The sequence below is a fragment of the Streptomyces mauvecolor genome (assembly GCF_039532965.1).
In the GTDB taxonomy this organism is placed as follows: domain Bacteria; phylum Actinomycetota; class Actinomycetes; order Streptomycetales; family Streptomycetaceae; genus Streptomyces; species Streptomyces violascens.
This window is the reverse complement of sequence record NZ_BAAASQ010000019.1, coordinates 1-55,597: the sequence shown is the minus strand read 5'-3', so window position 1 is coordinate 55,597 and position 55,597 is coordinate 1. Positions and strand designations below refer to the sequence as shown.

At 69.1% G+C, this 55,597-nt stretch carries 56 protein-coding genes (1 of these 56 cut by a window edge); 31 read left to right on the top strand and 25 right to left on the bottom strand.

The window, feature by feature from the left end; translation table 11 throughout:
- Positions 1–803: the end of an amino acid adenylation domain-containing protein gene (locus tag ABD346_RS24790; RefSeq protein WP_344377791.1), read on the top strand. It extends 3,382 nt beyond the left edge of the window; only the last 803 of its 4,185 coding nucleotides appear in the window; its start codon lies beyond the left edge, outside the window; its stop codon occupies positions 801–803.
- A complete protein-coding gene (locus ABD346_RS24785; RefSeq protein WP_344377789.1) occupies positions 758–5,572 on the top strand; it encodes an amino acid adenylation domain-containing protein in 4,815 nt (1,604 codons plus the stop codon). The genes ABD346_RS24790 and ABD346_RS24785 overlap by 46 nt, the downstream gene beginning before the upstream one ends.
- A 26-nt stretch (positions 5,573–5,598) precedes the next feature.
- On the opposite strand, the gene ABD346_RS24780 is transcribed toward ABD346_RS24785, so the two are convergent.
- Positions 5,599–6,009, bottom strand: coding sequence for a DUF6463 family protein (locus ABD346_RS24780; protein WP_344377788.1), 411 nt, complete (start codon positions 6,007–6,009; stop codon positions 5,599–5,601).
- A gap of 137 nt (positions 6,010–6,146) precedes the next feature.
- Between ABD346_RS24780 and ABD346_RS24775 the strand changes: the two genes are divergently transcribed.
- Positions 6,147–6,779 carry a TetR/AcrR family transcriptional regulator gene (locus ABD346_RS24775; RefSeq protein WP_344377785.1) on the top strand — a complete coding sequence of 211 codons (633 nt, stop codon included), beginning with the start codon at positions 6,147–6,149 and terminating at the stop codon, positions 6,777–6,779.
- Between the two features lie 155 nt (positions 6,780–6,934).
- Here ABD346_RS24775 and ABD346_RS24770 read toward each other — a convergent pair whose 3' ends face one another.
- Together ABD346_RS24770 and ABD346_RS24765 are read right to left on the bottom strand one after the other, a co-directional pair.
- Positions 6,935–7,210 carry a hypothetical protein gene (locus ABD346_RS24770; RefSeq protein ID WP_344377784.1) on the bottom strand — a complete coding sequence of 92 codons (276 nt, stop codon included), beginning with the start codon at positions 7,208–7,210 and terminating at the stop codon, positions 6,935–6,937.
- 126 nt (positions 7,211–7,336) lie between these two features.
- Entirely contained in the window at positions 7,337–8,296 is a 960-nt protein-coding gene (locus tag ABD346_RS24765) for a LysR family transcriptional regulator (RefSeq protein WP_344377782.1), read from the bottom strand.
- 72 nt (positions 8,297–8,368) lie between these two features.
- Between ABD346_RS24765 and ABD346_RS24760 the strand changes: the two genes are divergently transcribed.
- The 7 genes from ABD346_RS24760 to ABD346_RS24730 are packed head-to-tail and all read left to right on the top strand — an operon-like array spanning position 8,369 to position 13,816.
- Positions 8,369–9,310: a DMT family transporter gene (locus ABD346_RS24760; RefSeq protein ID WP_344377780.1), complete on the top strand. Its 942-nt coding sequence runs from the start codon at positions 8,369–8,371 to the stop codon at positions 9,308–9,310.
- Between the two features lie 41 nt (positions 9,311–9,351).
- On the top strand, positions 9,352–9,636 hold the full coding sequence (locus tag ABD346_RS24755; RefSeq protein WP_344377778.1) for a hypothetical protein: 285 nt from the start codon (positions 9,352–9,354) through the stop codon (positions 9,634–9,636).
- A gap of 53 nt (positions 9,637–9,689) precedes the next feature.
- Complete coding sequence (locus ABD346_RS24750; RefSeq protein WP_344377776.1) at positions 9,690–10,169, top strand: hypothetical protein; 480 nt, start codon at positions 9,690–9,692, stop codon at positions 10,167–10,169.
- A gap of 23 nt (positions 10,170–10,192) precedes the next feature.
- Positions 10,193–10,519 carry a hypothetical protein gene (locus tag ABD346_RS24745; RefSeq protein WP_344377774.1) on the top strand — a complete coding sequence of 109 codons (327 nt, stop codon included), beginning with the start codon at positions 10,193–10,195 and terminating at the stop codon, positions 10,517–10,519.
- Positions 10,506–11,972 (top strand): pyridoxal phosphate-dependent decarboxylase family protein, encoded by a 1,467-nt coding sequence (locus ABD346_RS24740; RefSeq protein WP_344377773.1) that lies wholly within the window; start codon positions 10,506–10,508, stop codon positions 11,970–11,972. The genes ABD346_RS24745 and ABD346_RS24740 overlap by 14 nt, the downstream gene beginning before the upstream one ends.
- Entirely contained in the window at positions 11,969–13,033 is a 1,065-nt protein-coding gene (locus ABD346_RS24735; protein WP_344377770.1) for a cupin domain-containing protein, read from the top strand. Before ABD346_RS24740 ends, ABD346_RS24735 begins: the two co-directional genes overlap by 4 nt.
- 60 nt (positions 13,034–13,093) lie before the next feature.
- Positions 13,094–13,816, top strand: coding sequence for a type 1 glutamine amidotransferase domain-containing protein (locus ABD346_RS24730; RefSeq protein ID WP_344377768.1), 723 nt, complete (start codon positions 13,094–13,096; stop codon positions 13,814–13,816).
- A 3-nt stretch (positions 13,817–13,819) separates the two neighbouring features.
- On the opposite strand, the gene ABD346_RS24725 is transcribed toward ABD346_RS24730, so the two are convergent.
- The 3 genes from ABD346_RS24725 to ABD346_RS24715 form a co-directional block, all read right to left on the bottom strand.
- Entirely contained in the window at positions 13,820–14,452 is a 633-nt protein-coding gene (locus ABD346_RS24725) for an aminotransferase class III-fold pyridoxal phosphate-dependent enzyme (protein WP_344377977.1), read from the bottom strand.
- A 207-nt stretch (positions 14,453–14,659) separates the two neighbouring features.
- Complete coding sequence (locus ABD346_RS24720; RefSeq protein WP_344377766.1) at positions 14,660–15,247, bottom strand: hypothetical protein; 588 nt, start codon at positions 15,245–15,247, stop codon at positions 14,660–14,662.
- A gap of 74 nt (positions 15,248–15,321) precedes the next feature.
- A complete protein-coding gene (locus ABD346_RS24715; RefSeq protein WP_381229521.1) occupies positions 15,322–16,404 on the bottom strand; it encodes a NucA/NucB deoxyribonuclease domain-containing protein in 1,083 nt (360 codons plus the stop codon).
- A gap of 501 nt (positions 16,405–16,905) precedes the next feature.
- Between ABD346_RS24715 and coaD the strand changes: the two genes are divergently transcribed.
- Positions 16,906–17,331: a pantetheine-phosphate adenylyltransferase gene (gene coaD, locus ABD346_RS24710; protein WP_344377762.1), complete on the top strand. Its 426-nt coding sequence runs from the start codon at positions 16,906–16,908 to the stop codon at positions 17,329–17,331.
- 177 nt (positions 17,332–17,508) lie between these two features.
- Here coaD and ABD346_RS24705 read toward each other — a convergent pair whose 3' ends face one another.
- The 7 genes from ABD346_RS24705 to ABD346_RS24675 form a co-directional block, all read right to left on the bottom strand.
- Complete coding sequence (locus ABD346_RS24705) at positions 17,509–17,991, bottom strand: nitroreductase family deazaflavin-dependent oxidoreductase (RefSeq protein WP_344377761.1); 483 nt, start codon at positions 17,989–17,991, stop codon at positions 17,509–17,511.
- Between the two features lie 219 nt (positions 17,992–18,210).
- On the bottom strand, positions 18,211–20,727 hold the full coding sequence (locus tag ABD346_RS24700) for an acyl-CoA reductase (protein ID WP_344377760.1): 2,517 nt from the start codon (positions 20,725–20,727) through the stop codon (positions 18,211–18,213).
- The gene (locus ABD346_RS24695; RefSeq protein ID WP_344377759.1) at positions 20,724–21,881 is read right to left on the bottom strand and encodes a LuxE/PaaK family acyltransferase; all 1,158 of its coding nucleotides are present in this window, start codon (positions 21,879–21,881) and stop codon (positions 20,724–20,726) included. The genes ABD346_RS24700 and ABD346_RS24695 overlap by 4 nt, the downstream gene beginning before the upstream one ends.
- The gene (locus tag ABD346_RS24690; RefSeq protein ID WP_344377758.1) at positions 21,878–23,014 is read right to left on the bottom strand and encodes a GNAT family N-acetyltransferase; all 1,137 of its coding nucleotides are present in this window, start codon (positions 23,012–23,014) and stop codon (positions 21,878–21,880) included. Before ABD346_RS24690 ends, ABD346_RS24695 begins: the two co-directional genes overlap by 4 nt.
- Positions 23,011–24,318, bottom strand: a complete 1,308-nt coding sequence (locus tag ABD346_RS24685; protein WP_344377757.1) for an MFS transporter — start codon at positions 24,316–24,318, stop codon at positions 23,011–23,013. Before ABD346_RS24685 ends, ABD346_RS24690 begins: the two co-directional genes overlap by 4 nt.
- Positions 24,315–25,583 (bottom strand): phenylacetate--CoA ligase family protein, encoded by a 1,269-nt coding sequence (locus tag ABD346_RS24680; protein WP_344377756.1) that lies wholly within the window; start codon positions 25,581–25,583, stop codon positions 24,315–24,317. The genes ABD346_RS24685 and ABD346_RS24680 overlap by 4 nt, the downstream gene beginning before the upstream one ends.
- Positions 25,584–26,447: 864 nt before the next feature.
- A complete protein-coding gene (locus tag ABD346_RS24675; RefSeq protein WP_344377754.1) occupies positions 26,448–26,891 on the bottom strand; it encodes a MarR family winged helix-turn-helix transcriptional regulator in 444 nt (147 codons plus the stop codon).
- A 73-nt stretch (positions 26,892–26,964) separates the two neighbouring features.
- Between ABD346_RS24675 and ABD346_RS24670 the strand changes: the two genes are divergently transcribed.
- Positions 26,965–27,810 carry an alpha/beta fold hydrolase gene (locus tag ABD346_RS24670; RefSeq protein ID WP_381229518.1) on the top strand — a complete coding sequence of 282 codons (846 nt, stop codon included), beginning with the start codon at positions 26,965–26,967 and terminating at the stop codon, positions 27,808–27,810.
- A gap of 77 nt (positions 27,811–27,887) precedes the next feature.
- On the opposite strand, the gene ABD346_RS24665 is transcribed toward ABD346_RS24670, so the two are convergent.
- Positions 27,888–28,397: a phosphotransferase gene (locus ABD346_RS24665; protein WP_344377975.1), complete on the bottom strand. Its 510-nt coding sequence runs from the start codon at positions 28,395–28,397 to the stop codon at positions 27,888–27,890.
- 885 nt (positions 28,398–29,282) lie between these two features.
- On the opposite strand from ABD346_RS24665, the gene ABD346_RS24660 reads away from it, so the two are divergent.
- On the top strand, positions 29,283–29,924 hold the full coding sequence (locus ABD346_RS24660; protein WP_344377752.1) for a hypothetical protein: 642 nt from the start codon (positions 29,283–29,285) through the stop codon (positions 29,922–29,924).
- A gap of 104 nt (positions 29,925–30,028) precedes the next feature.
- Here the strand turns inward: ABD346_RS24660 and ABD346_RS24655 are convergent, their stop codons facing one another.
- Entirely contained in the window at positions 30,029–30,625 is a 597-nt protein-coding gene (locus ABD346_RS24655) for a TetR/AcrR family transcriptional regulator (protein ID WP_344377750.1), read from the bottom strand.
- 67 nt (positions 30,626–30,692) lie between these two features.
- On the opposite strand from ABD346_RS24655, the gene ABD346_RS24650 reads away from it, so the two are divergent.
- From ABD346_RS24650 to ABD346_RS24630, 5 genes are all read left to right on the top strand, one after another.
- On the top strand, positions 30,693–31,472 hold the full coding sequence (locus ABD346_RS24650) for an alpha/beta fold hydrolase (RefSeq protein ID WP_344377749.1): 780 nt from the start codon (positions 30,693–30,695) through the stop codon (positions 31,470–31,472).
- Positions 31,473–31,645: 173 nt separating this feature from the next.
- Positions 31,646–32,038, top strand: coding sequence for a nuclear transport factor 2 family protein (locus ABD346_RS24645; protein ID WP_344377747.1), 393 nt, complete (start codon positions 31,646–31,648; stop codon positions 32,036–32,038).
- 214 nt (positions 32,039–32,252) lie between these two features.
- Positions 32,253–32,513, top strand: a complete 261-nt coding sequence (locus tag ABD346_RS24640) for a hypothetical protein (RefSeq protein ID WP_344377746.1) — start codon at positions 32,253–32,255, stop codon at positions 32,511–32,513.
- Between the two features lie 158 nt (positions 32,514–32,671).
- Entirely contained in the window at positions 32,672–33,154 is a 483-nt protein-coding gene (locus tag ABD346_RS24635; protein WP_344377745.1) for a hemerythrin domain-containing protein, read from the top strand.
- Positions 33,155–33,183: 29 nt separating this feature from the next.
- The gene (locus tag ABD346_RS24630; protein WP_344377744.1) at positions 33,184–33,849 is read left to right on the top strand and encodes a DNA polymerase ligase N-terminal domain-containing protein; all 666 of its coding nucleotides are present in this window, start codon (positions 33,184–33,186) and stop codon (positions 33,847–33,849) included.
- 625 nt (positions 33,850–34,474) lie between these two features.
- Here the strand turns inward: ABD346_RS24630 and ABD346_RS24625 are convergent.
- Together ABD346_RS24625 and ABD346_RS24620 are read right to left on the bottom strand one after the other, a co-directional pair.
- Complete coding sequence (locus ABD346_RS24625) at positions 34,475–35,863, bottom strand: CoA transferase (RefSeq protein ID WP_344377743.1); 1,389 nt, start codon at positions 35,861–35,863, stop codon at positions 34,475–34,477.
- Positions 35,864–36,029: 166 nt separating this feature from the next.
- Positions 36,030–36,620, bottom strand: coding sequence for a snapalysin family zinc-dependent metalloprotease (locus tag ABD346_RS24620; RefSeq protein WP_344377742.1), 591 nt, complete (start codon positions 36,618–36,620; stop codon positions 36,030–36,032).
- Positions 36,621–36,850: 230 nt separating this feature from the next.
- Between ABD346_RS24620 and ABD346_RS24615 the strand changes: the two genes are divergently transcribed.
- The gene (locus ABD346_RS24615) at positions 36,851–37,657 is read left to right on the top strand and encodes a sensor histidine kinase (protein WP_344377741.1); all 807 of its coding nucleotides are present in this window, start codon (positions 36,851–36,853) and stop codon (positions 37,655–37,657) included.
- Positions 37,658–37,754: 97 nt separating this feature from the next.
- On the opposite strand, the gene ABD346_RS24610 is transcribed toward ABD346_RS24615, so the two are convergent.
- Positions 37,755–38,315 (bottom strand): TetR/AcrR family transcriptional regulator C-terminal domain-containing protein, encoded by a 561-nt coding sequence (locus ABD346_RS24610; RefSeq protein ID WP_344377974.1) that lies wholly within the window; start codon positions 38,313–38,315, stop codon positions 37,755–37,757.
- 77 nt (positions 38,316–38,392) lie between these two features.
- Here ABD346_RS24610 and ABD346_RS24605 point away from each other — a divergent pair, with 77 nt between their 5' ends.
- On the top strand, positions 38,393–39,643 hold the full coding sequence (locus tag ABD346_RS24605) for an FAD-dependent monooxygenase (RefSeq protein ID WP_344377740.1): 1,251 nt from the start codon (positions 38,393–38,395) through the stop codon (positions 39,641–39,643).
- A gap of 380 nt (positions 39,644–40,023) precedes the next feature.
- A complete protein-coding gene (locus tag ABD346_RS24600; protein ID WP_344377739.1) occupies positions 40,024–40,470 on the top strand; it encodes a hypothetical protein in 447 nt (148 codons plus the stop codon).
- A 227-nt stretch (positions 40,471–40,697) separates the two neighbouring features.
- Here ABD346_RS24600 and ABD346_RS24595 read toward each other — a convergent pair whose 3' ends face one another.
- From ABD346_RS24595 to ABD346_RS24585, 3 genes are all read right to left on the bottom strand, one after another.
- Complete coding sequence (locus tag ABD346_RS24595; RefSeq protein ID WP_344377737.1) at positions 40,698–41,126, bottom strand: hypothetical protein; 429 nt, start codon at positions 41,124–41,126, stop codon at positions 40,698–40,700.
- Positions 41,127–41,196: 70 nt separating this feature from the next.
- Positions 41,197–42,531 carry an NmrA family NAD(P)-binding protein gene (locus tag ABD346_RS24590; RefSeq protein WP_344377736.1) on the bottom strand — a complete coding sequence of 445 codons (1,335 nt, stop codon included), beginning with the start codon at positions 42,529–42,531 and terminating at the stop codon, positions 41,197–41,199.
- On the bottom strand, positions 42,528–43,352 hold the full coding sequence (locus tag ABD346_RS24585) for a polysaccharide deacetylase family protein (RefSeq protein WP_344377735.1): 825 nt from the start codon (positions 43,350–43,352) through the stop codon (positions 42,528–42,530). The genes ABD346_RS24590 and ABD346_RS24585 overlap by 4 nt, the downstream gene beginning before the upstream one ends.
- An 89-nt stretch (positions 43,353–43,441) precedes the next feature.
- On the opposite strand from ABD346_RS24585, the gene ABD346_RS24580 reads away from it, so the two are divergent.
- Complete coding sequence (locus ABD346_RS24580; protein WP_344377734.1) at positions 43,442–43,801, top strand: winged helix-turn-helix transcriptional regulator; 360 nt, start codon at positions 43,442–43,444, stop codon at positions 43,799–43,801.
- Positions 43,802–43,843: 42 nt separating this feature from the next.
- The gene (locus ABD346_RS24575; protein ID WP_344377733.1) at positions 43,844–44,107 is read left to right on the top strand and encodes a DUF6332 family protein; all 264 of its coding nucleotides are present in this window, start codon (positions 43,844–43,846) and stop codon (positions 44,105–44,107) included.
- Between the two features lie 316 nt (positions 44,108–44,423).
- On the opposite strand, the gene ABD346_RS24570 is transcribed toward ABD346_RS24575, so the two are convergent.
- The 3 genes from ABD346_RS24570 to ABD346_RS24560 all read right to left on the bottom strand — a co-directional run bounded on the left by ABD346_RS24570 (position 44,424) and on the right by ABD346_RS24560 (position 45,934).
- Positions 44,424–44,858, bottom strand: coding sequence for a VOC family protein (locus ABD346_RS24570; protein WP_344377732.1), 435 nt, complete (start codon positions 44,856–44,858; stop codon positions 44,424–44,426).
- A 134-nt stretch (positions 44,859–44,992) separates the two neighbouring features.
- Positions 44,993–45,169, bottom strand: coding sequence for a hypothetical protein (locus ABD346_RS24565; RefSeq protein ID WP_344377731.1), 177 nt, complete (start codon positions 45,167–45,169; stop codon positions 44,993–44,995).
- A 633-nt stretch (positions 45,170–45,802) separates the two neighbouring features.
- Positions 45,803–45,934, bottom strand: coding sequence for a hypothetical protein (locus tag ABD346_RS24560; RefSeq protein WP_344377729.1), 132 nt, complete (start codon positions 45,932–45,934; stop codon positions 45,803–45,805).
- 307 nt (positions 45,935–46,241) lie between these two features.
- Between ABD346_RS24560 and ABD346_RS24555 the strand changes: the two genes are divergently transcribed.
- From ABD346_RS24555 to ABD346_RS24525, 7 genes are all read left to right on the top strand, one after another.
- The gene (locus ABD346_RS24555; RefSeq protein WP_344377727.1) at positions 46,242–46,457 is read left to right on the top strand and encodes a hypothetical protein; all 216 of its coding nucleotides are present in this window, start codon (positions 46,242–46,244) and stop codon (positions 46,455–46,457) included.
- A gap of 136 nt (positions 46,458–46,593) precedes the next feature.
- Positions 46,594–47,802: a cytochrome P450 gene (locus ABD346_RS24550; protein WP_344377726.1), complete on the top strand. Its 1,209-nt coding sequence runs from the start codon at positions 46,594–46,596 to the stop codon at positions 47,800–47,802.
- A 21-nt stretch (positions 47,803–47,823) separates the two neighbouring features.
- The gene (locus ABD346_RS24545) at positions 47,824–48,375 is read left to right on the top strand and encodes a cupin domain-containing protein (protein WP_344377725.1); all 552 of its coding nucleotides are present in this window, start codon (positions 47,824–47,826) and stop codon (positions 48,373–48,375) included.
- A 265-nt stretch (positions 48,376–48,640) separates the two neighbouring features.
- Positions 48,641–49,690, top strand: a complete 1,050-nt coding sequence (locus tag ABD346_RS24540; protein WP_344377724.1) for a quinone oxidoreductase family protein — start codon at positions 48,641–48,643, stop codon at positions 49,688–49,690.
- 250 nt (positions 49,691–49,940) lie between these two features.
- Positions 49,941–50,957 (top strand): DUF1259 domain-containing protein, encoded by a 1,017-nt coding sequence (locus ABD346_RS24535; RefSeq protein WP_344377723.1) that lies wholly within the window; start codon positions 49,941–49,943, stop codon positions 50,955–50,957.
- A gap of 417 nt (positions 50,958–51,374) precedes the next feature.
- Positions 51,375–52,982 (top strand): MFS transporter, encoded by a 1,608-nt coding sequence (locus ABD346_RS24530; protein ID WP_344377722.1) that lies wholly within the window; start codon positions 51,375–51,377, stop codon positions 52,980–52,982.
- 688 nt (positions 52,983–53,670) lie between these two features.
- Positions 53,671–53,835 carry a hypothetical protein gene (locus ABD346_RS24525; protein WP_344377721.1) on the top strand — a complete coding sequence of 55 codons (165 nt, stop codon included), beginning with the start codon at positions 53,671–53,673 and terminating at the stop codon, positions 53,833–53,835.
- Positions 53,836–54,561: 726 nt separating this feature from the next.
- On the opposite strand, the gene ABD346_RS24520 is transcribed toward ABD346_RS24525, so the two are convergent.
- Positions 54,562–54,771 carry an ATP synthase subunit c family protein gene (locus ABD346_RS24520; protein WP_344377719.1) on the bottom strand — a complete coding sequence of 70 codons (210 nt, stop codon included), beginning with the start codon at positions 54,769–54,771 and terminating at the stop codon, positions 54,562–54,564.
- A 430-nt stretch (positions 54,772–55,201) separates the two neighbouring features.
- On the opposite strand from ABD346_RS24520, the gene ABD346_RS24515 reads away from it, so the two are divergent.
- Positions 55,202–55,540: a hypothetical protein gene (locus ABD346_RS24515; RefSeq protein ID WP_344377718.1), complete on the top strand. Its 339-nt coding sequence runs from the start codon at positions 55,202–55,204 to the stop codon at positions 55,538–55,540.
- Positions 55,541–55,597 lie beyond the last annotated feature (57 nt).

Here is a 55,597-nt window from a genome sequence, read left to right as displayed (position 1 = left end):
GCGACAAGGCGCCACTTTTCTGCGTGCACCCGGCGGCGGGCTTCTCCTGGTGCTACGCGGGACTCACCTCGCCGCTCGGCACCGATCGGCCGGTGTACGGCCTGCAGGCCCGGGGCCTGGGCGGTCCCGAAGTCCTGCCGGCGTCCCTGCGGGAGATGGCGGCGGACTACCTGGACCATGTCAGGTCCGTCCAGCCCACAGGCCCCTACCACCTCCTCGGCTGGTCCTTCGGCGGGGTGGTCGCCCACGAGATGGCGGTACAGCTGGAGGAGAGCGGCGAGTCGGTCAAGACGCTGGCGATCCTGGACGCCCACCCCGCGGGCACGGACGTCGCCGACGCCGCGGCCTCGGCCGAGGCCGCGCCGGGTTCGCTCGCCGGCCGGGACGTCCTCGCGATGCTCCTGGAATTCTTCGGCTACGACCCCGCCCCGGGGGCGGCCGAGTCACTGACGTATCCCCGGTTCGTGGAGATCGTCCGTGCACAGGGGGGACTGCTGGCCTCGTTCGACGAGCAGCGGATCGCGGCGCTGGCCCGGACCTTCGCCAACAACGCGCGGATCGCCGGCCTGCACGAGCCCCGCCCCTTCGGCGGGAACACCGTGATGTTCACCGCGAGGGAACATTCGGCCGAGGCCGCGCTCGGCCTGTGGCGCCCGCTGATCAAGGGGTCGCTGGAGGTCCTGCCGGTCGACTGGACGCACACGGAGATGGGAGGCCCCGCCGCGCTCCGCGACGTCGGCCGCGTACTCGTCGAACGGTGGGCCGCCGAGGCACCACAGAAGGGGTCGGTGAACACTCCGTGAGGAACGAGCCGGGGCATGTGCACGCGGCGGATCACCCGTCGATACCGCTCACCACGAGGCAGCACGGGATCTGGATGGCACAGCAGTTGGCGCCTCCGGCCCGGTTCCAGCTGGCCAGCGCGTTCGACATCGCCGGAGACCTCGATCCGGAACTGTACGAGGCGGCCTTCCGGTTCGCCGTGGCGGAGACCGAGCCGTTCAGGTCCCGGTTCGCCGTGACGGCCTCCGGGGAGCCGAGGCAATGGGCCGGCTCCCTTCCCACCTGGCACATGCCCGTCGTCGACCTCCGGCGGGAACCCGCACCGATGGCCGCAGCGCTGGACTGGATGCGGGCGGACATCCCCCGCCCGCTCGACCTGGCGAACGGTCCGGCGTTCAGGACCGCGTTCCTGCGCCTCTCCGAGGACCGGGTCTGCTGGTATCTGCTCGTCCACCACCTGGTCGTGGACGGCTTCGGACTGGCGCTGTTCGCCCGGCGGCTCGGCGCGGTCTACGGGGCGCTGGAGCGCGGCGAGGCCCCGGAGGCAGGCCACCAGGTGCCGTTGGACACCCTGCTCGATGCCGAGAGCGCCTATCGCTCCACGCCCGACTTCGCAGCCGACCGTGCGTTCTGGATGGCGAACATGGCTGGTTGGCCGGGAACCGTCCGGCCGGGTGAGTCCGGGCCCGCCGGGCTCGGCCGGGACGCGCCCGGCCCGACGGACATCGGCGGGACGGGCGGGGCACCGGTGCGCGGCGCGTCCCGGATGCCCGCGGACCGGGTGGCCGCCCTCCGCGCACGCGCACGCGAACTCGACGTCCCCTGGACGGTGGTGGCGACCGCCTCCGCCGTCCTGTTGGACCATGTCCGTACCGGCGGGGGCGATGAGGTCGTCGTGGGTTTCCCGGTCGCCGGCCGCACCCCCAAGACCGCGGGCGCCGTGACCGGTGCCGCGTCGAACGTGCTCCCGCTGCGGGTGCCGGTCGACCCGCGCCGGCCGGCCGCCGACCTGATCCGGACCGTCGCCGAAGCCACTGCCCTGTGCCTCGACCACCAGCGCTATCGGTACGAGGACCTCCGCCGTGACCTCGGCTTCACCGGGGCCGTGCGGGATCCGTACCAACTGACCGCGAACATCGTCCCGTTCAGCTTCGGCCGGGGTTTCGCCGGGCGGCCGATGACGCTGAGACAGCTCAACACCGGCGCGGGGGAGGACCTCTCCGTCATGGTCAGGCCGGAACACGGCCGGGCCGGCCTGATGGTGGAGGTGCACGCCGAAGCAGGACGGTACGAACCCGAGGAGGTCGCCGCCGAGGCCGACCGCTGCGTCCGCCTGCTCGACCAGCTGATCGACGAGCCCCAACGCCCCGTCGGAGAGCTGGACCTGCTGGCACCGGAAGAACGCAGGCTGCTCGTACCGGGAATCGGCGCACCGGCCTCCCTCTCGCCCCGTACGCTCCCCGAGCTGTTCGAACACTGGGCCGCACTGACTCCGCACGCCCCGGCGGTCGGCCACGGCGAGCGGCAGCTCACCTATGCCGAGCTCAACGCGCGCGCCAACAGACTGGCCAGGACGCTGATCCGGCGCGGCGCAGGACCCGAACGCACGGTCGCCGTCCTGCTTCCCCGCTCCGAGGACATGGTCACCGCGATCCTGGCGGTGTCCAAGACCGGTGCGGCCTACCTCCCGCTCGACACGGCATGGCCGCCGGAGCACACGGAGCGGATCCTCGCCGATGCCGAGCCGGTATGCGTGCTCTCCGAGACGGACCCGACGGGAGCCACCGCGGCCACGACCGCGTCGCCGACGGGCGACGCCCACCCGACGGACAGCGACGCCAACCCGACCGACGCGGACCGCACGGGACCGCTGACACCCGACCATGCCGCATACGTCATCTACACCTCCGGATCCACCGGCCGCCCCAAGGGCGTGGTGGTCCCGCACCGCGGTCCGGTGGCGCTGTTGGAGGCCGGAGCCGCCGAGTTCGGCTTCGGCCCCGACGACACCTGGGCGATGTTCCACTCCTGTGCCTTCGACTTCTCCGTGTGGGAGATGTGGGGCGCCCTCGCGCACGGCGGCCGGCTGGTCGTCGTCCCCCGCGAGGTGAGCCGCTCTCCCGGCGCCTTTCTCGACCTGCTGGCGCGGGAACGCGTGACGGTGCTCAATCAGACGCCCTCCGCTTTCCGGTCGCTGGAGCAGGCGGAGGCCGAAGAGCCGGAGCGGGGGCGGGAACTGGCCCTGCGATGGGTCATCTTCTGCGGTGAGGCGCTCTCCCCGGCCGTCGTGCGCTCCTGGTACGGGCGGCACCAGGACTCCGCGCCCGTCCTGGTCAACATGTACGGCATCACCGAGACCGCGGTCCTCTCGACCCGGCTCGACCTGGACCGCGAGCACGGCACGGCGCGGGTCGTCCCCATCGGGAAGGCCATCGCCGGCACCCGGCTGTACGTACTGGACAACCGGCTGCGCCCGGTGCCGCCCGGCGTGGCCGGTGAGCTGTACGTGGCGGGTTCCGGTGTGGCCCGTGGCTATCTGCGTCGTCCCGCGTTGACGGCGCAGCGCTTCGTGGCCGACCCCTTCGGCCCCGCCGGGTCCCGGCTCTACCGCTCGGGCGACCTCGTACGCGCCCGCCGGGACGGCTCACTGGAGTATCTCGGCAGGGCGGACGACCAGGTCAAGATCCGTGGCTTCCGGATCGAACCGGCCGAGGTCGAGGCGGCGCTGCTGGCCGCCCCGGGTGTGGCGGGCGGCGCCGTCCTCGCGAGCTCCGGTGTTCCGCACGCTCCGGCCCGCGCCGGGGCGGCCCGCGATCAGGGAGCCGACGGGGCCGCACGGCTGGTGGCCTATGTCGTCCTCACCCGGGAGGCGGCGGCGGACGATCCCGGGCCGGCTCTTGCCCTGCTGCGGGGATGGCTTCGCGAGCGGCTTCCGGCGCATCTGGTCCCGTCCCTGTTCGTCCCGCTCGACAGGCTGCCGCTCACCCCGAACGGGAAACTGGACCGGGCGGCGCTCCCGGCCCCTCACGCCCGCGCGCACACGCCGTCACGTGCCCCGGACACGCTCCTGGAAGCCGAACTGGCCGTTCTGTACGCCGACTTGCTCGCCGTGGAAGTCGAACAGGTGGGCGCCGACGACGACTTCTTCGACCTCGGGGGCGACAGCCTGCAGGCGACACGGCTGGTCGCCCTGGTGCGCCGGGCCGGCCTCGGCGATCGCGCGGAGCTGGACGTCAGGGACGTCTTCCGCCACCCGACCGTCGCCGGGCTCGCCGCTCATCTGGGCGACACCGGTCATGCGGGCGACACCTCCGCGGCATCGGAGCCCCGGCCCGTCCCACGGCTTCCGCTCGCCGAGGACCGGGGCCCCGAGCCGGTCCCGCTCTCCTTCGGCCAACGGCGCTTCTGGTTCCTGCACAAGCTCGCCGGACCCGACAGCACCTACAACGTTCCCCTGGCACTGCGCTGGGACGGAGAGCTCGACCGGGAAGCGCTCCGTGCCGCCCTGGGCGACCTCACCGACCGGCACGAAACCCTGCGCACCCTCATCCAGCAGCGGGACGGCCAAGCGGTCCAGCACATCCTGCCGGTCACGGCCGCGCGCCCGGAATTCACGGTCCAGCCCGTCGCCCCGGACCAGCTGGCGGCCGCGTTGAACGCCGCGGCCGTCCGCCCCTTCCACCTGGAGCGCGAACTCCCCCTGCGCACCGTCCTTTTCACCACGGATTCCTCGCGCGGGCAGACGCTGCTCCTGCTGCTCCACCACATCGCCTGCGACCGCGCCTCGCTGCACCGGCTCCTTGACGACCTCACCACGGCGTACCGGGCCCGCGTCAAGGGCGCCGCCCCCGGCTGGTCGCCGCTGCCCACGCAATACGCCGACTTCACCCGGTGGCAGCGCGAACTGCTCGGCACCGACGGCGAGCCCAGCGCCCTGCTGGCCGGTCAACTCGCCTACTGGAACAAGGCCTTGGCAGGCCTGCCGGAACGCATCCCGCTCCCCACCGACCGTGCGGAGCGGGCGCCGTCCGGGCGTCCGGCGCACACCGCCGGTGACACGGTCGCCTTCGCCGTCCCCGCGGACGTACACGGGCGGCTCCTGGAGCTGGCCGCGGACGAGCAGGCCAGCCTCTTCCTGGTCGTGCACGCCGGACTGGCCGCGCTGCTCACCCTCCTCGGCGCGGGCACGGACATCCCGATCGGCACGGCGGTCTCCGACCGCGCGGACGCCGAACTCGACGGCCTCGTCGGGTTCTTCGTGAACACGCTCGCCCTGCGCACCGACACCTCGGGAGAGCCGACCTTCCGTGAGCTGCTCGGCCGCGTCACGCAGGCCGATCTGGCGGCCTTCGCCCACCAGGACGTGCCCTTCGACCTGGTCGTGGAGGCGCAGGGGCCACGGCGGGCGGCGAGCGGGCAGGCCGTGTTCGGCCGAGCCCTGTTCCAGGTGATGCTGGTTCTCGCACCGTCCCTGCCCGAAAGGCTGGAGCTGCCGGGCGGGTCCGCCACGGTGGACCTGATGGGCAGGGGTTCCGCAGGGTTCGACCTGACCTTCGGCCTGTTCGAGCGGCGGGCCGCCGACGGCACCTGCCGTGGACTCGACGGTGTGGTCGAGTACCGGACCGACCTGTTCGACCGCCCCACCGTCGAGGCCCTCTGCACCCGCTTCGCACGGCTGCTGCGCACGGCCGCTGCCACCCCGGACATCCACGTCCAGGACATCGACCTGTCGGAGCCGGAGGAGGGTGTCAGAGCAGCCGGAGATGCGGGAGCCGGCGGCGCGGGGTGATGTGTGGTCCTTGCTGCCGGAACTGCTCACGCTCGTGGAAGCCCGACCTTGGGTGCGGGGTTGTCACGGCGGGCTCGGCGGGCTCCGATCAGCAGCAGGGCACAGGCGAGCGCGATGAGCGGCCAGGGTGTGAACGGGAGGACCACGGCGTCGACGACGCTCCAACTCCCCAGCGTCCAGGCGATGAAGGCCGGTGGGGTGATGCCGCGGCGGTTCAGCCACAGCACCGTCAGGCCGACCAGGACGAGCGGTGGGCCGAAGCTTTCCAGGCTCAGCCAGTACGCGCTGCCCGCCGGGCTCATGTCGGCAAGGTCCTCGCTCCACAGCCCGCCGCTGAACCATGTCCCGGCGTGGCGCCCGGCTTTCTCCACCGTCAGGGCGAGGAGTGTGTGTGCGGTTCCGAATAACGTGATGATCCAGCCGGCCCACTTGATCATCTGGGTTCTCCGTTCTCGTCGTGAAGCCGCGTGGTGCGGCTCCGCCGATGTTGTCTTGGCGCGGCAGGGCCCGCGAGAATCCGGAACCATCGTTCCGATACTTCAGTTCCGATACTCTCGTTCCGTATAGTGCGGGCATGACGGTGAAAAGGCAACGGGGCGGACGCCCGCGGGACAGTCGTGTGGACGACAAGATCCTGCAGAGCACGCGTGAGCTGATCGACGAAGTCGGCTACCCGGCCCTGACCATCGATCAGATCGCCGCGCGTGCCGGGGTGGGCAAGGCGGCGATCTACCGTCGCTATGCGTCCAAGGCGGAGATGGCGTTCGCTGCCACCATGTACGAGGAGCAGTTGCCTCCGTTGGCCGAGACAGGCTCGCTGCACGGCGACCTGCTGGCGCTGGTCCGCGCGTTTCACGTGCGTATGGCCACCCCGGCGGCCCGACAGCTGGCACCTGCCCTGATCAGCGAAATAGCCGTCAACCCCGGGCTGGACAAGCGGTTCCAGGACACCTTCCTCGCCGCCGAACAGTCCCTCTTCGCCGAAATCATCGACCGGGCCGTTGCCCGCGGCGAGTTGGCCGGGGCTGTCGACCCCGCCATGGCTCACCTGCTGGTGCTCGGCTCCCTGGCCTCCGCTCTGTTCATCGTCAACCTGCCGGTCGACGACGCGATGGTCACCGACCTCGCCACCGCCGCCACAGCAGGAATCACCGCCCTGGCCGACCGGTACCACAACGGCCCCGGCGGACTCGCCGAACCGCGCTGACAGGGCCCGCGACGACCGGCTCAACCTCCTCGACACCCACCCCGGTGACCGGTCGGACGACGCCGACTGGCCTCCCGGAGACCGGCCACCGGAAGAGAACCCAACCCGCTCTCAACCGGTCCGCCCAGAAATTTCCAGGGCTGGGGCCGGCGCGCTCAGACCGCGCCGAAGCTGCCGTCCTCCTGGCCCGGCGCCATGGGTGAGCAGCCGTGGAACGAGGAGGAGACGGCGACCATCAGCCGGCATGGGCAGATGACCAGTTGCAGATTGCCGTAGCCGAACCAGCGCGGCCAGCGGGACTTGGCATACACCCGATCGCCGGCGAAGGGCTGTCCCAAGTCCTCCACCAGTTCGGGCAAGGAGGCGTTACAGCCGATCGGCCCGATCCTGGCTGTCCGGCCGAACTCCGCCAGTATCCGGGTCGCGGTCATGGCGAGAATTCTGCCCTTGGGCACGCTGAGCTGCCGAGGCAGTCACGACCTGCCCGTAACGGCGATTCCGGCCAACGCGGGCCGGAGCCCCGAAGCAGCCGTCTGCCGCAACGTGCCACCACGCACTCAGCAACCCCCACCGGACATGTCGGCGTTGTCTGCCTGGGGAATCCTGTCGTGGGCTGTACGGATCATCTCAGCCACGAAGGCGTGCACGGCCGGTGTCTCGGTGTGCCAGGTGGTTGCCACGGAGAGCGTGCGGGTCACGCTCGGTCGGCAGCGGAGGAGCCGTACGCCTGGGTGGTCCCGCGGGGCTGCCATCTGCGGAATCAGCGCGACCGTCAGCCCGGCGGCGACGAGTTGGAGCTGGGTGGTGTAATCCGCCACGCAGTAGCGGATGGTGGAATGGGGCAGCCCGACCGAGCGCAGCAACTGGACGAGTGCCTGATGGGCGTTGCTCCCTGCCGGGCAGCTCGTCCAGATCTGGCCGCGCAGGCTGTTCAGCGGCACTTCTTGCAGGTGAGCGAGAGGGTGGCGGTCGGACACAGCCAGCAAGGCGCGCTCATGTGCGAGCGGATGGGTCCGGACCGCGGGCGGGATGCGCGAGGGGGAGTGCGTCCAGCTCTCCATCACCACGGCGTCCAGTTCCCCGGTGTGCAGCGCGGGGAGCATGTCCGTCGCCTCCCCGTCCTGAAGCTCCGGCAGCAGTCGCGGATAACGCTCGGTGAGCGCCAGGAGTGCCTGCGGCACGAGCGCACGCAGTACCGAGGCCACAGCGCCCACCCGCAGGGGCCCTGCGACCAGAGTGCTGAGGGCAGCGAGATCCTTCATCGCATGGGTGGCGACCGCGTCCATCTGCTGTGCGGAGGCCGACAGGATCCGGCCGGCGTGGGTGAGCCGGATGCCGCGCCCGTCGGGCTCGAGCAGCTTGCAACCGGCCTCCTGCTCCAGCTTCCTGATGTGCTGCGAGACGGCCGGCCCCGTGACATGCAGCGATTCGGCTGCCGCGCGGATCGAGCCATGGCGGGCCACCGCCGCGAACACCCTCAGTCGTTCCCAGGTATACACATCAGTCAGGTTACCCATAAGTCGGGCTATCTATTTCTCCGAAGAAACAGTAACTAGTGCTATTCGATCCCGAGTGAGAACGTGAAGTGTGTGGATACCGCACGGAAGCCCTCGGCGCCTTCCCCTGCCACTGCCGCGCAGGGGGCGGCGACCCCAGCAGCCGCGAGTCTGCTCGTGGTCGGCGGCGCTGCCTGTCTGTCCGCCTCCGCCATGTTCGTCAAGCTCGCCGACATCAACGCCGGCACGGCGGCCTTCCTGCGCTGCGCCATCGCCGTACTGCCGCTCGTACCGCTGATGCTCCTCGAACAACGGCGCCACGGCGCCCTGCCCCGCCCCCTGCGCGGGTACGCGGTTCTCGCGGGCGTCTTCCTCGGCGCCGACTATGTCATGTGGACCCTCAGCATCCTCGACATCGGCGCGGCCGTGGCCACGGTGCTCATCAACGTCCAGGTCATCGTGTTCCCCGTGCTGTCCCGCCTGTTCGGCGGCAACAGGATTCCCCGCCGCTTCCTCTACGCCACCCCCTTCATGCTGACGGGCATCGCACTCGCGAGCGGCGTCCTGCAGCAAGGCCAGCAATCCGGGAACACGGTGCGCGGAGTGGTGCTCGGCATGGCCGCCGGCGTCGCGTACGCGGCGTACCTCTACCTGTCACGGCTTTCCGGGCAGCGCTCGCCCCAGCATGTCGTCAGCCCCGTCTGCGTCTCCACGGCCGCGGCGGCAGTGGCCTCCGGCCTGATCGCCCTGCTGGCCACCGGCCTGCCCCTGGCCATCTCCGCCGCGGCCTGGGGATGGATCGTCGCCCTTGCCCTGCTCGGACAGGTGGCCGCATGGATCCTCATCAGCAAGGGAAGCCCGCGCCTCGCCCCGAACACCGCGGCCGCACTCCTGCTCCTGCAGCCGGTCATGGCCATCGGCTTCGCCCTGCTCATCCTCCACGAGACCCCCACCATCGTGCAGTTGTGCGGCTGCGCCCTCGTCATCGCCAGCGTATGGCTCGCCAACCGCACCCCCAGAACCACCAACCTCTGACCAGAAAGCACCCCTTCACAGCAGATCGGGAAGGATCCCGCATGGAGCCCCCCACCGACGACTACGGTCTGATAGCCCCCATCAGCCTCCCGCCCGACGGGCACGCACCCGGCGGCGTGAGCGGGCCGGCCGAGTACGACGGCTTCTTCCGCATCCATCACACCGAAGTCTCCGACGCCGCATGGGTGACGCAGGTCCTGTCCGTGACCCGCGGAGTCACCGACGATCTGCCCGACACCACTCTCGACGAAGCAGAGCGAGCCGATCTGCTCGATGGCATCACACTGCTGCTCCAGCATGCCCTGCGTGTCTCCAGCGACCAGTGACGACAGCTCCCCGGGGGGTACGCATGAGGCTCGATCACAGCCAGAAAGCCGCCGTGTACAGGTGGAAACTCGGGCACCATGTCTTCCACCTGCACCTCACTTTGATGAACACCCATCTCACCGCCCTGCGCAGGGCACTTGACGAAGAAGACTGGGTCACCTGCCGTTCCCTGCTGGACACCCTCGCCCGGCTGTACCGGGCAGCCACGGCATCGATGCGCTACGCGTCCGACTTCCCGCAGGGGAGCTACACCGGGCTTCTGCGTCCCGCCATGGAACCCCCATGGGTCAGTCCCGGGTTCTCGGGAAAGTTCAACACGGACCATGAGCAGATGCTCCACCTGCTCAAAGAGGTCCGCAGCCCCCTGAAGAAAGCCGCCCGCACAGGGACGGCCCCGGGCGAAGTGCGGGATGCGGCTCAGCGCTTCTGGCAGGAGCAAGCCCGCAACCGGGCGCAGCACAAGCTCATCTGCGAGAAGTTCGTGCCCGGCGGCAAGTCCCTGCTCCAGGAATATTTCACCGCCGAACAGTGACGACCGCACAGAGAGAGATGGCCATGACGTTCACCATCGTAGAAACCTGGTACCTGACCGACGAGGCCGCCCAGGACGCGACACGGACCATGCAGATCATCGACGACGCCATCGGTGAGAACGCCCACCACCACCCCGGATGGAACGGTCACGCCACGTTCCTCCAGGACCTGCGGGAACCGAATGTCGTCACCTGGGTGTACCCGTGGCGCAGCAAGCAGGACCACGTCAGCCTCCTGGAGACCGAAGAACCCTTGGTGCAGCCCCTCATCGACAAGTACTGCACCAAGCCGCGGACGATCCGCTACACCAAGGAACTGCCGGTGGAGGTAGAGCATGACCACCACTGACGGCACGCCGCCTGTGGGCGACTGGACACCGCGGGAGCTCGAAGAGAACGGGCGTCTGCTGCTGGCCCGCCTGCGGAGTCACTTCGAGGATCTGCGCACGCTGCCGGTCACCACAGACCGGTCGGCCCAGGAGATCCGCGCCCTGATCGACGAACCGCTCCCCACGGAACCGGAGGCATTCGGCGACATCCTGGAGCAGACGTGGCGGGACGTACGCCCCCATCTCACCCTGTGGAATCACCCCCGTTTCCACGCCTACTTCTCCAACAGCTCCAGCGGCCCGGCCATCCTCGCCGAGATGGCAACCGCCGCCCTGAACGTCAACGTGATGCTGTGGGATGCCGCGCCCGCCGCCGCGGCCGTGGAGAGCACCGTCCTGAAGTGGCTCGCGGAGCTGCTCGGCTATCCCGCGGACGGCGACGCGGTGCTGGTGGACGGAGCGTCCCTCGCCACGCTGTATGCCCTGGCCGCTGCCCGGGAGCAGCTCACCGGCCTGGACGTACGGCAACACGGGCTTGCCGGATCCCCGAGGTTACGGGTCTACGCCTCCGATCAGACGCACAGCAGCATCGACAAGGCCGCCATCACGCTCGGCATCGGCCTCGACAACGTCATCCGTCTCCCCACGTCGGGCGACGGCATGCTGAGCCCCGACGCCCTGGACGCACAGATACGTGCCGACGTGGACAGCGGATACCGTCCGATGGCTGTCGTCGCCAACATCGGCACCACCTCCACGGGCGCTGTCGACCCGCTCGTTCAGATCGCCGAAGTATGCGCACAGCACGGCGTCTGGCTGCACGCGGACGCCGCTTACGGGGGATTCTGGCGGATGGCCGACGGGGTGCGGCCGCACGTACCGGATCTCTCGGCAGTCGACTCATTGGTGGCCAACCCGCACAAGGTCCTGCTGTGCCCGATGGAGGCGAGCGCGCTGTTCTGCCGCCATCAGGATGCTCTCACCAACACCTTCCGGCTCGTTCCCGAATACCTCACCACGCGGCACGAGAACGGCAGCGTGGATTTCATGAACTACTCGCTCCAGCTCGGACGGCAGTTCCGGGCTCTGAAGCTGTGGTGGATCATCAAATCCTTCGGCGTCCGGGGTATCGCCGAACGGCTCACCGCCGCCGTCGACCTGGCGGACCACCTGCGCAAGGCCGCGGGCAACTCCGCGCACTGGAAGGTCGAAAACCCAGACACCCCCTTCCCCCTGGTGTGCCTGCGCTACGCCCCGCCCGGTCTGACCCAGGAGCAGACCGACGCGCTGAACCAACGCATTCACCAGCGCGTGAACACGGCCGGACGCTCCTACGTGTCACACACGGTCGTGGAATGCGGCTACGTCATCCGCGTCTCCATCGGCAACATCCACACCCTCGCGGAGGACATCGACGTGCTGTGGCGAGAACTGTCCGCCGCGGCAGCCGCTGAGGAGGGGAAGGCAGCGTGAGCACCGCTTCAGCGACCGCGGATCCCGAGACCTTCGCCCAGCGCCTCAGCCAGTTCTATGCCGTCGGTCGCTGGTCCTCGGTCAATGACGACTTCCCCTGGTCTCCCGCCCCGCGCTCGCTCCCCTGCCTATGGCGCTACCGCAATCTGCGCCCGTTCGCCCTCGAGGCCGCCGAGTTCGTCAAGGGCGACTCCGCCGCTCTGCGGGTGATCACGCACCTCAACCCCGGGCATCGCGCGTACGAGGCCGCCTGCGGACACCTCTACTCCGGCCTGCAAGCCCTCAAACCGCATGAGTCCATGACGTGTCACCGGCATGCCGCTTCCGCCATCCGCTTCGTGCATGAGGGGAGCGGGGGGTGGACCGCGGTGAACGGGGACCGCGTCCGCGTGGATCCCGGTGACGTGATCGTCACCCCGAGCCGCCTCTGGCACGAGCACGGCAACGACGCCGAGGACGGGCTCGTGATCTGGCAGGACTGCACCAACGATCCGCTGGTCAACACGCTGGGTGCCAACTTCTTCGAGCTTCACCCCGACAAGACACATCTGCGGTCGACCCCGAGCACCGACTCGCTGTCCTTGTGGGGAGGCATCCTGCTCCCCGAAACACGCAGGGACCGTGACGCGTCCCCCCTCTACGCCTACCCCTGGGACAAGTGCCATGACGCCCTCATCGCAGCGGCCCGCGCGGGCAACCACTCACCGTACGACGGCGTGATCCTCGACTACACCAACCCGGCGACGGGCGGGCCCGTCACGCGGACCATCGGCTGCAAGCTGCAGCTCCTGAGGGCCGGCGAAAGCACTCTGGCTCACCGTCACACCGGGTCGGTGGTGTACATCGTGGCCCGCGGCCGCGGCGCGACGAACATCAACGGCACCGACTTCGAGTGGTCGTCCGGCGACACGTTCTGTGTCCCGTCGTGGGCGCGGCACTCCCACACCAACCAGAACCCCTCCGAGGACGCGGTGCTGTTCTCCTACAACGAGTTTCCTCTGATGGAAGCACTCGGCCTCTACGCCGAGGAATCCGTTCCCGAGCACGAACAACACAGCTGACGCCGACCGGGCGGAGCCATCTCGTGGCTCCGCCCCAGCACCCCGGCGTGAAGGGGCCCCATGTCTCGCATTTTGATCATGCTGTCCGCCGCTTCCCGGATATCCCTCGCCGACGGCAGCTCCCGGCCCATCGGATTCTGGCCCGAGGAACTCGTGGAACCGGTCCGCGTGTTCGGCCAAGCCGGTGTCGACGTCACCCTGGCGACACCGGGAGGGAAACCGGCCGTCGCCGATTCCGCGGGTTTCACCCCCGAGGGGACAGGTCTTTCCGCTGCCCGCTGCGACGAACTGCGCCGCTGCGTCGACGCCCTCAATAGTCGGCTGGATGCTCCCCACGCACTGGAGCGGCTCTCCGCGGAATCCTTCGACGCCGTGTTCGTCCCCGGCGGGTACGCCCCCATGGCCGACCTCTGGACCGACCCGGCCTGCGGCAATCTCCTCACCGCCTTCCACGACACCCTCAAGCCCATCGCCGCGGTGTGTCATGGCCCCGTCGCACTACTGTCGTGCAGGACAGCGGCAGGGCGTTGGCCCTTCGTCGGCTACCGCATGACTGCTTTCACCGACATCGAAGAGAAGGATGTCGGCCTCCTGGACACCCTGCCGTGGACCGCGCAGAAGGCACTGACCAAGCAAGGGGCGCGATTCATCTGCGCATCCGAGCCCTGGAAGGAACACGTCGTACGCGATCGCCATCTGCTCACCGGGCAGAACCCCGCCTCGGCACACCCTCTCGCGGGAAGCCTGCTCTCTGCACTTTCTGACGGTGCTTCAAATCGATAGCCCTCACCTGCGGAGCGCGGCCCTGAGAGTCCGTTCAACCACGTCCAAGCCGTCAGCCAGCTCCTTGAGGGTGATGTTCAGGGCCGGGGAGAAGCGGAGGACCTGGCCGCCGACCCGGGAGAGCAGCACGCCCCGCTCCCGCAACTCGTCCAGGACGGACGCCGGATCGAGGTGGTCCGGCAGAACAAGTCCCCTCAGCAAGCCCTTACCCCGGGCTTCGAGCGCGGGAATCTCCGGGTCGGCGGCGAGGGCCGCGAGTCGGGCGGCCAGGTACGCCCCCCTCACCGCAGCGTTCTCGATCATCGATTCGTCGTCCATGGCGTCGAGCACGGCCAGAGCCGCGGCGCAGGCGACAGGGTTGCCTCCGAATGTGCTCGCGTGGCTGCCCGGTGGCAGAGCACCGGCCAGGTCCTCTCGCACCGCCACTGCTCCCATGGGGAAGCCGGCGGCGATGCCCTTGGCGAGGGAGCAGGCGTCGGGGACGACTCCGCTGTGCTCCTGGGCGAGGAAAGTTCCGGTCCGTCCATATCCGGTCTGTACCTCGTCGAAGAACAACAGGGCCCCGTTTCGGTCGCACACTTCACGCAGCCCCCTCAGGTACGCGTCGTCGGCGACGATGATGCCGGCCTCGGAGATGACGCACGACTCATCAAAAAGCCGCAGGCCCCGACTTCTGCCCGGTCGGGACCGATGGTTCGCTCATGGGCACGCGCAGAGCGGGGGGCGCCCGAGGGGTATGCGGGGTCGGCGTCGCATTGCCGGACGAGTTGGAGGCGGAAGCTGTTCCCTTCTGCGGAAAGCCCCGACACTCACTGGTGCTGAGAGGTGGGGCTTCTCGTCGTCCTACTGCTGAGCTGCGGGGTGGTCGGGGCCGTAGCCGCTGGTTTTCTGGTCGTACCAGTCGGGGCGTTGGCCGGTGGGCGCCGGGGCGGTCTCGCGCATGCCGGCGCCGTAGTCGCTGGTGGCTTTGTGGGTGACGGGGTCGGCAAGAGGAGCCGGCCAGAGCTGGAGGAGGTAGGTCTCGACGGGGTCGCCGGCCTCGCGCACATCGCCTTCGTCGCGGTTCTTCCCGTGGACCAGGAGGCGGTAGCTGCCGGGGCCGGGGAGTGCCAGCACGGGCGCTTCGTCGGGGTCTTCTTCGCCGGGGCCGATGGAGATGCGGGCCGTGGTCCAGGTGAAGGAGATTTCGGCGGCGTCCTGCCAGTCGTCCAGGTGGAGGGCAGGGGGTCCGTCCCAGAGTTCGGCGGTGACGTCGATGTCTCCGCCTTCTACGGCGCAGACGATCGCGGCGTAGTCCTCGCGAGCGGCGACGAGTCCGTTGGCGGTGTGATCGAGGGGGACGTCTTCGAAGGTGTCGAGGTCGATGAGGTCCAGGGTGCCGTGGGCGATGAAGAGATGGGGGCTGGAGACGCGGTCGATGAGTGAGGCCATGGCAGGGCTCCTTGCGACGGTAGGGGGACAGCGTTTTCGCTGTCCCCCAGGGGTTTCACGCTACGCGGCTGGTGTTACGGGCACTGCACCAGCGGGGGCATCGCGGCGTCGCTGCGGACGGTCGGGACGTTGGTGACGTTGACCCAGAACTTGTCGTCCTCCAAGAGCCGGTTGGCGTTGTACCAGGACTGCCGGGCACGGCCTTCGAGGCGGTTCTGCGCGGCGGGGACCATGTGGCAGGAGAAGTCCGGGTTGACGCTGGCACCCTGGTGGGTGGAGGCGAAGGGGTATTCGTCGCAGCTCTTCCCGGGCGGGCGCGGGATCGAGGACGGGCAGGCGGTACGCCGGTTGGCACGTATCAGAGCCTGCTTCATGGTGCGCGTCAGAGCCGGGCCGTGGCCTTTCCATCCCCAGTGGTTCTTGAGGTTGTGCTGGGCCCAGTCGATGTGCCAGGCGACCTGGTCGAAGGGGCCGGTGACGGAGATGTTGTAGCTGGGGGTGTAGTCGGGGTAGACGCATCCCCCGGCGGCGGCCGGACTCATGCGGGGAGTGTTGTCGCACCGCACGTTGAGTTTGGGGCCGAGGTCGATGCTGACCGGCGTGTAGGGGGCGGCCTCGTAGTTGAGGTGCGGGGCCTGGGCGTCGGTGTTGGTGACCGATCCGGGGGAGTCGATGACGATGTCCCAGCTCCGCGTCGTGCCCAGGGTGGTGATCTGCGGGGTGCCTCCGGTGGAGGTGCAGTGGCCGCAGGTTTCCGTGACGGTGGCGACGCCGAGTTCGGCGGCCGCGACGGTGGTGGACAGCAGCCGCAGGGTGACCTTGTCGGTCCAGCGGTGCCGGTTCCGGGCGTCGAGCTGGACGCTCGAGGTCCATGCGAAGTTGGCGCTGCCCTCGTACTGGTGCTCGGGCTCGATGTAGAAGTCGACGCGGAGACCGCCGGAGGCGCACGAGCTGGTGCGGTCCGTCCGGACCTGGCCGACGGTACAGGTCACGGCCGCGTCGGTGGCGACGTTCTGCGTCGCCAGCGGGGTGAGTTGGGCGGTGGCGCTGTGGCGGGGCTGAGGTGTGGGTGGGGCGGCGTCTGCTGTGGCGACTCCTGTGAATGCCGGGCTGACTGCGACGAGTGCGGCCAGCAGGATTCCCCCGCGTTTGATCATTTTCACCGCGCATGATCCTTTCTTGGGGATAAGGCGGGGTCATGTTTCCGGCGTGAAAAGCGGGGCGTCAATGGTCCGTTGAAGTGTGCAGGTTGGTTTCGGCCAGCACGGAACGCGTCAAGGGCGATTCCTGTGTGCTGGCTATGAGGCGAATGTGCAGGTGAGGGCCTCAGGAATCGTTGTCCGGAACCTTGCTTCCTGTATGTGGAAGCAGTGTGTCTCGGCCTTCACGGTCGTCGTATTCGGTGCCTACGCAGGATGCGTGGTCATTTGCGCGACTACCGTCAGGTCGGCCGGCGGAACAGAGTTCCGGCGACAAGGAGTCGGCCTCATGCAGGGAGTTTATGGACGCCCGCATTCGACGTGGTGCAGTATTTTCCGGCGACGAATGCGCGGCGGCCAGGCATCGGCCCGCCGTGTCACGTGCAGCGGGGTGTTCCTGCTGGTGGCAGCCGGCGGCACAGCACTACCGGCCGCGGCCGCTTGTTACTCTCTCCGATCATGCGAGCCCTCTTCCCAGGATCCTTCGACCCGGTCACTCAAGGGCACCAGGACGTACTCCGGCGCGCGGCCCTTCTGTTCGACGAGGTCGTCGTGTGTGTGATGTTCAATGCGAACAAGACCGGCCGCTTCCCCATCGCAGAACGGCTGGACCGGCTCCGCGCGGCAACAACTGACCTGAGCAACGTCACCGTCGACTCCCACACCGGCGGCCTGCTGGTCGACTACTGCCGCAGAGTCGGAATCGACGTCGTCATCCGCGGAGTCCGCGGCGTTCCCGACCTGGACCACGAAATGCCGATGGCCCGCATGAACCACGAACTCGCCGGAGTCGACACGTTCTTCATCGCCGCAGACCCAGCCCTGGCCCACATCTCCTCCACCCTCGTCACCGTGATGAGCCAACAGAACCGTGTCTCCGAATGATGACGTGAGCGTGCTCAGCAGTTGGGGCTGAAGGGAGGCCGGGCCCGGGGCATCTCGCGCCCCGTTTCCGGAGCGCGCCGGGAGTCCTTCGGGGTTGGCGGCGGAGGCAGCGCGGCGCCGGGCTCATCTCCCCAGTCACGCGGTGCATCGCCGGGCCGGGGGAGTGGCGCCCGAAGGTCAAGTCGTCGTTGGCGCCGGGGTGTTCGCCGGGCCGGCCAGGTGCTGGGGTTCGAGCACGAAGACCGGGATCACTCGGTCGGTCTTCTCCTGGTATTCGGCGTACGGCGGATACGCGGCGACCGCGCGCTGCCACCACTGGGCCCTCTCGTCCCCGGTGAGTTCACGGGCTGTCATGCCCTGGAGTTCGGGGCCGTCCTGGAGCTCCACGTGCGGGTCGGCCTGGAGATTGAAGTACCAGACCGGGTGGCGCGGGAAACCGCCCTTCGAGGCCACCGCCGCATACCGCCCCTCGTGCTCCACGCGCATCAGCGGAATCTTGCGGATCCTGCCGCTCTTCGCACCGCGCATCGTGACAATGACGACCGGCAGGCCCGTGTCCCAGAGTGTTGTGCCCTGTGTGCCACCCGAACTCTCGTACAGCTCGACCTGTTCGCGGATCCACTGCGCCGGACTCGGCTCGTACGCGCCCTCAAGAGCCATCGCATCCACCCCATGTCGTGCACGGATTGTGTCGGGACAGTCCAGCACAGGCCTCGCATGAAGGGGAGACCGCCGCTTCCGCTGCCCCGACCACCTCACATGAGACGGCGAGGGTTGCGAACTTCAAGGCTGTCTGCGATCCCCCTGCGCATCGCAGACAGCCTTGCGAGCTCACAACTCACCTGCCGAGTCGGCGAGTTGTCGCGTCCGGTGAACCGACTACCGCCTCCGGTCCACCACCGCCCGCAGCTTTCCGCTCGTTGCCGTGCGGTCCAGATCGGCTCCGTCCACCACCTCGACCGCGAAGTCGAGGAGCCGCTCGTCCACGGCCGAGCGGACCTCCGGGTATGCGGCGAGGAACGTGTCGCGAGCCCGGTCCGCGTCCGGGGCCTTGGAGTTCTCAAGGCGGAGGGTGAGGCATTCGCGGGCGGAGCCGCTGGTCAGGACGGCCTGGAGTTCTCCGCTGTAGCGCAGGTGTTCTTCGGCGACGGCCACGAATCGGCGGTAGTTGAGGAAGTACGTGGCCACGCGCATCACTTCGCCGAGTCGGCCCAGCAGCTCGAAGCGCGGGGAGCGGTTGCCGCAGGGGCAGTCGCCGGGCAGGAGCCGGCCGAGGTCCCCGATGACGTAGCGGTCGAGGTGCTGGCCCCGGCGGGCCCGGGTGGTGAAGACGAGCCGGCCGGTCTCTCCCGGCGCCACCGGACGGTCGGCGTCGACCGCGACGATCTCCAGGGTGTGCAGGTCGGCGTGGAGGTGGTGGACGCTGCCGCCGCTCTCGACGCACTGGTAGCCGAGGGGGCCGAGGTCGGTGCTGCCGTATGTGATGGAGCGGACGGTCTCGATGCCGAACGTCTCGGTGAGGGTGCGGCGCTGTTCCTCGGTGAAGTGCTCACCGCCGTAGAAGATCTTGCGGATGCCGCCGTAGGAGCGCAGCAGGTCCGCTTCCTCGTGCAGGAGCTGCCACAGGTAGGAGGGCATGCCGAAGAGGGTGTCGACCTCGTACGCGACGATCATCTCGGCGGTGGCACGGTGGTCGGAACCGGCGGCCATCGGCATCTGGACGCCGCCGAGGCGTTCGAGGATGGAGAAGAAGCTGATGAACCCGCCGTACATGCTGCCGCAGTAGAAGAGGTTGGCGGTGCGGTCGCGGGCCGGGTCGTAGCCCGCCGCCAGCAGCCCGCGGGCCGCCGCGTGCATCTGGGCGTCGTAGTCGTCGTAGCTGAACAGCGACAGGGCGGGGGTGCCGGTGCTGCCGCCGCTGCGGAAGTACAGCTCGGCGTCGCCTCGTTCGACGTCCCGGTTGAGTTCCTGGACGGCGGCCTTGTCGAGCAGCGGGCCGGCCGGCTGCGGGAACGCGGGCCGGCGGACCAGGTCGTCGAGGCAGGCGGTGGTGGCGAAGCGGGCGTCGGCCTGGACGGCGACGCGGCGGCTGTAGCGCTGGAGCGCGTACACACCGTCGTGCGGCTCGCCCACGTACCCGGAGGTCATGGCGCCCACGGGGGTGACCCGGGTGGCGCCGGCGGCCAGAACGGCCGCGGAGAGCTCGGCGATGTCGGTGCGGCTGCCCGCGATGCCCGCGGTCTGTAGATAGCGGCGCATGGGCCGGAGCGTGGAGATCACGTTCTTGCGCGGCAGCGGCTTGACCCAGACGCTGCGGTGCAGCGGCGACGCGCTGAGTGCCGGGCGGGTGTCGGCCATGACGCGCCAGGTGCCGTCGGGGGCGGCCAGGACGCGGGTCAGGCCGAGGTGTTCCTCCAGGCGTGCGAGGTGCTCGGTGGTGGTGAGCTCGGCGTACTCGGCCGGGTCGAGCTCGTCCTCGACGGGCGCCGGTTGCAGGGCCAGTGCGGCGGCGAGGCGGTCGGCGAACGCGTGCAGCTCGCCCTCGTTCTCGGTGTCGAGGTAGACGACCTGGGGACTGGAACACGCCTGCTGCTCGAAGACGCAGATGTCCTCGGCCAGCGCGGTCACGGTGGCCTCGTCGGCCCAGGCGTCCCGGGTCAGATACGCGAAGGAGATCTTGTGTCCCCACTCCACCAGGCGGCAGCCCGCCGGGACATGGGCGGTCACCCCCTCCACAGCGGCCTCGCCGCCCCAGACCGCGACGGCGTCGGCGGGTGCGCACATCAGGCGCAGCCAGTCCGTGCGCGACGAGGAGAAGCGCAGCACGATGACCCGCTCGGCGAGGGCGCCGCCGGCGTCGAACGCGGCGAGTTCGGCGAGAAGGTGCTGGGCGAGGAGGGTGTCGGCGCTGCTGGTCTTGAGGATGTTGACGTTGCCGGCGAGCAGTCCCTCGATCAGGCTGAGCGGCGCGACGGTGGCGGCGTTGCCGGGGGCGATGTGGGCGACCAGGCCGACGGGTGCCCATGCCTCGTACACCGTCTCCTTGGCGTCCGGGCGGCCGAGGCGCTGCGGCGCGGTGCCGCCGAACTCGCGGCGGAGCTTGCGGGTGAGCGCGTCGCGGCCGAGGAAGGCTGCGAGTTCGGCCAGCAGTTCCCCGGTGCTCTCCGCGTCGCCGGGCAGGTGTGGGGCCAGCCGCTCCCGTACGGGATGGCCGGGGTCGCGCAGGGCACCGGCGAGCGCGTCGCAGGCGGCCACGACGGTCTCGGTGTCCAGCGGGGTGGCGAGCGCGGCCTCGACGGTGGCGGGCAGCGTGGCAAGACGGCGGGCGGCCTCGTCGTCGCCGATGAAGGTGCCCTGCCAGTAGTGGTGGTTCATCACGGTCTCTGCCTCGGTCATGACATTCCCTTCATCAGTTCGGCGGCGGCCACGGCGCAGCTCTTGTTGCGGCTCACCCCGGCGCGGCCGTGGACGGTGAACCAGTCGGTGTCCAGCTCGCAGTCGCACTCCTCGCCCGGGTGCAGCGAGGCGAGGTCGCCCATGACGACGCTCTGCGCCGGTACGGAGGTGATGTACGGGGACACCAGGTGCAGATAGCCGCGCTCGCCGTACGCGAGGGGTTCGAGGGTGCGCGTGGAGCGGATGAAGACGCGCGACCACACCGGCGCGTGCAGGTTGTGGTGCGAGCACTCGATGTACGGGATGCAGTGCTCGACCGAGCCGAAGGTGTCGCGGATCCGCTCGGAGGGGATGCCCAGTTGCTCCGTGACACGGGCGTACAGCTCGTGCTTGCCGATCTGCTGGTCGGTGTGGCCCTTCCAGCCGCCACCGAGGATGACCAGGGAGTCCTCGGGCAGTTGGAGCGGCGGCAGACCCATGGCGCGCATCCGCTCAAGGGTGAACCAGAGGAAGGCGGGGAAACCGAGGATGCGCACGGGCGCGTCGTCCTCGGCGAAGCGGCGCAGCGCGGCGACACAGCCGAAGGGGTCGAACTCGTGCCCGTTGCCGGTGGCGCGCAGGGCGTACTCGACCTGGCGGGCCGGTGCGAAGTCGCACAGGTAGTTGTCGGTGAACGCGGTGCCCAGTTTGAGGTCGCGGGCGGGTTCGTAGCTGTACAGCAGGTAGTTGACCGGCTGGTCCGGGGTGATCCAGCCGTTGCGCTCGAAGATCCGGGCGACCATGCGCTGGGCGGACCGGATGGTCCACTCGTCGAAGAACATCTGCGACTTCTGCCCGGTGGTTCCGGAGGAGGTCAGATGCAGATGCACGTCGTCCCGGGGGATGGACAGGACCTCGTGGCGCTTGAAGAAGTTCGCGTGCACCAGGGGCGCGTCGTACGGGGTTTCCTGGCGCTCACCGTCGTACAGGCTCCGGAAGAACGGGGACCGCTCGCGGTGCCAGGCGTTGGACTCCGCCATGGCGGCGGCGAACAGCTCCTCCTCGGCGGGTCCGCGGACGTACGGCTCGGTCAGGTCGCAGAGCCGCTGCACCTGGGCCAGGGCCGCGGCGTCCGGGACGTCGACGGGCGCGAGATGGGGGTTCGAGGGGGTCATGAGGCAACCTCACGGGAGGGCAGATGGGTCGACGCCCAGGCCGACACATAGGAATCGAGGAAGGGTTGGAGTGGTGTGTCGACGACCACACCGTGGAAGTCGATGTGCTCGGTGGTGCGGGACATCACCACGTAGTCGTGGAACCCGTCGTCGTCCCGGCGCATCGCGGGATACAGCGCCCCGGCGATGAAGCCCTGCGCGCCGAAGGCCGAGAGCGCGGCGTGGTGTTCCAGCGGCACCAGCGCTTCGACGTATCCGGCGCCGGCCCGGGTGAGGGTCCGGGTGACCGACTCCAGCCAGCCCGCGGCGAACACCGGGTCGGGGTGGGCGGTGACCAGCGCGCAGTACCGGCCGGTGCGGTTGAGGTACGCGTACACCTCGAAGCCGCCGTCGTCGGGGGTGAGCAGGATGTTGGGGGTGTGCAGGGGGTAGAACCAGCGGCCGGGTTCGGGGAAGCGCTCGTGGAAGCGGCGGCGGACGAACGCCGGGGCGTCGACAATCTCCAGCGGAGCCTGCGCGGCTCCGGCGGGCGCGGGCCGCGGCGCGATGGGCCGGGTGCCCGCGTAGCTGATGCCGAGGCTTCCCTCGACCGTGCGCAGCAGGGGAGCGAGTGAGGCGGGCACCTCGGAGACGGGGACGCGGCGGTCGAGGACGCCGGGCGAGTGACGCGCGTAGAGTGCGAGGCTTTCGCGGCTGTTGAGATCCACGGCGTTGGGCAGGATGCCCATCGGGCGGAAGCCGTTGCTGGCCACGACGCGCTGCGGTCCTGCGCTGACGGTGCGGACCGTGGCGTACACCGAGTCGAGCTTCCCCGCCCCCAGGGTCCGGGCGCACAGGGCTTCTGTGAGCTGGCCGGCGAGCCCCGAGCCGCGCTGGTCCGGGTGGACGGCGAGCCCTTCGAGCCGGCCGATGCGGCTGCCGGGCTCGCCGTGGATCGCGGCGGACCCGGCGAGTGCCCCGGTACGGGCGCAGCGGGCGACGAGCCAGAGGGTGTGCGGGTCCTGGATGAGCCGGGACATCTCGGCGGGGTCGGTGCCGAGGGCCGTGGGGTAGTGCGGCCCGTACACGGCGTAGTAGAGCTGGCGCAGATCGGCGACGTCCGCGGGAGTCGCCTGCTCGATCGCGGCGGTCATCGTGCGCCTCCGGTGGCGACCGGTTCCGGTGCGGCACCGGTGACTGACGATTCGTCAGATCCCTCTGCTGCCTTCGGGTTGTCGCCCAGCAAACCCAGGAACGCGGCCGCGGGCACAAGCCCGGCGGCCTGGATCAGGCACAGCGTCTGGGCGGACAGGTGGTCGCCGAGGAGGCCGAAGAGCAGCGAGGCGACCGGGAAGGTCGCGCCGAGGATGGCCTGCATGACGGCGAAGAACGCGGGCTTGTCGGCGGCCGGAACGAGCCGCTGGAACAGTGCCACGAAGCGGACACCGATCACCCCCACACACCAGCCGGTCACAAGGAGGGATCCCGCGATGACGGGCCGCGCGGCGACCAGGCCCGGCACGGCGAGCGCGACGGCCATCGTGGCCAGGCAGACAGAACCGACCACGGTGGGCCGGCCCGGCACGCGTGCGCCGGTGAACGAGCCGATGAGCGTGCCCGCGCCGAGCGACGCCTCCAGGAGCGCGACCGTGCTGCCGTCGCCGTGCAGGACCGAGGCGGTGTACAGCGGCATCACGACGAACACGGCGGTGGTGAAGAGGTTGGCGGCGGCGAAGCAGAGCAGGATGGCGCGTACGTAGGGCAGCGCGCCCAGGATCTGACGCAGCGTCCGCTGTGACACCTCTCCGTCGGTCGCGTTCCCTTCCGCGTCGGCGGTGTCATCGGCCGTACGGAAACGTGCGGCCGCGATGAGGAGTGCGGCCGCCGCGTAGGCACCGGCGCAGCCGACGGCGAGACCGGCCACTCCCGCCTTGTCCACGATGAGGGCGCCGAGCAGGGCTCCGCCGAGGCTCGCCAGGGACTGGGTGGACAGTTCGAAGCCGGTCGCGGCCTCGATGTCCTCGTCGTCCACGAGTTCGGGCACCGAGGTGGTCAGACAGGGGTCGAAGAACGCCTGGCAAGTGGCGAGGGCGAGCGTCGCCGCGTACGCCGCAACGACGGGCAGGTCACTCGCACAGGCCCAGACGGCCAGAACGGTCGCGACCGCTCCCGCACCACCTGCCGCCGCGCGCAGCAGCGAGCGGTGGGCGAAGCGGGCGACGGTGCGGGCGACCAACGGCGCGAGGGCCACGGCGGGCAGCGTGCTGACCGCCATGAACAGCCCGGACGCGAGGCCGCCGGCGCTGGTCGCGGCGTAGGCGATGAGCCACCAGGAGATACCCACCTGGAACATACGCACCGCGGCCTGGGTGAACACCTGCCCCAGCCATACGGTCCCGAAGGCACGGTTGCGCAGGACGAGCGGGAGGCGGCGGTCGGTGGTCGTGGACGCGGTCATGCGGTCGGCCTCTCGTCGATCACGCGGACGAGCTTGCCGGAGCGGGGGTTGACCACCAGGTCGCGGTGGCGCGCCCATTCGACACGCAGCGGGTGGACGAATCCGGCGTCGACGCTGTCGGGGTAGAGGGGGCGGGCGTCGTTGAGCTCGGTGACGACCGCCTTGGCGAGCACGTCGAGACCGGCCGGGTCGTCGCCGGGAGCGGTGGCCAGGCGCAGCACGAGTCCGTCGCGGCCCTCCCAACGGCGTACCACGAGCTGCATGCCCATGACGCGGCCCTCGGTGTCCGCCGCGGCGACGGCGGTCTGGGCGTCCTGCGAGTACAGCGACACGGGGCCCACGCGCACGCCTTCCTCGGCGCGGCCGAGGATGCGGAAGACACCACCTTCGACGTCGGTCCACTCCGCGCGGTCGCCGGCGGGGTAGCGGATGACCGGCATGAGGCGTCGGAAGAGCTGGGTGACCACGACGCGTCCGGCCCGGCCGGTTTCGCGGATCGGCTCGCCGGTCGTCTCGTCGAGGATCTCGACGACGGTGTGCGGGGCGAACGTGCGGTGGGTGCGCGGGTCCGGGCCGGGAACCGGCCGCCCGAGGAGGCCGCCGTCGACGCTGGCGTAGCCGAGCGAGCGGGGCTCCGCGTTGGGGAAGGCGGCCGCGAGCAGGCGACGCTGATCGTCGAAGAGTGCCTCACCACCGAAGAACAGCAGCTCCACGGCGGTCAGTTGACGACCCTGCGACATCAGGTGCTCGGCGAGGCGGCACAGGGTGGTCGGGGTGCCTGCCACGACCTGTGCGGCGAAGTCCTCGAGCGTGGGGACCGTCGACTCCAGCGGAGCGCCGCCGCCGATGGGCAGCCGTACGTTGGCGACGGGGGCGTGCGTGAGCGAGTCCAGGATGAACAGGAAGCTGGCGTAGAGCTCACCGGCGTAGAAGAGATCGGCCACCCGGTGTCCGGGACGCAGACCCGCATCGACGAGACCGGCGCCGAACGCGGTCACGAACTCCTGCCATTCCTCCCGGGTGTAGCAGGAGAACTTCGGCGCGCCCGTGGTGCCACCGGTCTTGAACACGACAGCCTCCCCGAGGGGAGCGGTCAGGACACGGTTGCCGTGCAGGGTGTTGGCGGCCCAGAACTCGCTCTGGTCCACCACCGGGAGGTCGGTGATGCGGTCGACCTGCGGCGGAAGATCCGCATAGAGATCGGCATAGAAAGGAGAATGGTCACGGGCGAAACGTATGAGGTCCGAAACGTGATGGACGGGCATGCGGCGTTTTCCTAAGGAGAGGTGAAGACAGGAGAGGCGGGGCAGGCATGGGCGAGCCAACAGACCGGGGACCCCCCGACCCGCCTGCTTCACCGTTCAACTTCCCTCGGGGTGCGCGCACTTCACGCACCGGGGCAGCGCAGGCCCCCCGCCTGACGCTCGTCCACATCATGGAACACGGTTGACACTGGATCAAATCGAGTGTGGCCTTCGGTGCTTCTGGTGGCCGAAAGGAATGCCCTTTGATCCGTGGGTAGAATCGCGTGTGCGGCGAACTTCCGAAGGTTCATCGGTCAACAACCATCAGGCTGTTCCTCGCGGGGCAGGGTGCTTTCTTCCGGATCGCACGGTATCGGCGTGGTCGGTGAGGAGAGCGGCGGTCTCCTGGTCGCCCCAGGCTGGTTGCCGGTCGGGCGTGCTCATAACCGCCCGCATCGCATGCAGCCTGCTCCGGTGGCTCCCGGGCGGCGGGAGCTCGTCGAGGAACCCAGCGCCAGGGGCGCCGAACGGTCCGCGTGCCGGGCGGCAACGTCGGTCATTTCGTGGCCGGTCTGCGGAAGTGTGCCGCATCGAGTCGGGTCGAACCGGCCGTGTTCTCGTACTCCGCTCGCGCCGGGCAGACGACCTGTCCTGGCGCGGACGGACCTCCTGAGCGCTGCTCCGGTCAAGATCGGCCACTCGTTGTCCGCCCTCGCGGGTCCCCGCGCCGCTGGAAGGTGACGCGTGTGGATCACGGAGTCAGTGCGGCGGACACCCGTGCCAGACGATCGGCTGACGACCCTGGAAGGGCAGGACGTGTGCTGTCCGCGGCTCTGCCGGCCAAGCCCGGGTCCGCTCAACGAAACCGCTCAGTCCGGGTGTTGATCACGGTGTGGTCGTGTCCGTTGCCGCCAGTACCCCTGTCAAGAACCGCCGGATGGTGTCCCGTTCGTCGACGTCGAACCCGTCCAGCACCCCCACCACCCTCTCGATCAGCGGGCCGAAGAACTCCCAGCCCAGACGCACCGCCTCCGGCTCGACCCGCAACAGAACCCGGCGGCGGTCGTACTCGTCGCGGATTCGCTTCACATGGCCGAGTCGCTCAAGACGGTCGATCACCGCAGTCGTTCCCGCCGAGTTGAGACCCAGGCGAGTGCCGAGCAGGCCCGCCGTGGCCGCTTCCTCGGCGCGGGCCGCGTCGAGCAGGCAGATCAGAGCTCGTACATCAGTGGAGTGCATGCTGTTGCGGGCCGCGAACTCCGCCTGGCGGAGGCCGAACTCGACGGTCACCGCCCGCAGCAGGTGCACCAGTTCCAGGTTGTCGTTCATATCGCCTCCGTTTAGGATATCTCGCTGAACGAGATAATCGCCTGGCGAGGTATTGGAGTTCATCGTGTCAGCAGTGTCCGGACAGTTCCGCACCGCCTATGACGCTGTCCTCGCCCAGTGGCCCACCCCCGTGGAAAGCCATGAACTTCCCACTCCCTACGGCCTCACCCACGTCAACAGCTGCGGCCCTCTCGACGCCCCGCCCCTCGTGCTCCTGCCCGGCGGTGGGGCCACCTCCACTGTCTGGGGAGCCGCCGTTGCCGCAGGGTTGAGCCGGACGCGCCGGGTGCATGCCGTGGACCTGGTGGGGGAGCCCGGGCTCAGCATTCCGGCCGAGGGGAGTGCGATCCGGACTGCCACGGACCTGGTCAGTTGGCTCGATGCGGTCCTCGACGGCCTCGACCACCCTGGCCCCGTCACGCTCGCCGGCCACTCCTACGGCGCCTGGATCGCGGCTCACTACGCCGCCCTGCACCCCCAACGCCTGGCCCGTCTCGTGCTGTTCGACCCCGCTCAGGTCTTCGCCGGGCTGCGTCCCGGCTACGTACTGCGTGCTCTGCCCATGCTGTTGCGGCCCACTCCCGCCCGTATCCGGAGCTTCCTGGCCTGGGAGAGCGGCGGCGCCGACCTCGACGCGGCCTGGCTGCGGCTGCAGGAAGAGACGGCCCGCTTCCCCACCGTCAGGCCCGTCACCGGCCCACGTCCTTACCTGGCCGGACTCGACCGAGTTCCCCTCCACATCCTCTTCGCCGAGCGTGCCCGCTGCCACGATTCCGCCCGGGCGGCCACGGCCGCGCGCGCCGCCCTGCCGGAGTCGCGGATCGACATAATCCTCGGCGTCTCACACCACGCGCTGCCGCTCTCGGCAGCCGAGGCCGTCACCGCCAGCCTGGCTGCCAAAGGGGGCTACCGGACTTGAATGCGTCGCCGGTCCGCCCCGCCCTGGGCTTCGGGCCGCCGGACTGCCAAGCCCATGGTGCGAGTTGGCCCGGGCAGTCAGCTCACCAGGGCTCGGTGGCGAGCTTCGCGGATGACCTGGTCGGCGGTTTGTTCAGGAGTGAGCGACGCGGTGTCGAACCACCAGCCGACATCGCCGAGTTCGCGCTTCATGTCGGCGTCGAGGCGTTCATAGCCATCGAAGTCGAACCGTTCGCGCGGATCCCTGATGGTGTTGCGGTAGCGGCACGCCGCAACGCCCGGCACGAGGACGACGAGGAAGACCTGCCGAGCCGGGAGGAGGTCTACGAAGAAGTCCAACTGCCTGCGGTCGGGGATTATCCAGTCGATCACGGGCGTGAAACCTGCGTCGGAGATGTTGTTCGCCAGCGTGCACAGGTTGCGGTTGCACAGGTCCACTTGCCGCGCCGCTTCGTCGGCCGGCTCACCGAGGGCGCCGACGCGACCGCCGACAATCAGCCTGCTGATCCGGTCGCCGTCGAGCCGCGCAGAGCGTGGCAGCAGGCCGGCGACCATCCTGGTCACTGTCGACTTCCCTGCCCCGGGCATGCCCGTCACGATCAGACAACTTGGCCTCTCAGCACCGATCACGCCGACAGGGTGTCAAGGTGCGTGCGGGTCGGCAACCGCAAATTCCCAGTGCGCTCCTCGGAAGGCCGGACGAGCATTGATGGGGAGCTGAAGGCAGCACGGGCGTACGGGTGATGAGTACGGGGCCGAGGTGAGCGACGACGGTCTGTCGGCCACTGCGTAACCCGTTCCGGTCCGGGCCGTCGTGGCGCGGTCGGCCGACCAGGAGGAAGGCTCGTCCTGCCTTCCACGCTGCGCACACCGTCTTCCTGCCGGGAGACTGGGACGATGCCGTTTCGCAGCTGAACGCGCCGTTCGCTCCGGCGATCTGGATCTCCTTGCGCGGCACGACCGCCGTCTCCTCGTGGGATCAGCTTGTAACTTTGCCGTGGGCAACGACGCCTCAGAGTCGTTGAACGCGGCGGCGACGTAGACCGCGCCATGCGCCGCACGCTTCCCTGTCGAGACACCCTGCGCCTGGACGGCGGCCCCTTCCGGTCACCGTCACCCGGTGAATCGCCAGGCCCACCCCGCCTCTGAGCCGTTGGGATGGTGTGCTCGATCATGAAGGGATGACTGCCTTCTACCATGTGTGCTTCGTGGTTCCGGACATCGAGCAGGCGATGCAGGACTTTCGCACCCATGAACATCCTCTTCGGCCGCTCCCGGGACGAGGGAATGGCGTAGTGAGAAGCCCGAGCCCAGCAAGTTGTTCGTAGGGGGGCGGCCTGTGGGGACATCCCGTGGCGGGCACGACGACCGGCCGCTGTCGATCCGCTCGACGTCGTGGTCAACTCCGGCCTGGTCATGGGCTCGGGATGGGTGCGGGGAGGCCGTAGCGGGGCGCCTGGCTATGCTGCCCTGATGGCTGTAGTGGACATGAAGAAGTCGCAGGGCTCGACCGTGGACCGGGGTACGTACTTCCTGTTCACCCTCGGCGTGGTGGGATTCGGTTGGATCATCGCCGCGGCCAACACAGGGATCTCGTACCTCGCGTTGGGCACGGACGTCGTCCCGATCGTCACCGGCTTCATCGGGTGTTGCGTCTTCGTGATCGTCCTGCGATTCCTCCATCACGCATGGTGGCTCGCCTTCCTCTCCTTGCTGCCGGCGGTGTTCGTGCTCGTGGGCTCGGTCCAGTACGCCCCCGAAGCCGCGCTCGACAGTCGGGGCGTGCGCGAGACCGTCCGTATCGCAGCCGACAGCGCCACCGACGGCGGCTCGAACCACCGCTTCACTCTCATCGGAGGGTCGGGCGAGCTCAAGGAGACCCTGGACTACGACGGGGACCACCCGAGTTGGAAGGTGGGCGACCGCATCGAGGTCGTCAGCGACCCGGAGAACGTCGTCCCGCTGGAGGTGGCTTCCGACGTCGATTCGAGCGGTCAACTCGGTGCTCTCGTCATGGGCGTGGCTGGGTGGACGGCCATTGCCCTGCTGGCCGGCCGGCGCGGTTTCGTGCGACGCCGCGCGGGTCTGCATCCCGCATTCGAGGACGTCGACTGAGACGGCCCCACGCCGACAGTGACGGCCGGGGGGGCCGTGATACGTACCTGGCGTCGATCCGGTCCTGCACCGTCGGTGGCCACTCACCGATGGCCTGGCATCGCTCATTCGGTGTCGATGTCGGTGGCGTAGCCGGCAAGGAGTGCCTGGAAGGCGTTGCGCCACAGTTGTTCAGGGTGGGCTGCGAGGGATCTGTGCCGGAGTTCGAGGCTGGTCATGCCTTCGCACAGGGCATGGAAGGCGGTCACTGCCTCGGGCACCGAGCGACCGCCGAGTCGGCCCGCTGCGGCGAGCGGCTCGAACCGCTGCGCCAGGGCGGCGAGCGCGGCGTCGGCGGCGGCTTGGAAGCGTGGCCACACCGCCGGGTCGCGGTGCTGGAAGGCCACCTCGAACAGGGCTGGGTGTTCCCGTGCGAAGTGCCGGAACATGAGAGCCGCTTCGACGAGGTCGCGTCGCGGATCGTCGGTCGAGGGGAGGGCGTTGATGCGCTCGTGCAGCGTGTCCATGGCGTGGGCGCCGAGTGCCCCGAGGAGGGCTTCCTTGGATCCGAACACGCTGTAGACCGCGCGGGTCGATGTGGAGGCGCGGCGGGTGACCTCGCGCAGCGACAGTCCTTCCGTACCGCGCTCGTGGAGCAGCTGTTCCGCGGCCGTCAGGAGCTCGGCTGCGGTGTTCTCGTCGTGTTCCCGTGGGCGCCCCATGGCTTGCCGACCTTTCGAAACGGCGTTACGTTTCAATGTAACGGAACCTTCGGAGGAGGTGTGCCTCATGGCAGCCTCGACCGGTACAGCCACCGGGCTGGCGTACGACATCGAAGGAAGCGGACCGCCGGTTGTCTTCCTGCACGGGCTGACGTTCGACCGCCGGACCTGGCAGCCGGTCATCGCCCGGCTGGAGGGGGCACTGACGAGCATCGCGATCGACCTGCCCGCCCACGGGCAGAGCGGTGGCCGGCCGGCGCCGCTGGAAGACGTCACCACCCAGATCCATCAGTTGCTGGAGTCGCTCGGTGTCACCCGCCCCGTCGTCGTGGGGCACTCGATGTCCGCGGCGCTCGCGGGGCTCTACGCGTCGATGTATCCGGCCCGTGGCATCGTCTTCGTGGACCAGGCCACGGACGTCCTCCCGTTCGCGCGGATGATTCACCAGGTTGCGCCGATGCTGCGCGGCCCCGCCTTCCATCAGGTGTGGCAGAACATCGAGGACAGCCTCGGGCTCGATCGTCTCTCCGGACCCACCCGCACCCTGGTGCTGGAAAACCACGAGGTCAGACAGGACGTGGTGCTCGGGTACTGGAGCCAGATCCTCGAAACCGAACCCGAGGAACTCCAGGCCTGGATCGACGGCACAGCGGATCGGATCCATGTCCCCTGCCTCGCGGTGTTCGGTCGGCCGGCCACGGACGGCGAGCGCGAACGCCTGGCCCGTCTGCAGGATGCCCAGATCGAGGAGTGGGCGGGCGAGGGACACTTCGTCCAGCTCGTCGATCCGGGGCGGTTCGCAAACAGGCTCCGTACGTTCGTCGAGCACTGCATTCCCAAGGGGTGACTGACTTCTGCCGAGCCCGCTCCGCCGTGCCGCGAGGTGCGGCCCGGCGGGTTCACTGACACCCTGCCAGTGTCGGCTGCGGAGGGTGAGCCAGGCGACGGACGGCTTCCGGGGAGCCGGCTCACCCTGCCGGAGCCACGGCAGCCAGGTGCTCGTCAACCAGAGGAATCGCGATGGCGGGTTCGAATGCGGAACTGATCGGTCAGGCCTACCGGGCTTTTGCCGCCGGCGATATCCCGGCAGTGCTGGAGAGGCTGGATGCCGATATCACCTGGCATGTTCCCGGGCGCAGCCCGCTGTCCGGTGACTATCGGGGCCCCGACGGAGTCCTGGACTTCTTCGGCCGCTGCCAGGAGCTCTCCAGCGGGACCCTCAAGGTCGTGGCCGATGAGATCCTCGCCGACGGGGAGCGCGTCGTTGTCCTCAGCACGGTGTCGGCCGAGCGGCTCGGCCGGTACGGGTCCTCTCCGGAGATCCACGTCTGGCGCGTCGTCGGCGGACGCGCCGTGGAGTTCCGGGAATTCCAGGGCGACCAGGAGACGGAAGACGCATTCTGGGCCGCGTGACCTGAACGACCGGCTCCCGCGCGCCCCACGCTCGTCGCCGTGCGCCCACCCCATTCGGGCTGCGGCAACGGAGCGTGGACATGAGCATGGACCGCCCACCGGCACGGGCGCCAGGCCCGCCGTGTGCGGCGTGGGATCGCCAACCACCGGATCGGTGTCGTCCGCAATCGCATGGGTACCAGGCATGGACCGCCCATCGAAAGTGAGGACCACCGTGACCGATCGCAGGCCCGAGGGGCCAGGAGACGCCGGAGCAGCCGTACCCGAGCCCGTTCCCCGGGACCTGCCGGATCAGCAGGCCGGGCTCGCCGACGATCCGTGGGAAGCCGTAGGCGACGCCGCGGAGAGTACCCGTGACGAAGGCCCCGATCGGGAGATCCCGGATACGGACGAGGCGGGCACCGGCCGCCGCGGTGCCCCGCACTCCGGCAGCACGCGCCCGGGGCACCCCGTACCGGACGAATCGACTGCCTGAGTCGCCGCCGGGCGTGGATGTTGCGGAACCCGCGCCGAGCACATTCCGTATCCGTACGACGACGGACCGGCAGCGCCGCTCTCATGGCGTGTGCCCGTCCGGTTTGCCGGGTATTGGCCTGTCACGGAAGTGAGTCCTGCGCCTCTTGGGAGTTGCCTATGCCCACCACCGACGCCATCGTGATGCTGCGGGAAGGCCACAAGGAGATCAGGCGCCTGATCCGCTCCTACCGGACCGACCGGGATCCCCGCGTAGTGGAGAAGTTCCTGCGCGCACTGACCGTGTACACATACATCGAGCAGGAGGGCATGTACCCGCGGGTCTCCGTCCTGGCTCCCGAGACCGAGCCGGCCATCGTCGCCTTCCGGGAGGAACACCACATCGCCGAGGTGCTGGCCGCCGAGTTGCAGGACATGCGTCCCGAGGAGATCGCCTTCGACGCGAAGACCTGCCTTCTGATGGACATCGTGGAGCGGCACATGGACGCCGAGGACCACAGGTGGTTCCCGCAGGTGCGGGCTTCGGTCGGGCGCAAGGAACTACGGGAGATCGGTGCCTGGATGACCAAGCTCGCCGAGCGGGCCCCTCAGCGGCCGCACCGCCCCGACCGGCAGAAGGTCTGGGACGCGGTGGCCGCCTGAGCCCTGTCCGCCGCCCGAAGGAGGTCACGGTGAGCGAGAAGGACGACTTGCGGACCTACCGCGGGAAGCGGCATTTCGACAGGACGGACGAGCCGCGCGGAGACAGCACCGCGGAAGGCGAAGCGCCTGCCGGCGACAGCGAGCCCACGTTCGTGGTGCAGATCCATGATGCGAGGTCCGTGCACTTCGACTTCCGTCTGGAGGTCGACGGCGTCCTCAAGTCCTGGTCGGTTCCCAAAGGCCCGTCCACCGACCCGCGAGACAAGCGACTCGCCATTCCCACCGAGGACCATCCCCTGGCCTACCGGGACTTCGAAGGCGTGATCCCCCGCGGCGAGTACGGCGGCGGCACCGTCATCGTCTGGGACCGTGGCACGTACCGGCCCACCAGCCATGACAAACGCAACCGTCCGGTGCCCTTCGGAGAGGCGCTCGAGAACGGCCATGCCACGTTCGACCTTCACGGAGAGAAGCTTCACGGTCAGTACGCGCTGACCCGGTTCCACGGCCGTGAGGAGAGGAGCGAAGGCTCGGGCCGTAAGCCGACGTGGCTGCTGGTGCGGACCGGCTCGGCCCGCGGCACGCGCGGCGGCACCCCCGACCCGCGGCGGGCCCGATCGGTACGCAGCGGTCGTACGCTGCGCCAGCTGGCCGAGGCGCCGGACGCCGAGACCTGGGACCCGGAACGGCATTGATCGGCGGTGACTGGCCCGCTGGACACACGGCCGCCGGAATTCGACGGCCGTACGGCCGAAGCCGCGCCGGGTGTCGCACCTGCGTCGCCCCCGATGCCGGTGACGCTCAGCGACCGCCGTGGCTTCGCCGAGGGCTGGGTCTTCGGGCGGAAGCCGGACGGCATCCGCGCTCTCGCTGTGCAGGAGGGAGGCACGCCGACGGCCAGGTCCCGTTCGGGGTGACGGCTCGACGCCACCTGTCCGGAGATCGTCGCCGCGCTCGCCGCGCAGGCCTGCGCGCACTTCACGGTCAACGGCGAGAGTCGCCTGCTCACACGGCAGAACGGATTTCGCGCGGCTCCAGCAGCGCACGGGTCTCACCCGCCCCGCGGACGTCGCGGCGAGCAATGTCGCCGTGACGTACCAGGTCTTCGATCGCGGCTCGTGGCACAGATCGCCTTCGCGGAGTGGACCCGCGACGGTCTGCTGTGCCACCCCCGCTATCAAGGGCTTGCGGGACGACAAGAACCCCACCGACTTCGTCAGTGAGACCCGGAGACCCGGAGCCCTGACCGACCGGAGGAAAGTGATGCGGGCCCAGCCCGAACACGGCGGTTCCGGACGATGGCTGCCTCAGAACGCCTTGTCAGGCGCCGTCCCAGACCGGGGCATCCGTTCCCCACAAGCCCGGCGGGCGCCGCCAGTTCAGCGGGCCCCCCTCGTACGACACCGGAGGCAGCGCGTGGCGCAGCCGGCCCATGGGGCTGTCGGTCTCGGTCAGCCGGTGTTCGGCGTCGAAGCCCTCACGCTCGCCCGGAGCGGGTACCAGGTCGTGGACCAGCCAATGGGCGGTCTGCGCAAGGGCCGGGCGGACCAGCCGGGTGCCCCCCGCGCGATGCTGCTCGGTGAGCGCGCGCAACACGCCGGCCGCGAGGAGATAGCCGGTGCCGTGGTCGAGCGCCTGGGCGGGCAGGGCGCCGGGCGAGTCCGGTGAACCCTCCAACTCGGCGATTCCGGTGGCCACTTGGACCAGGCTGTCGAAGCCGCGCCGTCCGCGCCACGGCCCGTAACGGCCCCAGGCCGAGAGCTGTGCGATCACGAGGCCCGGTCGGCGTTCGGCGAGCGCCTCGGGGGTAAGACCCAACTGCTCGAGGGCGCCCGGCCGGTAGCCGGTGACCACCACGTCCGCCGTGTCGAGCAGTACATCGAAGCGCCCGCGGTCGGTGGCTTCCCTCAGGTCCAGGGTGGCTGAGCGTTTCCCCATCCCCGTGTCGTTGTGGGCTTCCTGGGATTCCGGCAGGTGCGGGGCGTCGATCCGCAGTACGTCAGCGCCGAGCAGGGCCAGCGTCCGGGTGGCTACCGGGCCGGCCAGCACGCGGGTCAGATCCAGGACGCGCAACCCCGCGCAGGGCAGGGCGGCACCGTCCGGCCTCCTGCCCGGGGCATCGTCGAGGCGCGCCGTCGTCAGCAGTGGCTGCTCGGCGACCATGGCCCCCTGCTCGTTCTTGGCCCACTCCTCGGGGCTGCGTGCCGCAACGGCCAAGCCACCCGCCGCGCACACGGTCTCCTCCACCTCCAGCGCGGTGAGGCTCGCGACAGCCCGGACCACCGCGTCCACCGCCTCCCCGTCGGCATGCCCCGCCAGCCCCAGGGCGGCGAGCAGCCGGGCCCGGTGGTGTGGGTAGTTGGCGTGTGTGCGAACCCATCCATCGCTCGCCCGCCAGAACCGGGACAGCGGCTGGAAGGTCGACCATCCTTGCCCGTCGACCCGCACCAGACGATCGCTGAGAAACCCCGTCGCGACCGCCTCGTCATCGACGCGTACGCGGGGGACGGGGAGCCCGGTACGTACGGACATGAGCTCGGCGGCGGCGAGTGAGCACACCGCGACGGTGGCCCGCGCCAGCTCCATGACCGGCAGCCGCGCCGGCAGCCCTCCGCAGCGGCCGCCGTAGGACACCCGGTCGAGCGACGAAAGATCGCCTCCCAGCGCTGCCCAAGCCTGCGAAGTCCCGGAGATGATGGGGGAATTCATCCCCTCACTATGGCACTGAGTGCCACCGAGGGGGAGGGCGGTGTCGTCGGCCAGGGCCTTCGTCGACGTACCGGCGGGAGACGTACCGCCGGGAGACGTACCACCGGGACGTGAGATGGCGGCACCACGCCTCGACGGTTCTCGGCGACTCCAAGGCGGCGCGAACTCAGTGCGAGCGGGTGAGGGTGCGGCCTGACCAGATGTCGATCACCACCTGGTGGCTCGGGCGATGCGCCCTCGCCGTGCCCGCGGCGTAGTTGCTGTCGACCTGCGCCGCCTCGGCCGTGTCGGGTGTGGCGTTCGTGCAGGACGTGCCGGGGCCGTGGCCGGACATGAGCGCCGAACACGGGCCGCTGTAGTCGTCCGGCAGACCCAGGATGTGCCCGGTCTCGTGCGCCGTGATCCGGGTCGCGTCGTAGCCCTCGTCCACCGCCTGCCGGCCCAGCTGTACGTCACCGCTGCCGCCGGGAAAGACCGGCCCCAGGGTGGCCTGCGGCCAGCCGCTGGTCGCCTCGTAGACGTAGTCGGCCGAGCCGGGGCTGCTCGCCGGTTCCAGGCGTACGTTGTGCACCGCGTCGTTCCAGTTCCGCACGGCCTGATCGATCGAGGCCGCCCATGGGCCGGCCGCGCCGGCGTCGTAGGTCAGCGTCACCACCGCTGCGGGTGTGCGCGGCTCGGAGTGTGCCGGCGCGAGGCCGACCGCCGTACTCAGTAAGGCCGGGGCGAGTGCCGCCAGGATGGCTGTTCGCTTGCTCATGAGACCGCTGCGCCTCCTTGAGTCTCAGCTGTTCTCCGCAGTAAACAAGTTCGGCGCGAGCATGACAACAAACTCGACGGCGCTCGGTTTCGGCGGCCGTCAGGTTGGCTCGAAATGCGCCCCGCGCGCACGCGACGCCGCGAACGCCCTGAACGCCGCATACGTGCAAGGTGAGTGAGGGCGTTCGCGGCGTTCCCTGTCACGCGGCGTGCAGGGCGAGGGTCGGGGACATGCGGGCGGCCCAGACCGACGATCTCGGCGGACGCATCGCCCTGGAGGCGCCTCCCGGCGAACTCAAGCAACTGGCCGACACCTTCGACGAGTTGCTGAGCCGGATCGAGCAACTGGTCAGTGCGCAGAAACGCTTCGTGGCCAATGCGGCCCACGAACTGCGCACCCCGCTGGCCGTGCAGCGCGCCGCCGCGCAGATCGGTCTGGCGGATCCCACGCCGGAGAAGGTGGCACGGGTACGGAGCAAGCTCGTGGCCCTGTCGAAGGACGGCGCGCACCTCATCGACGGGCTCCTGCTCCTGTCGGCCACCGACCGTGGGCTCGAACGCCGCGAGGCTGTCGCCCTGGACGAGGTGGCAACGGCAACGGCAGACGAACTCACCTCGCTGGCAAGGGAGATGAAGGTCTCCATGGTGCGTGACATCCACCCTCTGAGGGGCGAGGGCGACGAGGTCCTGCTCAAGCACCTGGTCCACAACCTCTTGAACAACGCGATCCGTTACAACGAGCCGGGGGGACGCGTGACCCTGGACGTCGGCGCGGACATCCTCAAGGTCTCCAACTCCGCGCCGCGCGTTCCGGAGGACGTGGTGCCCCGCCTCTTCGAACCGTTCCGCAGGGCGCACGAACGCACCAGCGCGCCGGGCGAGGGCGCGGGCCTCGGACTGTCCATCGTGAAATCGATCGCCGCGGCGCACGGCGCGAAGGCAACCGCGCGAGCCAACCCGGAAGGCGGCCTGACGGTACGGGTCCGCTTCCCCGGTCGATCGACTCCGGACCCGCACGAACCAGCGGTGACCGGCTAGACGCCGATGGTCCGCTGCCGCGGCGTGATGGTGGGCCCGCCACCATTTCGCCGAAGGCCCGCTGGGGCGTGAGCGCGCCGTGTGCCCAGCAGGGTCCCTATGCGCCGGTTCGGTGTATCAGGCCGTTGAGGATGAGGGTGAGGCCTGCCTCGAAGGCCGAGTCGTGATCGATCGCGGGCAGGTCGGCGGGTGGCGTCGTGCTGTCTGCGGGGTTGGTGTCTGCCTGTTCCTCCAGGACGCTGCCGATGGTGAAGCGGCCGGCGGCGAGCATCGCCATCTGGGCGTCCCGTTCGGGTACGCCGGAGGCGATGAGGAAGTCCATCTTGCGGCGGATCCGATCGAGGTCGCCGGTGGGGGTGCTGCCGGCGTGGAGCCGTGCGCCGTCCCGGCGCATCAACAGGGTGCGCCGGAAGCTGCGCGTGTTGTCCGCGAACCAGTCGCGCCAGTCGTCCTGGGGCGTCGGCAGGGGCGCGGTCGCATGCGGTTCCATCGCCGCTTGGGCCATGGCGGCGAGGAGGTCCTTCTTGGTGCGGAAGTACCAGTAGAGGGACGGCTGTTCCACGTTCAGTCGCTTCGCCAGCCGTCTCGTGCTGACGGCGTCCAGGCCGGCCTCGTCGAGCAGGCCGAGCGCCTCGGCGACGACGGCCTCGCGGTTCATCTTGGTCACGTTGACAATCTATCGCCGATAGATGACGCTGAAAAGAAATCTTTCACCGATAGATTTTGGGGGCGGGCATGACAAACGGATCGGACAAGCAGCCCCTGCGGGTCCTCGTCGCCGGTGGCGGGATCGCGGGGCAGGCGCTGGCCTTCTGGCTCACCCGCGGCGGTCACCGGGTGACCGTCGCCGAACGCTCTCCGGCGCTGCGGGCCGCCGGCGCCCAAGTCGATCTGCGGGGGCAGGGCATCGAGGCCGTCAAGCGAATGGGGCTTCTCGACGCCGTCCGCGGCAAGCTCGTGGACGAGGCGGGCGTCGCCTTCATCAACTCCCGCGGCAAGGCCAAGGCGACGATCATGGCCAACACCTCGGGACAGGGCCGGCAGACCCTCACGTCCGAGTACGAAATCATGCGCGGGGACCTGGTCCGCATCCTGCACGCTGCGACGAGGGACGACACCGAGCACCTCTTCGGCAAGAGCGTGGACGGCTTCGAGCAGGACGCACACCACGTCGTCGCGCACTTCTCCGACGGCTCGTCCCGCGCATTCGACCTGCTGATCGGCGCGGACGGGCAGGGATCACGCATCCGGCTGGCGCTCCTGCCGCAGGGCTTCGACCCGTACTGGCGCGTCGGCATGCACATGGCCTACTGGTTCGTTCCGCGCATCGCCTCCGACAGCAACATCCGGGACACCTGCATGGTCCCGGGAGGCCGCCAGATCATGCGCCGCAGCCACAACCCGACGGAGACCCAGGTGTACTTCGTGATGCGGGAGGAATCCGAGGAAGCCTCCGCCATCCACCGCGCGCCCGTCGAGCACCAGAAGGAGTTCTGGGCGAGCAGGTTCCGCGACGCAGGCTGGCAGACCGAGCGCTTCACCGAGGGCATGAAGACCAGCCCGTTCTTCTACTCCCAGGAGATCGTCCAAGTCCGCACCGACACCTGGTCCAAGGGCCGCGTGGTCCTGGCCGGCGACGCCGCGCACTGCGCCTCCCCCTACAGCGGCATGGGCATCTCCGGCAGCCTGGTCGGCGCCCACGTCCTGGCCCGCGAAATCAATCGGCACCCGGGCGACCTGCCCACCGCACTGGCCAACTACGACCGCGTGCTGCGGCCCTTCGTCAACGAGATCCAGGGCGAGGTCAACCCCCGCCTGCTGCGCCTGGGCCTGCCGATGACCCAGCGTGCGATCAACATCTTCCAGGCCACCACCGCACTGGCTTCCTTCCTGCACATCCCCGACCTCGCAGCACGCCTGTCGAAGGAGGACCGCGGCGGCAACTGGCAGCTCCCCGACAACCCCGCGCCCACCAGCGCCGCCTGAAGACGACCGGGCAGTCCGCGACGGGACGAGCGGATTGCCCACGGGCCGTCGTGCTGGACTCGTGAACAAGCGATCCGGCCAGGACTTCGCCCCCCGCGGCGAGGGGAGCGCGCAGACCTGAGGGTGGGCTTTGGATGCCGCCGGTGCGACGGCTCGAAGGCACCGGTGGCCAGGGCGGTGCGGCCGGGGGCGGGGGCGCAGGTGCTTCATCGGCCCATCGGGCGAGCCATACGCGGCCCTGCGCCCACTCCACCCTCGCATCGGGCGGTGGCGTTGACGAGGGCCGGCAGCCGGATCATACGTGGGTGACTCGCTGCCTTCCTGTGGCTGCCTCTGGGGAATCGGCTTGCCCGGGGGCCCGCATCCGGTCACATACGGGTATGAGCAGAATGGCGCAGGTCCTGGTGCTGGCCCGGTACGAGGACGAGGTGATGGAGCCGCTGACGCGGGATGACGAGTCGCGTACGTGGCGCGGCCGGTTCGAGAGGATTCCCGGCTGGTTCGTCGGCGGGTGGTACATCGAGTTCTTCCGGGAGAGTCAGCGCGTGGGGATTTTGGGGGACCTGGAGGCGCTGCCCTGGAGTGAGCCGCGGTGCGTGCAGGTGATGCTCCATGACGAGGAGGACGACTGCTTCGGGCTGTGGATGATCCGCGAGGGGAAGCTGGTGGAGGTGCCGCTGCCGGGCACCGAGCGCTTCCACGAGCCGGCCCCGCCCACGCAGGAATACGCGCCGAGCCCCGGTTTCTTGTGGCGTACGGACGTCGGGCACACGTGGCTGCCGGAGCAGACCCCGGAGGAACTGCGGGACCCGCGCCCGGCCTGGTAGGAGGGGTGGCCCCACTACGCTGCCAGCCGGCAGGGACCTGCCCTTGGCCGATCCGCGCGCACATGCCCGTCCCCGCGCGAGGTCGTGAGGCGGGTCGCCACCGCCCCGGACCGACGGAGCGTGGAAGCCGAGGAGCCGGCGCGCCCTTGGCTTGTGAGACCGTCGTTGCGGGTATGGGGTGGTGGTTCCTCTGCAGGACCGGCGGCAGGGAGGCGTTGGAGCGGTGGCTACTGGCTCTGGCGGACCTTGACGCCGCCGATCAGCGAGTACGCGCGGACCTTGACGACCGCGCTGCCGGGTTCGCCCGCCTGGCTGCGGCTGCGTCCGCCGATCAGGGAGAACCCGCTGACCTCGACCGTGGTGCCGGCCGGAACCGTCAGGTCGACTCCGCCGAACAGTGAGAAGGCGTCGACCTCAGCGCAGGCGCCCTCGGGGTAGGCCAGCTCCGCGCCGCCGACCAGGGCCGCTTTGATGAGGTGGGTCGGACCGGCCGGGAGCGTCGCACCGGTGTGGTCGAGGCTGGCGCCTCCGACGGCGGCGACGTGCACCGTGCGCTCGCGCGCCTCGAAACCGCCGCGGTGCTTGAGTCCGCCGAGGAGGGACAGGCTCCACTCGGTGCGGCGGGCCGGGGACGTGGTGTTCTTCGTGATCTCCATGTCCCCCAAAGTACGGTCGCGGCCTGACGTGCCAACAGTGTCGGCGGGTACGAACTCCGCATGACATACGTCATCGTGCGCAGATGACGCGGGGTGGCACCACGACGACAGGGTTCGCGCAGGCCGGGGGAGTGGGGGGCGCGGCACCCCGGAACCGGCGGCCATGCGGGGAAAGGACCTGGTCGCTGACCCGCTTGACCCACTTGACCCGCACACCGGTCAGGTGAGTCTCTTCCGCGCCCAGCGGGCAACGCCGCTGAGCCGGACTGCCGCCACCCACACCGCTGTTGCCGGTCCGGACGGGCCGGCCGACGCGTCGCCGTAGCCTTCGAGGGCGGTCGCTGCCTCGGCCATCCGCGCGATCCCGATGACCGTTCATGCTGGGCGGTCTGCCAGATCTCAGGCCGGCGTCGGCCCTGGTCCCGAAGCGGCGAGCCGGGTCGTGTGTGCTCGCGTTCGGACTCGGCGTGGTGGGTGGCTGTCCCGTCCATCCCGTGTGGTGCAGCCAGTCTTCGAAGGTCATCAGGCCGGGATGCAGCCGGCGCAGGAGGCCGATGTCCCGGTCTCGGGCGTAGAGATCGCGGTCGGCGAAGAACTGGAACATCGCTGCGTAGTCGTGGCCGAAGTCGGGGACCGCGGCGCGCAGTTCGTCGTGCGGCATCGGGATGTAGGCGCTGGGGGTGCCCGTGACCTCGGTGAAGGCGGCGGCGATCTCGTTGCCGGTGAGGCTGTCGCCGATCACGGCGAGGTCGCGGGCGCCCCAGGACTGCCAGTTGTCGAACATGTGGCAGGTGAACCAGGCGATGTCGTCGAGGGCGACGAGCGGGTAGCGGGCGGAGCCGAGGGGGAGCTTGAAGGTCAGGCCGCCGCGGTCGTCCGGTCGGGGGGTGAGCCGGTCCCGCAGGTTCTCGAAGTACGGCGCCGTGGTCAGTACCGAGACGTGGTCGGTGTACCAGCCGCCGGTCTCCTCGCGGAGCATTTCCTCCGACCGCATCAGGCCGATGTGGGCGGCAACAGCGGCTTTGCTGTCGAAGTGCGGGACGGGGCGGCCGGTCAGGGACACCGGGCTGTCCAGTGAGGACCAGACGAAACGCTCCACGCCGGCCCGTTCCGCGGCGGACAGCAAGTGCAGCCCTTGCCGGTACTCGCCCACCGCGCTGCCCGTCGCGAAGAAGTCGGTGTTGGCGAACACGCGGTCGGCCTGCCCGATCAAGGTCTCAAGAGTCGCCGGGCCGGAGCGGACCAGCCGCACACGATCCGGCGCGGTGGCGGCGAGTGCGGCGGCGTGGGCGGACTCCGGGTGGCGGGTGGGGACGGTGACGGTGGCGTCGGTGGTGGCCAACAGGCGTTGGACGACGTGTCTGCCCATGGCCCCGGTACCGCCGACGACGAGTACGTGGGTCACGGCGTACCTCCCTGCTGCGTCAGGATGTCTTCGGCCACTTGAGCGTGGGTGGCGACCCAGACGTCGCCGGACACACGTATGTGGTCGAGGATCTGGCCGACCATGCCCGCGAGAAGTGGTCGGCCTGCGACGTGGGCGTGGACGGTCAGGTGGAAGATGCCTGGGCCGGGGGCGGTGAGCAGCTGGTTCAGTAGCTCACGGTGCAGGTCGCGGTAGGCGTACGGGCCGGAAGCGGCGTCGCGTACGTCGGAGTGGTCGCTGTGCATGAGGGAGACCAGAGGACCGTGAGCGGTGCACACGACCTGCGGAAGGTCGTGGTCGCTGTGGTCGCCGGTCCAGCGGTAGCCGGCCTCGGCGAGCAGGTCGCCCGTGTGCCTCGAAGCGGTGGCGCGGGGGCTCATCCACCCCGTCGGGCGAACGCCGGTGACCTGGCGGAGGATGTCGGTGCAGCGACGGATATTGGTCCGCTCGGCATCGGTATCGAGCAGCGCGGGCACCACGTCCTGGGCCCAGGAGTGTGCGGCGATCTCGTGCCCCGCCTCGTGCACGGCCATGACGGTCTCGGGGTGCCGCTCGGCCACCAGTCCATTGACGCCGACGGTGGCGGGCAGGTCACGGAGGACGTCGAGCAGCCGCCAGATGCCGGTGGTGACACCGTAGTTGGCCCAGGATGTGCTGTGCGTGTCGTCAATGCCGGACAGTGGCCACGCCGCGGCCATCGGCGCGTAGGCGGGCCAGTGCCCTGGTGACCACAGCTCCAACGCGACGGTGACCAGCACGGCGACCTTGCGCCCGCCCGGCCAGTCGGCCATTGCTCTCATGCGGTTCCCCTTTCCCGGTAGCTTCCGCCGTGGACGCTAGTGGGGCGGTGGGTACCTGGAGGTTCCTGGCAGCGAGCTACCGTCGAGGCATGCGTGAGTACTCCGGCAGCGTCTTCCTCGCCGACTGCCCAGCTCGGCTGGCAGTCGAGATCATCGCCGACAAGTGGGCGGTGGTCGTGCTGTTCGCGTTGAGCCGGAAACCGTGCAGACACGGCGAGTTGATCGACCTGATCGGCGGAATCTCGCGGAAAGTACTGACCCAGACGCTGCGGCGGTTGCAGGGGTACGGCCTGGTCGACCGCCACGCCGAGGCCGGGAAGGTCGAGTACGTGCTGACAGACCTGGGCCGGACCCTGGTGAAACCGATCGCCGTGCTGACCGAGTGGGCTCACGAGCACGGCGCGGCGGTGGCGGGATTCCATGAGCCCGAAACGGACCAAGAACTCTGATAATTCTTCGGGGTGACACGCACCGGGGCGGGAGTGAATGCCATGACCACGACACGCGCACGTCGGACTCAGGCCGAACGGGACGCGATGACCATCGAGACCGTCTCCGCGCTGTTCTCCTCAACGTTGTATGCCGGCGCCACGTTCCTCCTGTTCGTGCTGCCGGTGCTGTACGGCCTGGTGTCCGGAGCGGCGAAGAACGGACTCGTCACCGTGGCGGGGGTCGCGGCAGCCGTGGCGTTCGTAGCCCGGATGGTGGAGGGGCTGTGGCGGTTCGGGCAGCGCGACCCTGAGGCCGATGAGTAGGACTCCGCCAGTGCTGCCTTCCCGTACGACGTGGAGTGTTGCCTGCCGGCAGGACTGCGGACGCGCGGCTTACGGATTCCTCCGGCTGTGAGCCGTACCTGGGCTGTCTCATACGTCCAGCCCTTTTGGGCGGACGTGCGGGTGGGCGCGATGGGTGCCAGGTGGCGGTGGTGTCGGCGATTCGTGTGTCGCCGACAATCTGACGGCTTCTGGCCCCGATCGTGGATGAGGGAACGTCAGCTTGATGACGGACTATCCCTCCAACTGCCGGTGCCTTCCCCTCGGTAGGCGGGTGTCACACTGCATCGAACGCTGTTCAGTCGATACAGAACTCGTTGCCCTCGATGTCCAGCATCGGGATGCACGACTCGTTTTCCTCGTCGGCATACAGCGTCTGCACGTGAGTCGCACCGAGCGCGACCAGTCGTGCGCACTCGGCTTCGAGCGTGGCGAGACGCTCGTCCCCCACGAGCCCGGTGCCGACCCGGACGTCGAGATGCACCCGATTCTTGACGGTCTTGCCTTCGGGGACGCGCTGGAAGTACAGGCGTGGGCCCTCGCCCGACGGATCACTGCAGGTGAACCATGATCCCTGCTTCTCAGACGGGAGCGATCGGTTGAAATCGCCCCAGGTGGTGAACCCCTCCGGCGGCGGCGGTATGACGTACCCCAGCACCTCACACCAGAAGCGAGCGAGACGCTCAGGTTCTGTGCAGTCAAAGGTGACTTGAAATTGCCGGATCGCTGACATCGGCGCACCATACCGCGTACCAGAAGAACCCTGCCGCTCATTTTCGGATCCGCCCAAGACGCTGGAGCCGGGGTCACTTCTGGGTGGTGAAGGCCTGCGTGAACAAGGCTTTGAGGGCGTTGCTGACGCTGTCTTCATGCGAGGCTCTCGTCGACGAGCAGGCCGAGGGCGCCGATGGAGATGAGCGCGGGCGGAGGACCGGTGAGGTCCTTCGCGCGGGCGGCGGCCGGACACGGGGTGATGGTGTAGCGCCCGGGCTCATGGCCGAGCAGGCTCGCCCAGCAGAACGGCTGGAGTTGGGGGATACCCATCACATGGCTGCCGTCGCCAATCAGCAGGATCGCGGTGAGCCCTCCACCCGCGCTCGCCGCCGAGGCCTACCGGGCCGGTCGTCGTGTATCGGGCGACCACTGCTGAGGGTGTGGGAGGGTGCTGTTCAGGCGGTGCTGTCCGGCGGGGCGATGCGGGCGGGTGCGCCGAACTTCAGTGTGGTCCCCAGGGCACCGTCGGACCGACGGTGTACCGTGCGGTTCCGAGCGGGGATGGGCAGAACGTGGACGGTGACGGGCCCGTCAGGGGTGAGCGTGCCGACACGGTTGCCTCCCCATCCGGTGAACCACGGCGTGCCCTGTCCCTCCGACGGTTACGGCGTGCGGTCGGGCGGTGCGGTCGGCAGCGGGAACTCGGTGATCCGCCGTCGGGAGTGATGCGTCCGTTCTGACCGGCGGCGACCTCGGTGACCAAAGCGCGCCGTCGGGGTCTGAGGCGATCCCGACCGGCGCTGCCGCCTCTGTCAGCAAGGGGAGCAGGGTGAGCACGCGCCGGAGGAGCGCATGCGGGCTTCGACGTGCGGGTCTAGACGGGCTGTCCTAGCGTGGAACGCGGCGCCAAACAGGACCCCGTCCTTGAGGAGCAGACCCATGGCCGTTCTGTGCAAGCAGGCACTAGCGGCGGTCCCCGATCACATCGCCACCCTTGAGGAAGCCCTTGAGCTGGCGCAGAGGATGAACCATGACTATCCGGCACGTGATCCCGCACTCGGGCTGATCGAAAATACCGGAGTTCTCGAACGGCACGTCGTCCAGCCTCTTGAGCGAGGCGTTGCGCCATCCCGGAGCAGCGGCCCACAGTGCCGTCCACCAAGCGGAATCCAAGGCTCGTGTTCCGGCGGTAGCGTGCCAGGCGCCGGAACGTGTTCGGCGACGGCATCGCCGCCGTAATGGTTCGGGCAGGGCCGGCACCGGCCTTCGCCTGGAACAGAGCAGTCCGTGCCTCACCCCGAACACAGAAGGGGACTGGATCTCCATACGCGGTCCGGATCCACCCGCGTCCACTTCCAGCGGGACATGTGGATGCCGGACACGATGGAGCACCCCTGAGGCCTTGCGCGCGGTGGCGGAACACGACTGTGACGCCCGCAAGCTCGACTTCTGCCTCATCCACGCGGGTGTGCCACGCGTCTTCGACGATCTGACCGCTTCCTGGACGCCGCCCCCGTCCGAAGCGTTTCCGTTCAGCCGCGCCACGCCTACTGAGTATGGCGACATCGCCGGCGCCGTAGTGCTCGACTCACTGGCACGCCTGTTTGACGAGGCGTAGGCCCTCGACACACACAAGGGGTTGCCGGCCGGGTTCGGTTCCGGCATCACCGCCGAGATCTGCCTCGGCACTTGGATCTTGGATCGTGGACCAGGCGGCTTGAATCCGCGTCCACACCGAGCAGGAGGTACGCATCATGAGTAGTCAAACGGACGAGCCACCGGTCCGCTTCTGGAGTGTTGACGACGTAGAAGCCCTCGACTTCGACCCGGCTATGCAGGAGATGCTGGAAGACGGCGGACTCGCCCGCATCCGGATGCCGCACGGGGAAGGCGACGCGTGGGTGGCGACGAAGTACGAGGACGTCAGACTGGTCACCAACGACCCGCGGTTCAGCAGGGCGCAACTGGCCGGTCGCGATATCACCCGAATGGCCCCGCACTTCATTCCACTCGACGACGCGGTGGGTTTCACCGACCCTCCGTACCACACCGGGCTGCGCAAGACGGTGGCGAGCATGTTCTCCCGCCGGCGCATCGAGGAACTGCGCCCGCGCGCCGAGAAGATCGCCGAGGACCTTCTGGACGCGATGGAGCAGGCCGGAGCGCCGGCCAATGTGATGGAGCACTTCAATACCCCCTTCTCGGTGGCCGGGATCAGCGAGCTGATGGGTGTGCCGGAGGAGGACTGGTCCCGGATCATCGGCTGGACCCTGCTGGTCATCTCCTCGGCGCAGGGCCGCCGGCGCAGCGAGCAGGCCAAGGAGGAGATCGGCGCCTACTTCGACGCGCTGGCCACCCAGCGGATGGCGGAGCCCCGCGACGACGTGGTCAGTCACATGGCCGCCGCCGAAAAGGAGGGCCGGCTTTCCCGGAAGGAGTTGGTGGCCTTCGCTGTGCTGATGGAGGTCAGTGGCATCAACTCGGTGCGGTTCAACAGTGCCAACATGGTGTACCTGCTGCTGACACACCCGGAGCACCATGCCAGGCTGCTGGCCGAGCCGGACCTGCTGCCGCAGGCGGTGGAGGAGTTGCTGCGCTTCATCCCCCACCGCAACGCGGTGGGCATGGGCCGCATAGCCACCGAGGACGTGCAGGTCGGCGAGGTGACCATTCGGCGTGGGGAGCCGGTCTATGCCTCGTATGTGGCGGCCAACCGCGACCCGGAGAAGTTCCAGGACCCGCACAGCCTCGACTTCGACCGCTCTTTCAATCCACACCTGGCCTTCGGCAACGGACCGCACTACTGCGCCGGCCCCTGGCTGGCCCGGATGGAGATGCAGGTGATGCTCCGCGGTCTGCTCGACCGCTTCCCCGGCCTGCGGCTCGCTGTTCCGCCGAGTGACATCCGCTGGCGGCGAGGCGAGCTGATCCGGGGTCCGGAAGCGATTCCGGTGACCTGGTGACGTGGGACGGAGGAACTCCCGATGACCGAACTGACGACGCACACGATGGACGGCCTGGTGCTCCCGCCGGGCGCGGGACGAACCCTGGTGACCAGTGCCCAGGTGGTGACGATGAAGGTAACGGGCGAACGCACCCAGGTGGGTTCCCTCTTTGAGGTGGTGGTGCCTCCCGGGTTCGATGTGGGCGCACACGCCCATGCCAACAGCGAGGAGGTGTTCTACGTCCTCGAAGGCGAACTGGAGATACTCGCCTTCGAGCCCCGGGAACGCACGCCGGACAACTGGGAGCGGTGGGAGTCCCGTTCCGGCCGGCGGCCGGTGCGCGCCACCCCGGGCTCGGTGGCGCATGTGCCACCCGGCTGTCCGCACGCATTCGCCAACCGGACGGACCGGAACGCCAGGATGCTCGTGCAGGCGGCTCCGCCCCCGAACCACGAACGCTACTTCGAGGAGTTGCTGGAGATCCTGAACGCCGACGGCCCCCCGGACGAGGCAGCCGTATCCGACCTGCGCAGGCGCTACGGGATCGATCAACTGACCCCCTTGCGCACCCGGCTCAGCGGGCAGCCGTGATCCGGTCCCGCTCTGCGACGACGTGGTCCCGGGTGTTGAAGACGGTGGGCTTGAGGTCCGTCATCGTGAACGCACCGGTATGAGATCACAGCGGTTGTGCCGGATGCGGTGATTCATGCGTCCGACCCTACCGGTGGCGCAGACCGACGCAATGCAGAGAGTGCAAACGGTCGTACCGGTACCCCTGCCGGTACACCGTCCGACTACACCACCCCCGCCGACGGCGAACGTCGCCGCCGCCCCATCCGATGGGAAGTATGGACCGGTGAAAGCGCTCGTCATAGAGGAGTTCGGCGGCCCGGAGGTGATCCACCTCGCGGACCTGGCTGATCTCGAACCCGCGCCCGGCGAGGTCCGGGTCCGGGTGTCAACGGTCGTTGTCGGCCGCACCAAGGACATCGCGACCCGAGCCGGACGCCCTCCTTTCGCGGAACAGGTGCCGGGATTTCCCCATGTACTCGGCAGTGAGCACGCCGGCGTGGTCGACGCCGTAGGTCCGGGCGCGGACCCGGCGCTGATCGGGAGACGAGTAGCCGTCTCCGCGGTGCTCTCCTGCGGACACTGCCGCGCCTGCCAGGACCGGCGTGAGGAGGCCTGCTCGTCGTTCGGCCTGATCGGCATACACCGGCAGGGCAGTTACGCGCACTCGTGCGTGGCCCCGCAGTCCAACCTCTCGCTGCTGCCGGATGACGTCCCGTTCGACCAGGCGGCGGCCCTGGCGGGCAACGGGCCTGTCGCCAGAGCACAACTCGACGCCGGTCATGTCGGCCGGGGCAGCAACGTGCTGGTGATCGGTGCGGCGGGGTCGCTCGGCGCGACCGCCGCATCGCTCGCCGCCTTTCGAGGGGCCCATGTCATCGGTGTCGACCGCCTGAGCGTCAAACCGGGCTGCATGGACGGCCTGCCACTGCGAGCGGCCCTCGACGGTGACGCGGACGACCTCGCCGACGCCATTCGCGAGGTGACCGGCGGGTGGGGTGTCGACTGCGTCATCGACAACCTCGGTATCCCGGCGGTCTGGCACAAGTACCGCGAAACACTGGCTGACATGGGCCGGATCGTCGTGTCCGGAGCGATTTCGCACGAGCCGCTGCCCATGGCGCTGCTGCCGTTCTACCTCCACAGCCAATCGCTCATCGGGGTCCGCACCGGCAATCGCACGGAGATCACCGCCTTGTGGCGAGACGTGGCGGACGGCTTCCGTATCCCGGAGGCATTCGTGGATGCCAGACCATGGGAAACCGTGGGTGATGCCCATCGTGCCGTCGAGGCGGGGGTCTCCCGCGGCCAGGCGGTGCTCGAAGTGGGGGACTGACTGGGCGGTGGGCAGAAGGTCGGTCCGCTCGGCCGGGTCGTCCGCATCGAAGAACGCGAGCATCCGGTTGTCCGGACACGAGTGGGACGTCCCAGGAGGTAGCGAGCGGCTACGTTTGTCGGCCAGGTGAGGGAACACGGGCGCGGGCGCACACAACTGGCACCCGGACCGGGAAGACAGTCAGGAAGTCACCCAGTCATCTTGTCACGTGGGCGTAGGCGGGGGCGCTTACCTGGACGAAAAGGTTCTCATGTCTGCCACCCGACACAGGCGCACCGGCGCGCCGTCACTCCTGGGCGCGATGGCCGCGCTCACCGCATCCGCCCTCGCCCTGGCAGGGTGCGGTGCCCCAGTCGGGCACCGCACCGGCGGCAGCCATGTGGGAGCCCCGGGAGGAGGCGCCCGCTGCCCCCGGTTGCAGCGGCCGATCCCCACGACGGACGCCGACTGGCAACCGGTCGCCAAGGCGCTGGGCCGCACCGGCGCGCTGCGGGAGAAGGTGGTCTTCGGGATCTCGCTGCCCCGCAGGGATCTGAAGGTCACCAGCCGGGGAGTGGAGATCGGGGCGTCACTCGCGCTCAACGGCAGCGCGGACTTCGCCCGGTACTGCGACGGCACGATGCTCATGGGCGACCTGGTGCTCACTGAGGACGAACTCCCCAGAGCCACCGAAGCCCTTCAGGAGGCGGGCATCGAGCAGACCGCCCTCCACAAGCACCTGCCCGATCAGTCGCCCCCCATCTGGTGGACGCACTTTCACGCCATGGGCGACCCGCTCACCCTCGCCCGCAAACTCAAGACGGTTCTGGAAGTCAGCGGCGACCCCATCGCGGTGCCGGCCCCGCCGAAGACTGAGCCCATCGATCTGGACACCGACGGGATCGACGAGACGCTGGGCCGCAAGGGCATCGCCGAAGGCCGGACTTACAAGTTCTTCCTCGGCCGCGCGGAGACCGTCACCTCACACGGCCATGTGCTGCCCGCACCCATCGGTGTCGACACGGTGATCAAGTTCCAGGCCCTGGGGGATGAGCAGGCCGCGGTCACCGGCGACGTTGTGATGACCGCACATGAAGTGCAGAACGTCATCCAGGCCCTGCAAAAGGGTGGCTTCGAAATCGTCGAGCTGCACAACCACATGCTGGATGACCAGCCCCGCCTGTTCTACGTGCACTACTGGGGAGTCGGGGACGGCGTTGAGCTTGCCGAGGGCCTGCGTCCGGCCCTGGACGCCACCAATCTGGCGCCGCCCGCCCCGGCGTCATGACCGACGCCGACGATGGACGGGCGGTTGGTGCTGGGTGTCACGGCAATTGCCCCTGAAGTGAACGCCTGCCCGGGCAGCTCCTGGTGGCCCGGGCACCGGTCTCCTTGGCCCGCGCCCGGTCCTGCCGTTCGACGACAATCCGGCTGAGCGGACCGGTCTGCATGGCGAAACTCCGCATCGAGATCTCCGGATACCCGCGAACCCTGCAACGCCCCCGCGACTTCTGCGCGATCCGCTCCTGCCTCGCCACCGTCGACCACCACAGCTGGACCATGCTGTACGTCCTCACCCACGCCATGGGTGAGCGGTCATCCCTTGAAATGGGAAATAACAGGCAAGGGCTGATTTATCCGCCATTCGAGGGATACTTGCGATATAGGGCTGATTCTGTACGGTGGGTGACTCTAGCGTGGGGGTATGTCTGCCCCCGAGCCCCGGTCTTCGACCGTACAGATTCCCGAGGCGGTGCACTCCCGCCGCTGGGCGATCCTGACCGTGCTGCTTTTCAGTCTGGTCGTTGTCGTGCTCGACAACTCGATCCTCAATGTCGCGATGAAGACCATCGCCCAGCCGCCCCCCACTGGACTCGGCTCCACTCAGAGTCAGCTGCAGTGGGCGATCAATGCGTACACGCTGGTCTTCGCCGGGCTGCTGTTCACCTCCGGGCTTGTCGGCGACCGGCTGGGACGCAAGAAGACGCTGATCTTCGGCATGCTGGTCTTCGGCGCCGGCTCCCTGCTCTCCGCGCTCGCCGCCTCCTCGGGCGAACTGATCGCGTTCCGCGCTCTGATGGGCTTCGGTGCCGCGTTCGTCATGCCCAGCACCCTGGCCATCATCGCGAACGTCTTCGACCGGGACGAGCGGCCCAAGGCCATCGGCATCTGGACCGGCACGGTCGGCTTCGGTATCGCGCTCGGCCCGATCGTCGGCGGGCTGCTGCTCCAGCACTTCTGGTGGGGATCGGTGTTCCTGGTCAATGTGCCCATCGTGGCGATCGGCGTGATCGCGATGGCAGCGCTCGTCCCGGACTCCAAGGACCCCCTCCCCGGCCGACTCGACCCGGTCGGGGTGCTGCTGTCCATCATCGGTCTGGTCCTGGTGGCGTACGGCATCATCAAGGGCGGCCAGCTCGCCGACTTCACCGCGCCCGAGTCGTGGATGACGATCGTCACCGGTGTCGCCGTTCTGGGCGGCTGGGTGCTCCATGAACACCGAAGCGACCACCCGGCATTCAACATCGCGTACTTCCGCGACCGGCGCTTCTCCGCCTCCGTGGTCGCCATCGGCTTTGTCTTCTTCGGGCTGGTGGGTGTGACCTTCTTCAGCGTCTTCTACACCCAGAGCGTGCGTGGCTACACCCCCCTGCAGTCCGGCCTTCTGATGCTCCCGCTCGCCGCCGCCCAGATCATCTTCGCGCCGCGGGCGCGTCTGGTCGTCGCCCGGTTCGGCGCACGCGCCGTGTGCGCCACCGGGCTGGCCCTGGACGCGGTCGCGTTCCTCGGCTTCCTGCTACTCGGTACTACTACGCCGATTTGGGTGCTTGAGGTGGTGTTCTTTCTGATGGGCACGGCGATGGCGCATGTGATGCCACCCGCCACCGTCATGATCATGTCGGCGCTGCCACGTGAGAAGGCCGGTTCCGCCTCCGCGGTCAACAACACCTTCCGACAGGTCGGCGGAGCGCTGGGGGTCGCTGTACTGGGCTCGCTGCTGTCCACCGTCTACCACAGCGGCATCGACAGCCATCTCGCGGCGGTCCCCGGGCTGTCCGAGAACCTGCAGCGCACAGCGGGCGAGTCGGTGGAGGCCACCCTGGCGGTCGCGCAGCAGCTGGGCGCGGCGGGCAGGGCGCTGGTCCAGCCCGCCAACGACGCGTTCGTCCATGCCATGCATGTCACCGCGACCGCATCGGCCGGGGTCGCCGCTCTCGGCGCGGTGGTAGCCCTGGTCTTCCTGCCGGGCCGCACCTCTCAGGAGCCGCCCGCCCACGAACAGGAAAAGGTGAGCGTGCGGAGCGAAGGGTGACAGCGGGACCCACGGCCGGCCCAGTCGTTCACACGGACGCCAGAGGTGAGGACCGGGTTGACGGCCTGGCGTGCGTGCGAGGACACATCCAGGTTGGGTCGGAGCGTTGATGTGTGTGATCCGGCTTCCCACCGTGGCAGGGGTAACGGTGGGTTGGCGGGCCCACCCCCGCCAGAATCTGCTTCACCCGCACTCCGCCGGTGGCTGCGGCGAACAGGCACACGGCGCACGATGAACGAGCCCGCCTGCATCCATCTTCTGGACGGCGTCCACCTGTTGGTCAAGGCACCCGTGGTGCGCGTCTGAGAGGGGCTCAACACCCATATCTTCAGCAAGATGGGGCAGTTGGTCACCGGGCATGAGTGGCTGATGGCCTTCCTGCCGCCTGCCCCCTCGCCACAGCTGTATCCGGTGGAGGGAGCCTGACTACACACCAAGCGCATCCGCGCCAGCTTCGCCGTTGTCGACCTGGACCGCACTGAGTGCACTCGTATGCAACCGCCTCAAATGCCCGCGAAACCGGCCGTCCTCAACGGCTTCATTGCCGGAACCGGTCCAACCCTCGACACACCAACATCGCCCTGACACGCCGAGATCAGTAATAAATGCATACAGCGAACCCTCATGGCATGGTGAACGCCCAGGGGAAACCCCACAGATCGCACACCACATACCCAGGAGTGGCGTCATGAACCCCGAGCAGGGCAGACACGGACAGTCGGACATCGACCTCCAGGGGTGGGAAGGCTGGCTCTACCACGACCCGGCTTCCGGTGACCGCGAGGAGAGCGGTCTCCGACGCGCGGATGACCCGCTGCACCAAACGGACGACACGCCAGACAGGAGCCGCTGACAGCGCCTCACTGCTGTGCAGGGACACACCCATACGCAGCGAACTCCCCGACTGACAACTTGGCGCGTCGGTGCGAGCGGCACAGTGATCGGCGTGGACCGCGACGGGTGGTGCTTGTCGAAGCCCGCCGACGCACCGGCGACGTGCCTGTGGTCGAGAACCGTGAAGCAGATACCCACACCCTGCCCGTCCCGCCAAGCGCGGCGGTCCGGGCCAAGACCGACCGGGTTCTCCGGGGGCCGCTGGGAAGCTTGGCAGACCAAACAAGGGCGCCAACGACGCAGATTCCCGGCCAGGCAGAGGGTCGCCGCCTTGCTGATGTACCGCTGAGACACGGCCATTGGCGCAGACGGTTCGGGCAGGCAGGGCTGCGCGCGGTGGAGGACTCGTCGGCATAGGGCACGGGGGAGCGACATGCCGCGGCGTCGCACCTCCCGCGTGCCGGCATGCCGAGTTCGGGGGCCAGGGTGGCAGACGGGGCGTCGGCGGGCTCGCCGGCCGTACGGATCCCGAATCGCTTCAGGTTCCTGCGCGTACGGCCAGGTGGAGTGGCAGGACGTCGAGAAGCTGATGGGTGCGGAGATCGCAGATCACGCCGCGGTATGCGGGAGCTGTCAGGGAGCACCTCACTACCTGGAACTGGCCATAGCGATCGCGGCGTTGGGCGTGCTCGAGGATCGGTACGACAGCAGGTCCCACGATCAACTCACATGCCTGGCGGGCGTGCTACCCGATGATGAGGTTGCCGAAGACGCTTCCGATGCCCGCGCCGCTGCCTGCGACTCCGAGGGTGGAACCGACTCCGACGAAGACGGCAGCGGCGTCCGGATCGTTAGGTGTTGGTGCCGCTGGAGCAGGAGTGGCCGCCCATGTGCTGGTCAGTACGAGAAGGGCACTGAGCAGGGCAGTGGTGAGAAAACGATGGCTGCGCATCATGCGTACTCCTTGACCAGAGAGACTGCCCGACGCTTCGGGGCGAGGCTTCCTACGACGACGCGCCCTGTAACCCCGTGAAAGCGGCGGACGGAAGCATGCTGGGGGCGTGCGGCTGCCTGGCTTCCGACCCGTCCCGCGCAACGCCGCACGAGAACGAGGTCGCCAGAGGCTCGGAGATGGGCGAGAGCCACGACCACCGGAACCCGCTATGAGGATCAATGTTCAGACCCTGTAGCTGCCGTCGGTCGCGTGGGCCGGATCCGCCCGGCCACGAGACACGGGAGCCTCAATGACGAAGTCAAGCCGTGGTGCAGTGGCCCGCGGTGTTCGTTCGGCCATCCGGGTGACGTTGAGTGGGAAGGTCTTCCGGCCTGGTCGGAGGGTGTCGAATCCTGTGGGAAGGAGCATGCGAGAGGGAGGGGGGCACACCATGACGTATCGCATCAAGCGGCTGGCCAGGATCGTACTGATCGCGGGAGCGGCGGCGGTGCTGGTCACCGGCCCGGCCGCCAGTGCACAGGCGGCCTCGGGCACGCTGTTCTTCAACCGTGCGGACACGGGCGCCAGGGACGCGATCACCAATCCACCGAACAATGATTGCCGTCTGCTGGACGGCGGTGCGGGCATCGTGGACAACCGGACGAACGCCATTGCTTTCTTGTACCGGGACGAGTACTGCTCGGTCCTGCAGGACACCCTCGGTCCCGGGCAGAGCGGTGGATACGCAGGGCTGACGGTGCCGCATTCGGTCGAGTTCGGCAGTCCCTAGTAGGACTTTGTTAGGTGGTGTCGTAGGGCTGCCAGGGTGCGGGCTGTCTGCAGGTCG

Excerpts from the sequence above, each read along its gene's own strand:
- ABD346_RS24780 (WP_344377788.1), bottom strand. The coding sequence starts at position 6,009 with ATGATCAAGTGGGCCGGCTGGATCATCACGTTATTCGGAACCGCACAC.
- ABD346_RS24775 (WP_344377785.1), top strand. The coding sequence starts at position 6,147 with ATGACGGTGAAAAGGCAACGGGGCGGACGCCCGCGGGACAGTCGTGTG.
- ABD346_RS24770 (WP_344377784.1), bottom strand. The coding sequence starts at position 7,210 with ATGACCGCGACCCGGATACTGGCGGAGTTCGGCCGGACAGCCAGGATC.
- ABD346_RS24765 (WP_344377782.1), bottom strand. The coding sequence starts at position 8,296 with ATGGGTAACCTGACTGATGTGTATACCTGGGAACGACTGAGGGTGTTC.
- ABD346_RS24755 (WP_344377778.1), top strand. The coding sequence starts at position 9,352 with ATGGAGCCCCCCACCGACGACTACGGTCTGATAGCCCCCATCAGCCTC.
- ABD346_RS24745 (WP_344377774.1), top strand. The coding sequence starts at position 10,193 with ATGACGTTCACCATCGTAGAAACCTGGTACCTGACCGACGAGGCCGCC.
- ABD346_RS24740 (WP_344377773.1), top strand. The coding sequence starts at position 10,506 with ATGACCACCACTGACGGCACGCCGCCTGTGGGCGACTGGACACCGCGG.
- ABD346_RS24730 (WP_344377768.1), top strand. The coding sequence starts at position 13,094 with ATGTCTCGCATTTTGATCATGCTGTCCGCCGCTTCCCGGATATCCCTC.
- ABD346_RS24720 (WP_344377766.1), bottom strand. The coding sequence starts at position 15,247 with ATGGCCTCACTCATCGACCGCGTCTCCAGCCCCCATCTCTTCATCGCC.
- ABD346_RS24715 (WP_381229521.1), bottom strand. The coding sequence starts at position 16,404 with ATGATCAAACGCGGGGGAATCCTGCTGGCCGCACTCGTCGCAGTCAGC.
- coaD (WP_344377762.1), top strand. The coding sequence starts at position 16,906 with ATGCGAGCCCTCTTCCCAGGATCCTTCGACCCGGTCACTCAAGGGCAC.
- ABD346_RS24705 (WP_344377761.1), bottom strand. The coding sequence starts at position 17,991 with ATGGCTCTTGAGGGCGCGTACGAGCCGAGTCCGGCGCAGTGGATCCGC.
- ABD346_RS24700 (WP_344377760.1), bottom strand. The coding sequence starts at position 20,727 with ATGACCGAGGCAGAGACCGTGATGAACCACCACTACTGGCAGGGCACC.
- ABD346_RS24695 (WP_344377759.1), bottom strand. The coding sequence starts at position 21,881 with ATGACCCCCTCGAACCCCCATCTCGCGCCCGTCGACGTCCCGGACGCC.
- ABD346_RS24690 (WP_344377758.1), bottom strand. The coding sequence starts at position 23,014 with ATGACCGCCGCGATCGAGCAGGCGACTCCCGCGGACGTCGCCGATCTG.
- ABD346_RS24685 (WP_344377757.1), bottom strand. The coding sequence starts at position 24,318 with ATGACCGCGTCCACGACCACCGACCGCCGCCTCCCGCTCGTCCTGCGC.
- ABD346_RS24680 (WP_344377756.1), bottom strand. The coding sequence starts at position 25,583 with ATGCCCGTCCATCACGTTTCGGACCTCATACGTTTCGCCCGTGACCAT.
- ABD346_RS24675 (WP_344377754.1), bottom strand. The coding sequence starts at position 26,891 with ATGAACGACAACCTGGAACTGGTGCACCTGCTGCGGGCGGTGACCGTC.
- ABD346_RS24665 (WP_344377975.1), bottom strand. The coding sequence starts at position 28,397 with ATGCCCGGGGCAGGGAAGTCGACAGTGACCAGGATGGTCGCCGGCCTG.
- ABD346_RS24660 (WP_344377752.1), top strand. The coding sequence starts at position 29,283 with ATGGCTGTAGTGGACATGAAGAAGTCGCAGGGCTCGACCGTGGACCGG.
- ABD346_RS24655 (WP_344377750.1), bottom strand. The coding sequence starts at position 30,625 with ATGGGGCGCCCACGGGAACACGACGAGAACACCGCAGCCGAGCTCCTG.
- ABD346_RS24650 (WP_344377749.1), top strand. The coding sequence starts at position 30,693 with ATGGCAGCCTCGACCGGTACAGCCACCGGGCTGGCGTACGACATCGAA.
- ABD346_RS24645 (WP_344377747.1), top strand. The coding sequence starts at position 31,646 with ATGGCGGGTTCGAATGCGGAACTGATCGGTCAGGCCTACCGGGCTTTT.
- ABD346_RS24635 (WP_344377745.1), top strand. The coding sequence starts at position 32,672 with ATGCCCACCACCGACGCCATCGTGATGCTGCGGGAAGGCCACAAGGAG.
- ABD346_RS24625 (WP_344377743.1), bottom strand. The coding sequence starts at position 35,863 with ATGAATTCCCCCATCATCTCCGGGACTTCGCAGGCTTGGGCAGCGCTG.
- ABD346_RS24620 (WP_344377742.1), bottom strand. The coding sequence starts at position 36,620 with ATGAGCAAGCGAACAGCCATCCTGGCGGCACTCGCCCCGGCCTTACTG.
- ABD346_RS24615 (WP_344377741.1), top strand. The coding sequence starts at position 36,851 with ATGCGGGCGGCCCAGACCGACGATCTCGGCGGACGCATCGCCCTGGAG.
- ABD346_RS24610 (WP_344377974.1), bottom strand. The coding sequence starts at position 38,315 with ATGAACCGCGAGGCCGTCGTCGCCGAGGCGCTCGGCCTGCTCGACGAG.
- ABD346_RS24605 (WP_344377740.1), top strand. The coding sequence starts at position 38,393 with ATGACAAACGGATCGGACAAGCAGCCCCTGCGGGTCCTCGTCGCCGGT.
- ABD346_RS24600 (WP_344377739.1), top strand. The coding sequence starts at position 40,024 with ATGAGCAGAATGGCGCAGGTCCTGGTGCTGGCCCGGTACGAGGACGAG.
- ABD346_RS24595 (WP_344377737.1), bottom strand. The coding sequence starts at position 41,126 with ATGGAGATCACGAAGAACACCACGTCCCCGGCCCGCCGCACCGAGTGG.
- ABD346_RS24585 (WP_344377735.1), bottom strand. The coding sequence starts at position 43,352 with ATGAGAGCAATGGCCGACTGGCCGGGCGGGCGCAAGGTCGCCGTGCTG.
- ABD346_RS24580 (WP_344377734.1), top strand. The coding sequence starts at position 43,442 with ATGCGTGAGTACTCCGGCAGCGTCTTCCTCGCCGACTGCCCAGCTCGG.
- ABD346_RS24575 (WP_344377733.1), top strand. The coding sequence starts at position 43,844 with ATGACCACGACACGCGCACGTCGGACTCAGGCCGAACGGGACGCGATG.
- ABD346_RS24570 (WP_344377732.1), bottom strand. The coding sequence starts at position 44,858 with ATGTCAGCGATCCGGCAATTTCAAGTCACCTTTGACTGCACAGAACCT.
- ABD346_RS24565 (WP_344377731.1), bottom strand. The coding sequence starts at position 45,169 with ATGGGTATCCCCCAACTCCAGCCGTTCTGCTGGGCGAGCCTGCTCGGC.
- ABD346_RS24550 (WP_344377726.1), top strand. The coding sequence starts at position 46,594 with ATGAGTAGTCAAACGGACGAGCCACCGGTCCGCTTCTGGAGTGTTGAC.
- ABD346_RS24545 (WP_344377725.1), top strand. The coding sequence starts at position 47,824 with ATGACCGAACTGACGACGCACACGATGGACGGCCTGGTGCTCCCGCCG.
- ABD346_RS24535 (WP_344377723.1), top strand. The coding sequence starts at position 49,941 with ATGTCTGCCACCCGACACAGGCGCACCGGCGCGCCGTCACTCCTGGGC.
- ABD346_RS24530 (WP_344377722.1), top strand. The coding sequence starts at position 51,375 with ATGTCTGCCCCCGAGCCCCGGTCTTCGACCGTACAGATTCCCGAGGCG.
- ABD346_RS24525 (WP_344377721.1), top strand. The coding sequence starts at position 53,671 with ATGAACCCCGAGCAGGGCAGACACGGACAGTCGGACATCGACCTCCAG.
- ABD346_RS24520 (WP_344377719.1), bottom strand. The coding sequence starts at position 54,771 with ATGATGCGCAGCCATCGTTTTCTCACCACTGCCCTGCTCAGTGCCCTT.
- ABD346_RS24515 (WP_344377718.1), top strand. The coding sequence starts at position 55,202 with ATGACGTATCGCATCAAGCGGCTGGCCAGGATCGTACTGATCGCGGGA.